General features: G+C 70.6%; 54 protein-coding genes and 1 riboswitch (2 of these 55 only partly in view). Of the genes, 21 read left to right on the forward strand and 33 right to left on the reverse strand.

All coding sequences use genetic code 11. The features are described from left to right. Positions 1–517, reverse strand: the 5' portion of a protein-coding gene (locus ACT3T5_RS07440; protein WP_444578151.1) for an aldo/keto reductase. 461 nt of this gene lie to the left of the window's left edge; 517 of the gene's 978 nt are visible here — the first part of the coding sequence; its start codon is at positions 515–517; its stop codon lies beyond the left edge, outside the window. Positions 518–721: 204 nt separating this feature from the next. On the opposite strand from ACT3T5_RS07440, the gene ACT3T5_RS07445 reads away from it, so the two are divergent. Genes ACT3T5_RS07445 through ACT3T5_RS07460 form a run of 4 tightly spaced genes read left to right on the forward strand, consistent with a single transcriptional unit; the run spans position 722 to position 3,215 of the window. Continuing rightward, positions 722–1,102: a hypothetical protein gene (locus ACT3T5_RS07445; RefSeq protein WP_443350945.1), complete on the forward strand. Its 381-nt coding sequence runs from the start codon at positions 722–724 to the stop codon at positions 1,100–1,102. A 24-nt stretch (positions 1,103–1,126) separates the two neighbouring features. After that, positions 1,127–1,894 carry an MSMEG_4193 family putative phosphomutase gene (locus ACT3T5_RS07450; protein ID WP_444594056.1) on the forward strand — a complete coding sequence of 256 codons (768 nt, stop codon included), beginning with the start codon at positions 1,127–1,129 and terminating at the stop codon, positions 1,892–1,894. Beyond that, entirely contained in the window at positions 1,891–2,448 is a 558-nt protein-coding gene (locus ACT3T5_RS07455) for a DUF3090 domain-containing protein (protein ID WP_444594057.1), read from the forward strand. Before ACT3T5_RS07450 ends, ACT3T5_RS07455 begins: the two co-directional genes overlap by 4 nt. Then, positions 2,448–3,215, forward strand: a complete 768-nt coding sequence (locus ACT3T5_RS07460; protein ID WP_444594058.1) for an SCO1664 family protein — start codon at positions 2,448–2,450, stop codon at positions 3,213–3,215. The genes ACT3T5_RS07455 and ACT3T5_RS07460 overlap by 1 nt, the downstream gene beginning before the upstream one ends. Before the next feature lie 226 nt (positions 3,216–3,441). On the opposite strand, the gene ACT3T5_RS07465 is transcribed toward ACT3T5_RS07460, so the two are convergent. The 8 genes from ACT3T5_RS07465 to ACT3T5_RS07500 all read right to left on the reverse strand — a co-directional run bounded on the left by ACT3T5_RS07465 (position 3,442) and on the right by ACT3T5_RS07500 (position 7,683). Next, positions 3,442–3,744 (reverse strand): hypothetical protein, encoded by a 303-nt coding sequence (locus ACT3T5_RS07465; RefSeq protein ID WP_443344728.1) that lies wholly within the window; start codon positions 3,742–3,744, stop codon positions 3,442–3,444. Between the two features lie 144 nt (positions 3,745–3,888). Beyond that, on the reverse strand, positions 3,889–4,104 hold the full coding sequence (locus ACT3T5_RS07470; RefSeq protein ID WP_444578148.1) for a hypothetical protein: 216 nt from the start codon (positions 4,102–4,104) through the stop codon (positions 3,889–3,891). 301 nt (positions 4,105–4,405) lie between these two features. Further along, the gene (locus ACT3T5_RS07475) at positions 4,406–4,726 is read right to left on the reverse strand and encodes a HigA family addiction module antitoxin (RefSeq protein ID WP_443345803.1); all 321 of its coding nucleotides are present in this window, start codon (positions 4,724–4,726) and stop codon (positions 4,406–4,408) included. Then, positions 4,701–4,982 (reverse strand): type II toxin-antitoxin system RelE/ParE family toxin, encoded by a 282-nt coding sequence (locus ACT3T5_RS07480; RefSeq protein WP_443344730.1) that lies wholly within the window; start codon positions 4,980–4,982, stop codon positions 4,701–4,703. Before ACT3T5_RS07480 ends, ACT3T5_RS07475 begins: the two co-directional genes overlap by 26 nt. A 123-nt stretch (positions 4,983–5,105) precedes the next feature. Next, the gene (locus ACT3T5_RS07485; RefSeq protein ID WP_443344731.1) at positions 5,106–5,441 is read right to left on the reverse strand and encodes a HepT-like ribonuclease domain-containing protein; all 336 of its coding nucleotides are present in this window, start codon (positions 5,439–5,441) and stop codon (positions 5,106–5,108) included. Further along, positions 5,438–5,764, reverse strand: a complete 327-nt coding sequence (locus ACT3T5_RS07490; protein ID WP_443344733.1) for a nucleotidyltransferase family protein — start codon at positions 5,762–5,764, stop codon at positions 5,438–5,440. The genes ACT3T5_RS07485 and ACT3T5_RS07490 overlap by 4 nt, the downstream gene beginning before the upstream one ends. A 101-nt stretch (positions 5,765–5,865) precedes the next feature. Next, the gene (gene ychF / locus ACT3T5_RS07495) at positions 5,866–6,951 is read right to left on the reverse strand and encodes a redox-regulated ATPase YchF (RefSeq protein WP_444578147.1); all 1,086 of its coding nucleotides are present in this window, start codon (positions 6,949–6,951) and stop codon (positions 5,866–5,868) included. A gap of 81 nt (positions 6,952–7,032) precedes the next feature. Then, a complete protein-coding gene (locus ACT3T5_RS07500; RefSeq protein WP_444578146.1) occupies positions 7,033–7,683 on the reverse strand; it encodes an NAD(P)-dependent oxidoreductase in 651 nt (216 codons plus the stop codon). Positions 7,684–7,912: 229 nt separating this feature from the next. Between ACT3T5_RS07500 and ACT3T5_RS07505 the strand changes: the two genes are divergently transcribed. From ACT3T5_RS07505 to ACT3T5_RS07515, 3 genes are all read left to right on the forward strand, one after another. Continuing rightward, positions 7,913–8,275, forward strand: coding sequence for a winged helix-turn-helix transcriptional regulator (locus ACT3T5_RS07505; RefSeq protein ID WP_444578145.1), 363 nt, complete (start codon positions 7,913–7,915; stop codon positions 8,273–8,275). A 53-nt stretch (positions 8,276–8,328) separates the two neighbouring features. Then, entirely contained in the window at positions 8,329–8,814 is a 486-nt protein-coding gene (locus ACT3T5_RS07510) for an Rv0361 family membrane protein (RefSeq protein ID WP_444578144.1), read from the forward strand. 82 nt (positions 8,815–8,896) lie between these two features. Beyond that, positions 8,897–10,120, forward strand: a complete 1,224-nt coding sequence (locus tag ACT3T5_RS07515; protein WP_444594059.1) for a DNA recombination protein RmuC — start codon at positions 8,897–8,899, stop codon at positions 10,118–10,120. Between the two features lie 138 nt (positions 10,121–10,258). Here the strand turns inward: ACT3T5_RS07515 and ACT3T5_RS07520 are convergent, their stop codons facing one another. Further along, a complete protein-coding gene (locus ACT3T5_RS07520; RefSeq protein ID WP_443352602.1) occupies positions 10,259–11,263 on the reverse strand; it encodes a 4-hydroxy-3-methylbut-2-enyl diphosphate reductase in 1,005 nt (334 codons plus the stop codon). A 262-nt stretch (positions 11,264–11,525) separates the two neighbouring features. Here ACT3T5_RS07520 and xseA point away from each other — a divergent pair, with 262 nt between their 5' ends. Beyond that, positions 11,526–12,827 carry an exodeoxyribonuclease VII large subunit gene (gene xseA / locus ACT3T5_RS07525; RefSeq protein WP_444594060.1) on the forward strand — a complete coding sequence of 434 codons (1,302 nt, stop codon included), beginning with the start codon at positions 11,526–11,528 and terminating at the stop codon, positions 12,825–12,827. 122 nt (positions 12,828–12,949) lie between these two features. Continuing rightward, entirely contained in the window at positions 12,950–13,252 is a 303-nt protein-coding gene (locus ACT3T5_RS07530) for an exodeoxyribonuclease VII small subunit (protein ID WP_444578141.1), read from the forward strand. Positions 13,253–13,267: 15 nt separating this feature from the next. On the opposite strand, the gene ACT3T5_RS07535 is transcribed toward ACT3T5_RS07530, so the two are convergent. Continuing rightward, a complete protein-coding gene (locus tag ACT3T5_RS07535; RefSeq protein WP_444578140.1) occupies positions 13,268–13,912 on the reverse strand; it encodes a DUF4245 family protein in 645 nt (214 codons plus the stop codon). Positions 13,913–14,047: 135 nt separating this feature from the next. Between ACT3T5_RS07535 and ACT3T5_RS07540 the strand changes: the two genes are divergently transcribed. Further along, positions 14,048–14,959 (forward strand): carbohydrate kinase family protein, encoded by a 912-nt coding sequence (locus ACT3T5_RS07540; RefSeq protein WP_444594061.1) that lies wholly within the window; start codon positions 14,048–14,050, stop codon positions 14,957–14,959. Positions 14,960–15,091: 132 nt separating this feature from the next. Continuing rightward, entirely contained in the window at positions 15,092–16,507 is a 1,416-nt protein-coding gene (locus ACT3T5_RS07545) for a class II fumarate hydratase (RefSeq protein ID WP_444578137.1), read from the forward strand. 262 nt (positions 16,508–16,769) lie between these two features. Here the strand turns inward: ACT3T5_RS07545 and ACT3T5_RS07550 are convergent, their stop codons facing one another. The 3 genes from ACT3T5_RS07550 to ACT3T5_RS07560 all read right to left on the reverse strand — a co-directional run bounded on the left by ACT3T5_RS07550 (position 16,770) and on the right by ACT3T5_RS07560 (position 21,070). After that, a complete protein-coding gene (locus ACT3T5_RS07550) occupies positions 16,770–17,021 on the reverse strand; it encodes an endonuclease domain-containing protein (protein WP_444594062.1) in 252 nt (83 codons plus the stop codon). A 1,414-nt stretch (positions 17,022–18,435) separates the two neighbouring features. After that, positions 18,436–19,896: a PhoH family protein gene (locus ACT3T5_RS07555; RefSeq protein WP_444578134.1), complete on the reverse strand. Its 1,461-nt coding sequence runs from the start codon at positions 19,894–19,896 to the stop codon at positions 18,436–18,438. 415 nt (positions 19,897–20,311) lie between these two features. Further along, positions 20,312–21,070 carry an isoprenyl transferase gene (locus ACT3T5_RS07560; protein WP_444578133.1) on the reverse strand — a complete coding sequence of 253 codons (759 nt, stop codon included), beginning with the start codon at positions 21,068–21,070 and terminating at the stop codon, positions 20,312–20,314. Positions 21,071–21,283: 213 nt separating this feature from the next. On the opposite strand from ACT3T5_RS07560, the gene trhA reads away from it, so the two are divergent. After that, positions 21,284–22,195: a PAQR family membrane homeostasis protein TrhA gene (trhA, locus tag ACT3T5_RS07565; RefSeq protein ID WP_444594063.1), complete on the forward strand. Its 912-nt coding sequence runs from the start codon at positions 21,284–21,286 to the stop codon at positions 22,193–22,195. 142 nt (positions 22,196–22,337) lie between these two features. Here the strand turns inward: trhA and ACT3T5_RS07570 are convergent, their stop codons facing one another. Then, positions 22,338–22,838 carry a hypothetical protein gene (locus tag ACT3T5_RS07570; RefSeq protein ID WP_444594064.1) on the reverse strand — a complete coding sequence of 167 codons (501 nt, stop codon included), beginning with the start codon at positions 22,836–22,838 and terminating at the stop codon, positions 22,338–22,340. Beyond that, positions 22,835–23,746 (reverse strand): mycothiol conjugate amidase Mca, encoded by a 912-nt coding sequence (mca, locus tag ACT3T5_RS07575; protein ID WP_444594065.1) that lies wholly within the window; start codon positions 23,744–23,746, stop codon positions 22,835–22,837. The genes ACT3T5_RS07570 and mca overlap by 4 nt, the downstream gene beginning before the upstream one ends. Positions 23,747–23,955: 209 nt before the next feature. Between mca and ACT3T5_RS07580 the strand changes: the two genes are divergently transcribed. Both ACT3T5_RS07580 and greA read left to right on the forward strand, forming a co-directional pair. Further along, a complete protein-coding gene (locus ACT3T5_RS07580) occupies positions 23,956–24,348 on the forward strand; it encodes a DUF4307 domain-containing protein (RefSeq protein WP_444578127.1) in 393 nt (130 codons plus the stop codon). 377 nt (positions 24,349–24,725) lie between these two features. After that, on the forward strand, positions 24,726–25,214 hold the full coding sequence (gene greA / locus ACT3T5_RS07585) for a transcription elongation factor GreA (RefSeq protein WP_444578126.1): 489 nt from the start codon (positions 24,726–24,728) through the stop codon (positions 25,212–25,214). 131 nt (positions 25,215–25,345) lie between these two features. Here the strand turns inward: greA and ACT3T5_RS07590 are convergent, their stop codons facing one another. Beyond that, positions 25,346–26,689: an AI-2E family transporter gene (locus tag ACT3T5_RS07590; protein ID WP_444594066.1), complete on the reverse strand. Its 1,344-nt coding sequence runs from the start codon at positions 26,687–26,689 to the stop codon at positions 25,346–25,348. Between the two features lie 156 nt (positions 26,690–26,845). Here ACT3T5_RS07590 and ACT3T5_RS07595 point away from each other — a divergent pair, with 156 nt between their 5' ends. Next, on the forward strand, positions 26,846–27,745 hold the full coding sequence (locus ACT3T5_RS07595) for an ABC transporter ATP-binding protein (RefSeq protein WP_444594067.1): 900 nt from the start codon (positions 26,846–26,848) through the stop codon (positions 27,743–27,745). Beyond that, complete coding sequence (locus ACT3T5_RS07600) at positions 27,730–29,442, forward strand: hypothetical protein (protein WP_444578122.1); 1,713 nt, start codon at positions 27,730–27,732, stop codon at positions 29,440–29,442. The genes ACT3T5_RS07595 and ACT3T5_RS07600 overlap by 16 nt, the downstream gene beginning before the upstream one ends. Positions 29,443–29,724: 282 nt before the next feature. Here ACT3T5_RS07600 and ACT3T5_RS07605 read toward each other — a convergent pair whose 3' ends face one another. The 7 genes from ACT3T5_RS07605 to glmS are packed head-to-tail and all read right to left on the reverse strand — an operon-like array spanning position 29,725 to position 36,811. Beyond that, complete coding sequence (locus ACT3T5_RS07605; protein WP_444594068.1) at positions 29,725–30,243, reverse strand: GNAT family N-acetyltransferase; 519 nt, start codon at positions 30,241–30,243, stop codon at positions 29,725–29,727. 16 nt (positions 30,244–30,259) lie between these two features. Then, positions 30,260–30,955, reverse strand: coding sequence for a tRNA (adenosine(37)-N6)-threonylcarbamoyltransferase complex dimerization subunit type 1 TsaB (gene tsaB / locus ACT3T5_RS07610; RefSeq protein ID WP_444594069.1), 696 nt, complete (start codon positions 30,953–30,955; stop codon positions 30,260–30,262). Beyond that, complete coding sequence (gene tsaE, locus ACT3T5_RS07615; protein WP_444594070.1) at positions 30,955–31,779, reverse strand: tRNA (adenosine(37)-N6)-threonylcarbamoyltransferase complex ATPase subunit type 1 TsaE; 825 nt, start codon at positions 31,777–31,779, stop codon at positions 30,955–30,957. Before tsaE ends, tsaB begins: the two co-directional genes overlap by 1 nt. Next, a complete protein-coding gene (gene alr / locus ACT3T5_RS07620) occupies positions 31,776–32,948 on the reverse strand; it encodes an alanine racemase (RefSeq protein ID WP_444594071.1) in 1,173 nt (390 codons plus the stop codon). The genes tsaE and alr overlap by 4 nt, the downstream gene beginning before the upstream one ends. Before the next feature lie 13 nt (positions 32,949–32,961). Then, positions 32,962–34,449 carry an NAD(P)H-hydrate dehydratase gene (locus tag ACT3T5_RS07625; protein ID WP_444594072.1) on the reverse strand — a complete coding sequence of 496 codons (1,488 nt, stop codon included), beginning with the start codon at positions 34,447–34,449 and terminating at the stop codon, positions 32,962–32,964. Next, entirely contained in the window at positions 34,446–34,889 is a 444-nt protein-coding gene (locus ACT3T5_RS07630; RefSeq protein ID WP_444578113.1) for a holo-ACP synthase, read from the reverse strand. Before ACT3T5_RS07630 ends, ACT3T5_RS07625 begins: the two co-directional genes overlap by 4 nt. Before the next feature lie 53 nt (positions 34,890–34,942). Continuing rightward, positions 34,943–36,811 carry a glutamine--fructose-6-phosphate transaminase (isomerizing) gene (gene glmS, locus ACT3T5_RS07635; RefSeq protein WP_444594073.1) on the reverse strand — a complete coding sequence of 623 codons (1,869 nt, stop codon included), beginning with the start codon at positions 36,809–36,811 and terminating at the stop codon, positions 34,943–34,945. 257 nt (positions 36,812–37,068) lie between these two features. Here glmS and coaA point away from each other — a divergent pair, with 257 nt between their 5' ends. Beyond that, entirely contained in the window at positions 37,069–38,025 is a 957-nt protein-coding gene (gene coaA / locus ACT3T5_RS07640; protein ID WP_444578110.1) for a type I pantothenate kinase, read from the forward strand. A 353-nt stretch (positions 38,026–38,378) separates the two neighbouring features. On the opposite strand, the gene glmM is transcribed toward coaA, so the two are convergent. Then, positions 38,379–39,725: a phosphoglucosamine mutase gene (gene glmM, locus ACT3T5_RS07645; RefSeq protein ID WP_444594074.1), complete on the reverse strand. Its 1,347-nt coding sequence runs from the start codon at positions 39,723–39,725 to the stop codon at positions 38,379–38,381. A gap of 142 nt (positions 39,726–39,867) precedes the next feature. On the opposite strand from glmM, the gene ACT3T5_RS07650 reads away from it, so the two are divergent. Next, positions 39,868–43,224, forward strand: a complete 3,357-nt coding sequence (locus ACT3T5_RS07650) for an SNF2-related protein (RefSeq protein WP_444594075.1) — start codon at positions 39,868–39,870, stop codon at positions 43,222–43,224. On the opposite strand, the gene ACT3T5_RS07655 is transcribed toward ACT3T5_RS07650, so the two are convergent. The 4 genes from ACT3T5_RS07655 to truA form a co-directional block, all read right to left on the reverse strand. Further along, positions 43,217–44,527 (reverse strand): CoA transferase, encoded by a 1,311-nt coding sequence (locus ACT3T5_RS07655; protein WP_444594076.1) that lies wholly within the window; start codon positions 44,525–44,527, stop codon positions 43,217–43,219. The genes ACT3T5_RS07650 and ACT3T5_RS07655 overlap by 8 nt on opposite strands. A gap of 148 nt (positions 44,528–44,675) precedes the next feature. Continuing rightward, positions 44,676–45,188 (reverse strand): 30S ribosomal protein S9, encoded by a 513-nt coding sequence (rpsI, locus tag ACT3T5_RS07660; protein ID WP_444578104.1) that lies wholly within the window; start codon positions 45,186–45,188, stop codon positions 44,676–44,678. A 50-nt stretch (positions 45,189–45,238) separates the two neighbouring features. Then, positions 45,239–45,682, reverse strand: coding sequence for a 50S ribosomal protein L13 (rplM, locus tag ACT3T5_RS07665; RefSeq protein ID WP_444578103.1), 444 nt, complete (start codon positions 45,680–45,682; stop codon positions 45,239–45,241). 349 nt (positions 45,683–46,031) lie between these two features. Next, positions 46,032–47,051, reverse strand: a complete 1,020-nt coding sequence (truA, locus tag ACT3T5_RS07670) for a tRNA pseudouridine(38-40) synthase TruA (RefSeq protein WP_444578102.1) — start codon at positions 47,049–47,051, stop codon at positions 46,032–46,034. Between the two features lie 160 nt (positions 47,052–47,211). Here truA and purD point away from each other — a divergent pair, with 160 nt between their 5' ends. Together purD and ACT3T5_RS07680 are read left to right on the forward strand one after the other, a co-directional pair. Beyond that, positions 47,212–48,567 (forward strand): phosphoribosylamine--glycine ligase, encoded by a 1,356-nt coding sequence (purD, locus tag ACT3T5_RS07675; RefSeq protein ID WP_444594077.1) that lies wholly within the window; start codon positions 47,212–47,214, stop codon positions 48,565–48,567. Continuing rightward, a complete protein-coding gene (locus tag ACT3T5_RS07680) occupies positions 48,564–49,481 on the forward strand; it encodes a phosphoribosylaminoimidazolesuccinocarboxamide synthase (protein ID WP_444594078.1) in 918 nt (305 codons plus the stop codon). Before purD ends, ACT3T5_RS07680 begins: the two co-directional genes overlap by 4 nt. 105 nt (positions 49,482–49,586) lie before the next feature. On the opposite strand, the gene ACT3T5_RS07685 is transcribed toward ACT3T5_RS07680, so the two are convergent. The 3 genes from ACT3T5_RS07685 to ACT3T5_RS07695 are packed head-to-tail and all read right to left on the reverse strand — an operon-like array spanning position 49,587 to position 53,387. Continuing rightward, entirely contained in the window at positions 49,587–51,995 is a 2,409-nt protein-coding gene (locus ACT3T5_RS07685; protein ID WP_444594079.1) for an ATP-binding cassette domain-containing protein, read from the reverse strand. Beyond that, a complete protein-coding gene (locus ACT3T5_RS07690; RefSeq protein WP_444594080.1) occupies positions 51,985–52,620 on the reverse strand; it encodes an ECF transporter S component in 636 nt (211 codons plus the stop codon). Before ACT3T5_RS07690 ends, ACT3T5_RS07685 begins: the two co-directional genes overlap by 11 nt. Beyond that, on the reverse strand, positions 52,617–53,387 hold the full coding sequence (locus ACT3T5_RS07695) for a YkoF family thiamine/hydroxymethylpyrimidine-binding protein (protein ID WP_444594081.1): 771 nt from the start codon (positions 53,385–53,387) through the stop codon (positions 52,617–52,619). The genes ACT3T5_RS07690 and ACT3T5_RS07695 overlap by 4 nt, the downstream gene beginning before the upstream one ends. A 38-nt stretch (positions 53,388–53,425) precedes the next feature. Continuing rightward, a riboswitch (TPP riboswitch) is annotated at positions 53,426–53,534 on the reverse strand. A 133-nt stretch (positions 53,535–53,667) separates the two neighbouring features. Here ACT3T5_RS07695 and ACT3T5_RS07700 point away from each other — a divergent pair. Further along, positions 53,668–54,432, forward strand: coding sequence for an MBL fold metallo-hydrolase (locus ACT3T5_RS07700; protein WP_444594082.1), 765 nt, complete (start codon positions 53,668–53,670; stop codon positions 54,430–54,432). 52 nt (positions 54,433–54,484) lie between these two features. Here ACT3T5_RS07700 and ACT3T5_RS07705 read toward each other — a convergent pair whose 3' ends face one another. Next, positions 54,485–54,851, reverse strand: the 3' portion of a protein-coding gene (locus tag ACT3T5_RS07705; protein ID WP_444594083.1) for an MBL fold metallo-hydrolase. The gene runs 350 nt beyond the window's last position; only the last 367 of its 717 coding nucleotides appear in the window; its start codon lies off the right edge, out of view; it ends in the stop codon at positions 54,485–54,487.

Here is a 54,851-nt window from a genome sequence, read left to right on the forward strand (position 1 = left end):
CGGGCGCCTCGACGGCGGAGGCGAGGTGCGCGGCGTCGGCGACCTCCCAGGCGGCGAGGTTCGAGCAGCCGATGTAGCGGACCTTGCCGGAGCTGACCAGGTCACCGAGGGCGTCGAGCGTCTCCTCCATCGGCGTGATGCGATCGGGGGTATGGAGCTGGAAGAGGTCGATGTGGTCGGTGCCCAGGCGGCGCAGGGACCCCTCGACCGCGCGGAGGATGTAGCTGCGGCTGGCCCGGTTCGCGCGCGCCCCCGGATAGGTCTCTCCCATGTCCATGCCGAACTTGGTCGCGATCACGACCTCCTCGCGGCGGGAGCCGAGCGCGGTGCCGAGCATCGTCTCGGACTCGCCGAGGCCATAGGCGTCGGCGGTGTCGAAGAAGGTCACACCCTCATCGAGCGCGGCCTGGACGACAGCGGTGGCCGCCTCCTGATCGATCCGGCGCCCGAAGGCGTTGCACCCGATGCCGAGTGCTGAGACGACGAGACCGCTGGAGCCGAGGGAGTCATAGCGCATCGACCCAGGCTATCGCCACGCCTCAGCGGTGTGTGCCGACGGACGTCGGTCCATCTGTCGTGAGCTGTGCGGGTGCCGACGTGCCGGCCCGATACACCCTCTGACCACCACGGCGTCACCCGACGGCGATCAGCACTGCGGCTCCCTGTCCGCCTGCGGCGAATGGCACCGCGCCGCGTTCGTCCCCATGGTTGCCTGGACCGCATGAAGATCCTGCTCCTGGGCGGTACGGCGTTCCTCGGACAGCGCATCGCCGTGGCCGCTGACCTGCTCACCGCCTCGGCGGAGGCTGCACGCAGTCACGTGCCGACCAAACCGGTGCCCGCCGCTCGGCTCGCGGAACTCGGCATCGGCGCCTGGATGGGCCCCGCTTCGCTGCCGCTGTGGATCGACGATCCCGAGTGGCGCGGCTTCGCCACGCTCGACACGGCGCGGGCCCGCGCGCACGGCCTGGAGACCCGCCCGCTCCTGGAGACGCTGCGCGATGCTCTCGCCTACGAGGAGCAGCGCAGCAGCGCACGGCAGGCCGGCCTCGACGATGCCGAGGAATCGCGAGCGCGAGCCGCGCTCGCTGGTGACGGCTGAACTCGCCATCGTTAGGCTGGAGGGATGGCGACAGTACTGCTCGTGCGGCACGGCCGCACCACGGCCAATGCGACCGGACTGCTGGCAGGCCGGACCGCCGGTGTCCACCTCGACGATCTCGGACGGGACCAGGCGGCGCTCACCGGAGAGAGGATCGCGGCCGTGCCCGTGGTCCGGGTGGTGTCGAGCCCTCTGGTGCGCTGCGAGGAGACCGCCCGCGCCATCGTCGAGCGCCAGAGCGGCGCGCCGCCCTCGTCGGTCGAATCCGATCTCACGGAGTGCGACTACGGACTGTGGCAGGGCCGCCGGCTCAGCGATCTCGCGAGCGAGGATCTGTGGCGGGTCGTGCAGTCGCAGCCGTCCGCTGTCGTCTTCCCCGGCGGCGAGTCCATGGCGGGGATGCAGGCCCGGGCTGTGGCAGCGATCCGACGCCACGATGCCGCCGTCGAGGCGAAGCATGGTCCGGGGGCGGTCTGGGTGGCGGTGAGCCACGGCGACATCATCAAGTCGATCCTGGCCGACGCGCTCGGCATGCACCTCGACCTGTTCCAGCGACTCGAGGCAGGACCCGCCTCCGTGTCGATCGTGAACTACGGCGCGAGCCGGCCGAGGGTACTGGCGACCAACACGGACTCCGGCGATCTGTCCTGGCTCGCACAGGCGATCCCCTCCGGCGATGCGCCGGTGGGGGGCGGTGCCGGCGCACCTGGCACGGATGGCGGTGCCCCCGACGCGGATGGCGGTCCCAGCACCCCCGACGCGGACGGTCGGAGGCCTAGGATCATCACATGACCGACGCGCCTGCACATGTTCACGAGTTCGATTGGCCGGACCGGGTCGTCATCGGGACGGTCGGGCCTCCGGGTGCCCGAACCTTCTACCTGCAGGCGCGCGCCGGGGCACAGCTCGTGAGCATCGCCCTGGAGAAGCAGCAGTCGGCTCTGCTCGCGCAGAAGATCGACGAGGTCCTCGATCAGCTCATCGACGTCGAGGGCAACCGCTTCAGCGTTCCCACCAGCACTCCCGTCGAGCTCGTCGACAACGATCCGCTCGAGGCCGCCCAGGAGCAGTTCCGCGCCGGAACCATCGGGATCGGCTGGGACCCCACCACGGCCCAGGTGATCATCGAGGCGCATCCCCTCCTCCTCGACGACGCCGACGAGGATGCGGTCGACGATGTCGCCGAGGCGGAGTCCGAGATGCTGCGGGTGAAGATGCCGGTCGGCACCGCCCGTGCGTTCACCCAGCGCACCCTGGAGATCGTAGATGCCGGGCGTCCCCTGTGCACGCTCTGCGGCTACCCCATGGACCCCGACGGCCACATCTGCATCATTCCCGAGTACTGATGCCCGCGACGGACCTGGTGACCGCCGAGCTGACGCTCACAGGCCGGCTCACGACGGCCTCCAACGCGACGTTCCTGGGCACCATCGGTGACGCGGTGGTCGTCTACAAGCCGGTGGCGGGCGAGGCACCGCTGTGGGACTTCCCCGACGGAGCCCTGGCGTACCGGGAGGTGGCCGCGTATCTGATCTCCGAGGTCCTCGGCTGGAGCGTCGTGCCGCGCACCTGGTTGCGCGACGGCCCGCTGGGCGAAGGGATGGTGCAGCTCTGGCAGGAGCAGGATCCCGCCCAGCGCGCCGTGGACCTGGTCCCGACAGCCGACCTCCCCGGGTCGGGCTGGAGAAGCGTGCTCGAGGGCGAGGACCAGAGCGGGCAGAGCATCACCCTCGCCCACGAGGACACGCCGGCGCTGCGACGCATGGCGGTGTTCGACCTGATCGTCAACAATGCCGATCGCAAGGGCGACCACATCCTCGCCATGGCCGACGGGCATCGGTACGGCGTCGACCATGGCCTCACCTTCCATCACGAGCACAAGCTGCGCACGGTCCTGTGGGGCTGGCTGGGCGACGCACTGACCACCGAGGAGCGCGAGGGCATCGACCGTGTCCGCGACGGGCTGCGCGGCGAGCTGGGCCAGCGCCTCGCGGACCTGCTCAGCACCGAGGAGATCGCAGAGCTCACCGCACGCTGCGCCCAGCTGCGTGCGGACGGGCGGTTCCCGGCCCCGAGCGGCGAGATGCCGGCGGTGCCCTGGCCTCTGTTCTGAGGGCCGCTGTGGCTGCACGGAGCAGCCAGGCCGGCGTGCGCCCGGGGCGCTGGGGCGGGATGAGCGCGCCCGCCCCACTGCAGGCGACGAGCTGCCACGCGCGGCGTTCCCGCGCGGCAGGTCGCCTTGCGGTCGTCGGAGACGATCTCGGCCGCGATGAAGCCCTTCCGGGAGGCGGTGGGAACGGCATGGGCGGCCTCGGGCCAGCGAGGGGTCAGCGAAACCTTCAGCGATTGCGCCAGGAGCGCGGCCTGCGTGGTGAGCTCTGCCGCTCGATGCGGCGCAGAGCAACGCTGCACAGCACCAGGATGACGTACATGATCGTCATCGCACTCAACGCGACGACCGCTGCGACCAGCGGCACCACCGCATAGCTCAGATCCGGGTCGATCTGTTCGCCGACGAGCCCGATGACGATCAGACCAGCGACGAGGAGCCCAGTCGCGACGCCGAACCAGAGCGATGTGAAGAGGGGGCGCTCGAGGTCGGCCCACGCATACAGGTCCTGCCTCCGAGCCTTGTCAGGCACCGGTTCACGGACCGGCCGATGAGCTCCCGCCCCCTTCCTCCGCTTCCGCGCACGAGACCCTGCGCGCCCCATCACCGCAGGTCAGACGTTGAAGCGGAACTCCACCGAGTTCCGGCACGGAGAACCATCAGCGACGACGTCGTCTCATGTCGAGTCGAGGCGCGCGGTGATCGCGGCTGCAACCTCGTCCGCAGACTCCGATGCCGTGTCGAACTCCAAGACCGCATCAGACCACGCCGCATGGTCAGCGCGCCGGCGCTGCACGTCCGACCAGGTCGGCTCGCCCACGTAGGTGAGACTGCGATCTCTGCCGCTGAGCCGGCGCTCGTGCTCATGCACATCGGAGATCTCGAGGTACACGAAGTCGACATGTGAACCTGTTCACGGTGCCGCAGTGCGCCAGGTCTGCCGAGCCTCTTCACCGTTGTGGGCAGCAGCGACAACGACATCGTGACCGAGCCGCAGATTCTGTTCCGCCATCGCACGCGTTGCCTCGTAAGCGGTAACGCCGACTTGCCACCCTGGTGGCAGACCGCAGGCAAGGATCGACTCTTCAACCTCGTCGATGGACAGGTGGACCGACCCCGTGCGCGCAGCGACGACCCCGGCGATGCTCGTCTTCCGACCCCGTGGAGGCCAAAGAGCACGACAAGGCGACCGGTCACGCGACCGCCAGCGGCGTGATCGCGGCAACCTTGTCACGCAGCGCCCGCCGCTCGAGCCGCAGCTCGTAGTTGGACTGCAGACTCATCCAGAGCTCCTCCGACGTCCCGAAGTACCGTGCCAGGCGGATCGCCGTATCAGCCGTGATACCGCGCTTGCCGTGCACGATCTCGTTGATGCGCCGCGGTGGCACACCGATCGAGACCGCCAGCTTGTTCTGTGTGATCCCGAAGCCCTCGATGAAGTCCTCCATGAGGATCTCCCCAGGGTGGATCGGCTCGATCATCTCGTTCTCAGTGGTAGTCGACGAGTTCGACATCATCCGCACCTCCCTCTCTCCAGACGAAGCAGAGACGCCATTGCGCGTTGACGCGGATGCTGTGCTGCCCTCGACGATCGCCGACGAGTCGCTCCAGCCGGTTGCCCGGAGGGATCCGGAGATCCTCCACGTCGTTCGCGGCGTGGATCAGCTCGAGCTTCCGCAGACTCGCCCGCTGCACACGGCGGTCAACGCCCTTGACGTACTGCTCATGCCAGATCCGCTCGGTGCACTTGCTGCCGAAGGATCTGATCACGAGACCAGTCTATGACGCGACGCGTCAATAACGCTAGACGTTAAACCGGAACTCCACCGAGTTCCGGTACGTACGGCCATCACAGTGCGCTCAGCCGGACACCGCACCTTTCGTCGGGGCTGATCAGTCGGCGGCGAGATGGTCGCGCAATGCTTGGGCGAGAGGCGGGAGGTGGGTCTCGACGACGTCGCGGACGACGTCGACATCGACGCCGAAGTACTCATGGACGAGGATGTTGCGGAAGCCTCGGATCTGCGGCCAGGCGATCTCCGGGTGCGCACCAGTGATGTCTGTGGGGAGGTGGTTCACGGCTTCGCCGATGATCTGCAGGTTGCGCTCGATCGCGTCCTCTGCCATCTCCAACAGGTCCGCATCGCCGTCAAGAGCAGCGACATAGCGTCGGCACCGCTCAACGGCTTCGAGAACATCAGCGATGCGCTGGGCCGGGTCGCGGCTCACAATGCCACCGCATCCTCGAGCGCCGAGGCCGAGACCTGCCGCTTGAGCAGTTGCACCGGGAACACGTCGATGTCGTCGCGGCCGAACAGGGCTCGAGTCTCTTCCAACAGCCCGGAGGCCCGCATCAGGAGGTTGCCATCCGCAGGATCCATCTCGACGAGGATGTCGATGTCCGACCCCGGGGCCGCGGTGCCCCGGGCGACGGACCCGAACAACTTCGGGTTCGTCGCGGCGTACCGGTCAAGGAGTACTTGGAAATCAGCACGACGCGCGTCGATGAGCTCGCGAAGGGCGAGCGTCTCGGTCGTCATGATCTCAGCCATGCCGTCAGGATACCGACCCCGACACACTCGAGCTCAAACGATCGAGCCCGCCGTGCTCCGCCGTCGTCGCCCCAGTCTTGCCCGCTCAACGACCAAGCCGCTCACACATTGAAACGAAATTCCACCACGTCGCCGTCCTTCATGACGTAGTCCTTGCCTTCGATGCGCACCTTGCCCTTGGCCTTGGCCTCGGCCATGGAGCCGGCCTCGAGGAGGTGGTCGATGGAGACGATCTCTGCCTTGATGAAGCCGCGCTCGAAGTCGGTGTGGATCACGCCGGCGGCCTGCGGGGCGGTGGCACCCTTGGGGATCGTCCAGGCGCGGGACTCCTTGGGGCCGGCGGTGAGGTAGGTCTGCAGGCCGAGGGTGTCGAAGCCGACGCGGGCCAGCTGAGCGAGGCCGGACTCCTCCTGGCCGGTGGACTCGAGCATCTCGGCGGCCTCGTCCTCGTCAAGCTCGATCAGCTCGGCCTCGAACTTGGCATCGAGGAAGATTGCCTCGGCCGGGGCCACGAGGTTCTTCAGGGCCTTCTGCGAGGAGGCGTCCGCGAGGCCCTCCTCGTCGGTGTTGAACACGTAGATGAAGGGCTTCGCGGTCATCAGCTGCAGCTCGCGCAGTGCGGTGACGTCGATGCCGGCGTCGTCGGCGCCCTGGTAGAGGGTCTTCCCGGTCTCCAGCAGCGCCTTCGCCTTGACCACGTTCGGCAGCACGGCGGCGTCGACCAGTCCGCGCTTGGTGTCCTTCTCCAGTCGCTGCATCGAGTTCTCGATGGTCTGGAGGTCGGCGAGGATCAGCTCGGTGGTGATGACCTCCATGTCATTGGAGGGGTCGGTGGAGCCGTCCACGCGCGTCACGTCGGGATCGGCGAAGGCGCGGGTGACCTGGCAGATCGCGTCGGCCTCGCGGATGTTGGCGAGGAACTTGTTGCCCAGGCCCTCACCTTCGCTGGCGCCCTTGACGATGCCGGCGATGTCCACGAAGGAGACGCTGGCCGGGACCAGCTTCTCGCTGCCGAACACGCTGGCGAGCTGGCCGAGCCGCGGGTCGGGCAGCGGGACCATGCCGACGTTGGGGTCGATCGTCGCGAACGGGTAGTTCGCTGCGAGGACCTCAGCGCGGGTGAGGGCGTTGAAGAGGGTGGACTTGCCGACATTGGGCAGACCGACGATTCCGATAGTAAGAGCCACGGGACGTGATTCTACGTGGCCTGCGCGGAGCCCGGGCCCGGGGCCGGTGAGCCACTGGTCTCACCGGCCCCGGGAGCAGGATCAGCACGCGACGGTGAAGCGCTCGCGACGGTGCGCGGGCTTCTCGATCTCGTCGACCAGCGCGAGCGCGAGGTCCGCCCCGGAGATGAACGAGGTGCCCTCGGAATCGGTGAGCAGCACGTCTCCGCCCACGCGGTAGGTGCCGGTCGCCTCGCCCGGGGCGAAGCTGCCGAACCCGGCAGCGGGGCTCAGGAAGAACCAGTCCACGCTCTCGTCGGCCTTCCGCAGGTCCTGCAGGACGGCGTCGGCCACGCGGGGCTCCTCGGCGAACTCCTTCGGGAAATCCGGGGTGTCCACGAGCTTCGGGCCGCCCTCGGCGACCAGGAGCGATCCGGCTCCACCGATCACGCCGAGTCGCACGTGCTTCTCCGCCGCGAGGTGGGCGAGCGCGGCCTGCAGGTCCCGGAAGGCGCCTTCGTCCGCCATGTCGCCGCGGGGCGCAAGGGCGGAGACGACCACGTCGGCGTCGTCGAGCAGGTCGGCGAGGAAGGATTCCTCCCGCGCGTCGCCGGTGCGGTATTCGACGCCGTCCACGGGCTCCTTCGCGGCTGTGCGGCTGACGGCGAGGACCGCGTGACCGCGGCCGACGGCTTCCGCGGCGAGATGCCCTCCGGCGTATCCGGTGCCTCCGAGGATGACGATGCGAGCCATGGACTCTCCTTCCGAGCGCTCTGCCGAGCGCGAAGATCGATACGGGGATGATCCACCCCGTCTCCATGGCTCACGCCATGGGCTTGACACTCACTGTAGGTGACTTAGTCTCTATCGGGAAGTCGGCACTTCGCAGTAAGTACCCCGGATGCGCGGACCCTCCCCGCGGTGCACCGCACCGACTCCGTCGCAACCCGACATCACACGACGCGAATCAGGAGTAACCGCCATGGCCTTGCTCGACTACGACCCCTACGCCCGCGACTGCCCGTCGCGGCAGCTGTTGGATCGGATCGGCGACCGCTGGACCGTGCTCGTCGTCGGCCTCCTCGAGGACGGCCCGCTGCGCTTCTCCGAGCTCTCCCGCCGCGTCGACGGCATCTCCCAGAAGATGCTCACCCAGACCCTGCGGGCACTCGAGGCCGACGGGCTGGTGCTGCGCACGGCGTATCCGGAGATCCCGCCGCGTGTCGAGTACGAGCTGACGGAGCTCGGCCGTTCACTCCTGGATCCGTTGCACGTGCTCGTCGCCTGGGCCACGGAGAACATGGGCGAGGTGCAGGCCGCCCGGGATCGCGCCTCCGCCGCCTGAGCGGAGTCCTCGGAACCCGCTCGCCGGCGCTCCGGCCTGTCTAAGGTGTTCGCATGGCTCCTCATCCCGACCCTGCACAGCCCCCGAACAGATCCCGCCGGCTCCTCCCCTGGATCCTCGGCGGCGTCTGCGCGCTCATCGCGATCGTCGTCGTGCTCGTGCTCGTGGCGGGCGCCGTCTGGTACTTCGCGCTGCGGCAGACGCCCGAGGATGTCATCGAGGAGTACCTCGAGGCGTGGAGCTCGGCGGATTGCGAGACCTTCGAGGAGATCACCACCGAGAAGTTCCAGGGTGAGGACTTCACCTGCGAGGGGTGGACCAGCGACATCGAGCAGCAGCAGGAGGAGGACGGCCTCGAGTTCGAGGACGAGATCGTGAGCTCCGAGGTCGACGGGGACCGGGCGACGGTGCGCGTCACGGAGACGATGACCGATGGTCCCGACGTCTCGGAAGGGACCTTCGACTGCCTGCTCGTCCGACAGGACGGCTCCTGGCTCCTCGATGACATCGAGATCGTCCAGGAGATGGAAGAGGTCTGACCGACCGTTCCAGCCACCCCGCGCACTGGCCGGGCAGGCGTGGCGTCGCTCGTCCGTCACACCGCCGTGATGTGCTGACGCCATGACCGGTACACAGATGCTCCTGCTGGGATTCGCGCTGGGTGCGGCGCTCGGAGCCGCCATCAGCTGGCTCGTGATGCGCGAGCGCATCCGGACGCTCGACCAGCAGCAGCGCGCCAGCGTGGACGCCTCCGGCCACCTGCTGCGCCTGGCCGACGAGCGCCACGAGCGGGATGTCGCGCGCCGCGACGCCGCCGAGGAGGAGCGTGAGGCCGAGCTCCAGCGCACGCTCGCCCCCATCACCACCACCCTCGCCCATCTGGAGCGCTCACTGGTCCGTTCCGAGGCTGCCCGGGTGGACGCCGAAGGGGCGCTTCGCTCTCACCTGGCACAGCTCGCGCAGCGGGCACAGTCCCTGGAGACCGGCACCAGCGCACTCACCGCGGCCCTTCGAGCCCCGACGGCGCGCGGCCGCTGGGGCGAGGTGCAGCTGCGACGGATCGTCGAGGCCGCCGGGATGCTCGAGCACGTGGACTTCACCGAGCAGCTCGCCGGAACACGGGCCGACGGGAATGCTGGGCAGAGGCCCGACCTGGTCGTGCATCTCTCCGGGGACCGGCACGTGGTGATCGATGCGAAGGCCCCGATGGACGCCTACCTCGACGCGACCGAGGAGACCGATCCCGTGCGCGCCGCGACCCGTCGGAAGGCTCATGCGAAGGCGCTGCGCCACCACGTCGGCGTCATCTCCTCCAAGGCGTACTGGAAGGCACTCGGGGACACCCCGGAGTTCACCGTGCTGTTCGTGCCCAGCGACGGGGTGCTCGCCGCAGCGCTGGAGACGGACCCGACCCTGCTGGACGACGCCTTCGGCAAGGACGTCGTGGTCGCCTCCCCCGCCACGCTCGTGGCGCTGCTGCGCACGGTCGCGCACACCTGGCGCACCGACGCTCTGAACCGTGATGCCCGCGAGGTGCTCGACGCAGGTCGCGAGCTCCACCACCGCCTGGGCACGTTCACCGGTCACCTGGGCAAGGTGGGCCGCTCGCTGGACTCCTCGGTCGCCGCGTTCAACGAGGCCGTCGGATCCCTGCAGACCCGGGTCATGGTCACCGCCCGCCGCTTCGAGGACCTGGGCCTGACCGGCACCGCGGTCGACGAAGTCGATCAGCTCACCCGCCGCGCCCGCACCCTGGAGGAGGCGGAGATCGCCGATCTCGCGGCGCCGTCCTCGGCCCACCGGCCCCTGACCTCACGCGAGGATCGCGAGGACCGCGCGGGCTGAGCGCCCCCGCCCGTAGCAGGACGATCCGGGCCCCTCGCGGAAGACGGCCCCGCACAGGATGACGGGCCGTCGGCCCTCCCTCTGGAGCGTGCCGGCGGCCCGTCGTCGTACGGGTCCTGAAGGTCGGGATCGTGGAGGTCAGGACTCCGCGGTGGCGCCGTCGCCGGTGGGCTTCGTGCGGCGGTCGGCCACGCCCTGGGTCTTCATCTCCTGGCGCAGCTCGCGCGGCAGGGAGAACATGAGGTCCTCGGTCGCGGTGCGCACCGGCTTCACGTCGCCGTAGCCCCGCTCGGAGAGCTCGCCCAGCAGCTGCTGGACCAGCACGTCCGGGACGGAGGCACCGGAGGTCACGCCCACGGTCCCGACGCCCTCGAACCACTCGTCGCGCAGCTCGGACACGGAATCGATGCGGTGGGAGGCCTTCGCGCCGGCCTCCTTGGCGACCTCCATGAGGCGCACGGAGTTCGAGGAGTTCGGGGAACCCACGACCAGCACCAGATCGGCGTCCGGAGCGATCTTCTTGATCGCCACCTGACGGTTCTGGGTGGCGTAGCAGATGTCGTCGCTGGGCGGGGCCTGCAGCGTCGGGAAGCGTTCGCGCAGACGATCCACGGTCTCCATGGTCTCGTCGACGCTGAGGGTGGTCTGCGAGAGCCAGACGACCTTCTCGGGGTCGCGCACGGTCACGTTGACCGCATCCTCGGGCGAGTTGACGATCTGCACGTGCTCCGGGGCCTCGCCGGCGGTGCCCTCGACCTCTTCGTGACCCTCGTGGCCCACCAGCAGGATGTCGTAGTCCTGCCGCGCGAAGCGCACGGCCTCCTTGTGCACCTTGGTCACCAGAGGGCAGGTGGCATCGATGGTGCGCAGGTTCCGCTCCTCGGCCATCTCCCGCACTCTCGGCGAGATGCCATGGGCGGAGAAGATCACGAGGGCACCCTCGGGGACCTCGTCGACCTCCGTGACGAAGACGGCGCCCTTCTCCTTGAGACGGTCCACCACGAACTTGTTGTGGACGATCTCGTGGCGCACGTACACGGTCTCGTCGAAATGCTCGAGCGCTCGTTCGACGGCGACCACAGCCCGGTCGACTCCCGCGCAGTAGCCGCGCGGTTCGGCAAGAAGGACGGTTCCGTTGCTCACCGCTCCATCGTAGGAGGTGGCGACGGACAACGGCAGGGAGGTGCGGCAAGACTCACCACACCTCCACAGGGACGTCACCGGCACGAGGACCACGCCGGGCAGGGTTCCCTCAGCGCGAGTGCCTCGCGAGCGTCTCGCGAACGCCTCGCGGGGCCGCGCCGATGCCGCCGACCCGCCTCCGACGCTTCCTCCCCACCGGTCCGTCATCCCCGATCCGGCGCTCGACGAGCGAGCTGTCCCACCGGCGTGCCAGAGTGTTCCCATGACCGAGACGAGTTCCGTGCAGGAGGCAGGCGACGGCGACGCCCCCCGGCCCGCACCGGCCGCCACCGCCGCTCAGACCACGGCGGAGAATCCCTGGCCGCTGCGACAGCTGTCGGTGAAGGTCGGCGAGTACGTGGCCCGGATGTCCCCGCTGTGGGTCGAGGGCGAGATCGTCCAGCTCAACCGCCGTCCCGGAGCAGGACTGAGCTTCATGACGCTGCGCGACATCGATGTCGATATGTCCTTCTCGGTCCCGATCCGTGAGCACGTGCTGCGCGCGCTGCCCATCGAGCCGGTCGCCGGAGCGCGAGTGGTCGTCCATGCCAAGCCGACGTTCTGGACCAAGCGCGGAACCCTGCAGCTGGAGGCCGACGACATCCGTCCGGTGGGCCTCGGCGAGCTGCTGGCCCGCCTCGAGCAGCTCAAGCGCGTGCTCGCCGCCGAAGGCCTGTTCGCCGCCTCCCGCAAGCAGCCACTGCCGTTCCTGCCCCGTGTGGTGGGCCTGATCTGCGGGCGCGAATCCGCCGCCGAGCGGGACGTGGTCGTCAACGCCCGCCGTCGCTGGCCTGCCGTGGAGTTCGAGATCCGAGAGGTCGCGGTCCAGGGCGTCAAGGCCGTGCGGGAGGTCTCCGCTGCGCTGAAGGAGCTCGATGGCCGGGACGACGTCGACGTCATCATCATCTCCCGCGGCGGCGGCTCACTCGAGGACCTGCTCCCGTTCTCCGACGAGCAGCTCACCCGCCTGGTGGCCGCGGCGACGACGCCGATCGTCTCCGCCATCGGCCACGAGGTGGACACGCCCCTCATCGATCTCGCCGCCGACGTGCGCGCCTCCACCCCCACCGACGCCGCCAAACGCGTCGTCCCCGACATCCAGGCCGAGCTGGACCAGCTCGACCTGGGACGCACCCGCCTGCGGTCGGCGATCCGGGCCCGGCTCGAGCGGGAGCAGTCCGCGCTGGATGCGATGCGGTCGCGGCCGGTGCTGGAGAACCCCGCCACGATCCTCTCCGGCCGGGCCGACGAGATCCGTTCCCGGATCGCGCTGGCCCGCACGCTGGTCGGAGCCCGCCTCGACCGGGCGGCCGACGAGATCGACCACCTCGGTCGCCAGGTGCGCTCGCTGAGCCCGCTGGCGACCCTCGAGCGCGGCTATGCCGTGGTCCAGAGCCCCGACGGGACGATCGTGCGCTCCCCCGGCGCGACCGCTGTCGGCGATCCGCTCTCCGTCCGGGTCGCAGGCGGTCGCTTCGGCGTCGAGCACGTCGACACCGACCCGTACACACCCCCGGTGCCCTGACGCGATAGCCGGGACCCGGTACCCGTGCTGCCCCAGCACTCGTCACCAGCACCAGTCCCCCGCCCCGTGCCGAAGCAACCGTTCCGACGCACTCGTTCCGATCAAGCCTCTGAGGAGCCCCCATGAACCAGTCCCCCGACGAGAACCCGCCCCTGGACCCCGAGAGCGCCGATGCTCCGGCCCCCGAGGTCACCCCCACCGAGGATGCACAGCTCCCCCCGGACATCGCCGAGCTGTCCTACGAGGCCGCCCGGGATCAGCTGGTCGAGGTGGTTCGCCGTCTCGAGTCCGGGCAGGGCGGGCTGGAGGACTCCATCGGGCTCTGGGAGCGCGGCGAGATGCTCGCCCGCCGGTGCCAGCAGTGGCTCGACGGCGCGCGGGTGCGTCTCGACGACGCGGTCAACGCCCGCCGCCAGGACGGCTGACCCACAGGGCGGAGCTCAGCCCGCGATGTCGGCGAGCGCGGCCTCGGCAAGCACGTTCAGCTCCTCGCGATCGGTCTCGCCGTGGACCAGCAGTCCGAAATCCTCGCCCTCGCAGGAGATCCCGACCCGCTCGGCGCCGTCCTGGCCGCCGCTGAGCGCCTGGCAGTCTGTGCCATCGATCGTCAGCTCCTCCTCGACCACGGTTCCGGGCAGCGCGGCGGACAGCATCGTGGCGCTCACCTCGGACTCCTCGGTGAGGGTGACCAGCGAACCGCCCGGCGAGGTGTACTCCACCTGCCAACGGGGGATGTCGCCATCGGTGAAGCGGGCGGACCGCTCCGACCACTCGTCCCCCATCGCCGGCGCGGCGACGGGGAAGCCCGCGATGTCCTGAGCCCGCTCGGCGCTCGCTGCGACGTCGACCTCCGAGTTCTCCAGCGGCTTGCGGTCGCTCTTGCTCCCCACCCCGAAGAACGCGATCGCGATGACGACCACGAGGGCCATCGTGAGCGCGATCGCCCACACCATGTTCCGCAGCACGGTGTTCTTCCGCGACGGCAGCTCGTAAGCGGACTTCGGCTGCGGACGGGGCTGCGGCTGCGGACGATCCGAAGTCGGCTCGTCGGGCGTCTCAGGGGCGTCGTCAGGGGGCACGTGCATACCCCCTATTGTGCCGGTGCACGGAACCTCCGTTCACAGGGTGTCGCGAGCGCGTGCGAGAGAGCCGGCACGTCACCGATCCTCGCCCTGTCCGTTCCGTTCGCCCCGACCGGGGAAACCTGCAATGATCGTGCGGTGACCGCCAGATTCCTCATCACCGGAGAAGCCCTCACCGACATCGTCGTCGAAGCCGACGGCTCACGTCGTGAGCATCCCGGTGGATCCCCCCTGAACGTGGCCGTGGCCCTCAGCCGCCTCGGCCACGACGCCCATCTGCTCACCCGCATCGGCCCGGACCCCCGGGGCGATGCGATCCGTGCGCATCTCGCCGACTCCGGGGTCCATCTGACCTCGGGAAGCTCGGTCAACGACCGCACGTCGACCGCCGAAGCCGTGCTCGACGCGCACGGCGCAGCGACCTACACCTTCGATCTGGTGTGGGACCCGGACCCCTCCGGACTGCCCGACGGGGTCGACGCGGTGCACACCTCGTCGATCGCTGCCGTGATGTCGCCCGGGGCCGCGACCGTCGAGGACGTGCTGCGCCGCAGCCGCGACCGCTCCACGATCAGCTATGACCCCAATGCCCGGCCCACCCTGATGGGCGACCCGGCCTCCGTGCGCGGACAGGTAGAGGCCAACATCGCGCTCAGCGACGTCGTGAAGGCCTCCGACGAGGACGTGGCCTGGCTGTACGGCACGGACGACCTCGAGGACGTCGTCGCGTCCTGGCTCCAGCAGGGCCCGTCCCTGGTGGTCATGACCCGTGGCAGCGAGGGCGCCGTGGGCTTCAACCGCTCCGGCCGGGTGCAGGTCGCACCGGTCGTGGTCGATGCCGTCGACACCGTCGGCGCCGGGGACACCTTCTCCGCCGGCATCCTCGACGCCCTCGCGGCGAAGGGCCTGCTCGGAGGCGAGCACCGGGAACAGCTGGCCTCCCTCCCCTCGGACGAGATCGCCACCGTGCTGCGCCGGGCCGCGATCCTCGCCTCCATCACCGTCTCCCGGGCCGGCGCGAACCCGCCGTGGAGCCACGAGCTCGGCTGAATCAGCTCCGGCACCGGTTCCGCCCCGCGACCGTCACTGCATCCCTCACCCCGGCTTCACGCCCCGAGACCTCTTCCCCACCGACCACTCAGATACCGCACCACCGAACGACGACACCAGGGAGGCACATCCATGTCCCAGTCCACGCCCGCCGCCTCGCAGGACGGCTACCGCATCGAGCACGACACCATGGGTGAGGTGCGGGTTCCCGCCTCGGCCCTCTACCGGGCACAGACCCAGCGTGCAGTGGAGAACTTCCCGATCTCCGGGCAGGGCCTGGAGCCCGCCCACATCCACGCCCTCGCCCAGGTCAAGAAGGCAGCCGCCCGCGCCAACCAGGACCTCGGAGTGCTGGACGGCGCCATCGCCGACGCGATCGTCGCCGCGGCCGACGCTGTCATCGCCGGTGGCCACGACGACCAGTTCCCGGTGGACACCTACCAGACCGGCTCCGGCACCAGCTCGAACATGAACATGAACGAGGTCCTGGCGACCCTCGCCTCCAGCGACGCGCTCGAGGTCCACCCCAACGACCACGTGAACTGCTCGCAGTCCTCCAACGACGTCTTCCCCACGTCGGTGCACGTGGCCGTCACCGCGGGCGTCGTCGAGAAGCTGCTGCCCGCCCTCGCCCACCTCGCCGAGTCGCTCGAGGCCAAGGCCGAGGCGTGGAAGGCCGTCGTGAAGTCCGGCCGCACCCACCTGATGGACGCCACCCCGGTCACCCTCGGCCAGGAGTTCGGCGGGTACGCCGCCGCGGTCCGATACGGCATCGAGCGCGTCGAGGCGGCTCTGCCCCGCACCGCCGAGGTCCCCCAGGGCGGCACCGCCGTGGGCACCGGGATCAACACCCCGGCCGGCTTCCCGCAGAAGGTCATCGCGAACCTCGCCGAGCAGACCGGTCTGCCGCTGACCGAGGCGCGCAACCACTTCGAGGCGCAGTCCGCGCGCGACGGCCTGGTCGAGATGTCCGGTGCGCTGCGCACCATCGCCGTGTCGATCACGAAGATCTGCAACGACCTGCGCTGGATGGGCTCGGGCCCCAACACGGGACTGGGCGAGATCTCGCTCCCGGACCTGCAGCCGGGCTCGTCGATCATGCCGGGCAAGGTCAACCCCGTGATCCCCGAGGCCGTGCTCATGGTGTGCGCGAAGATCGTGGGCAACGACGCGGCCATCGCGTGGGGTGGTGCCCAGGGTGCTTTCGAGCTCAACGTGCAGATCCCGCTGATGGGCACCAGCCTGCTGGAGTCGATCCGTCTGCTCGCCAACGCGAGCACGGTGCTGGCCGACAAGACGGTCGACGGGCTCACTGCGAACGAGGAGAAGGCCCGCTTCTACGCCGAGGCCTCCCCCTCGATCGTGACCCCGCTGAACAAGATCATCGGCTACGAGAGCGCCGCGAAGATCGCCAAGCACTCCGTCGCCGAGCAGATCTCGGTGCGCGAGGCCGTGATCGCGCTGGGCTTCGTGGAGCGCGGCGAGGTCACCGAGGAGCAGCTCGACTCGGCCCTGGACGTCCTCTCCATGACCGCACCGAAGGCCTGACCGACGCCCTGGCGATCGGCTGACCGCCCCGAAGGCCTGATCGCACCGAAGGCCTGACCGCCAGCTCCTCATCCCATACGCATCCACCGGCGCCTGGTGTACAGCCTCTCCGCATAGAGCGGGGCTTGCACACCAGGCGCCGTTCCATGCACCACGCCGCACGCCTCCCCGCCACGCGCCACCCGTCACCCGGCACCCGGCACCCGGCACGCAACACGCAACACGCATCACGCATCACGCATCACGCATCACGCATCACGCATCACGCCGCGAGCATCCCCTTCCCTGGGCGTGGCGAACGCAGATGAAATCCCCGCTGCAGGACCGCGAGGAGCATCTTCTCCGTCTCTTCCCAGTCGAGGAATACCTGCTCCCAGGTCAGCCGCACCACCTGATATCCCATCGCGATGAGATAGAGGTCCCGCCGGCGATCCTCGTCATATCCCGTCGGATCATCGTGGAACTGACGGCTATCGCATTCGATGACAAGGCTCCGGCCCACCAGCAGGTCCATCCGGCGGCTCTGCCCGGGGAACCTCACCTGTGCCCTCACCCCGATGCCTCGGGACTCCAGCCACCACCGCACCGTCGTCTCCGTCCCTGATTCCGCATCGGCCCGGATCCTCGACAACGGCCGTCGGAACCGTGCAGGGAGGCCCTCCACCAGCGCCCGAGCTGCGCCGAAGTTCATCCGCTTCCTCTGCACGGCGGACTCCAGGAGAACTGCCGTGTCCACGATCGGAAGACAGCGTGCCGCGTGTTCGAGGACCAGGTCCAATCCGGGCACAGGGTCGTCATCAGGCCATGCTCGCGGAGTCGTGTCGTGGAGGACCAGCGCTTCCTGACGGCCCGGATTCTCGGCATCGTCGGACTTCCACCGACGCAGCGGCGCGACCTTCGCCGATTCGAGCTGCTCCCGGTTCGCTCCTGCCCGGGGCCGGTACACGTGCACACCATCACCGCGGGGCACCCAGAGTCCGTGGAACAGCGCCGCGTCCAAGCACGTGGGCCGAACACCTAACGCCAGAAGGCCGACAAGCGCCGGCGGTGCAGAATCGGTCAGGTACCACGGCTGCCTGCTGACGGTCGCGCCGGACCGCTTCCATCGGTCGAGCTCGCGCCGTGTCCAGCCCTCCCGCCGAAGCTGGTTCCGATGACGGATTCCGGGGATCTCCATGCGCGCACCCCATCACCAGATGTGGTGAGTTCGAGGGCAGAGGAGTGCCGGTGTGGACCGACCCGGTATGGGGAGGAGAGAGAGACGCACCGCACCAGGGTCTTGGCAAGGGCCAGGAGCCGGAGCCAGGGCCGGAGCCACGGCCGGGCCGGGCCGGGCCGGAGCCGGAGCCAGAGCCAGAGCCAGCCTGGTGACAGTCCCGGTCCGAGCTGGCCTCAGCCGCACCGAAAGGTGAAGTGCGGAGCCAGGTCCGACCGAACCGAGCCAGGGTCGCCGATGCCGTCGGTCTCGCGCTCGAGCGCCGCGGGCCCTACCCGTGCCGATCGTCCTTCCGTGGCCGCCTGCACCACCTGCGCCCCTGCCTGCCTGCAGCATCTGCGCTCCTGAGCCTCTACTCCACCTGTACCCCTCGCTACGGCGAGTCGATAGCGAGGTGCGACCGCATCCACCGTCGCCTGGTGTGCAGGCAGCACGTATACGGGGCACCCTGCATGTGACGCGCCAGTCAGCACGTGCCACCGCATCCACCGTCGCCTGGTGTGCAAGCAGCAGTTATACGAGGCACCCTGCATCTGACGCGCCAGTCAGCACGATGTGGCGATCGAGAGATGGGGATGGCGAGCGTGAGCTGGGGATGGCGAGCGACAGGTGGGGATGGCGAGCGCGGACCGGGGGCCGGGGCTGGGGACGGGGACGACGTCGGCCGAGCCCCGGCCCCGGCCCCAGCCCCGACCTCGACCTCGACCTCGGCTCAGAACACCGGCTCGTCCAGGACGTGGGTGACCAGTTCGGCGACCTTGGACCGCTCGGAGCGCTGCAGCGTGATGTGTGCGAACAGCTCCTTCTCCTTGAGCGCCTCCACGACCGAGGCGATGCCGTCGTACCGACCGATCCGGAGGTTGTCGCGCTGGGCCACGTCGTGGGTGAGCACCACACGGGAGTTCTGCCCGACACGGGAGAGCATGGTCAGCAGCACGTTGCGCTCCAGGGACTGCGCCTCGTCGACGATCACGAAGGCGTCGTGCAGGGAGCGGCCGCGGATGTGGGTCAACGGCATCACCTCGAGCATGCCCCGCGAGAGCACCTCGTCGATGACGTTCTGGGAGACCATCGAGCTGAGCGTGTCGAACACGGCCTGGCCCCAGGGTCCCATCTTCTCGCCCTGGTCACCGGGCAGGAAGCCGAGCTCCTGGCCGCCCACGGCGAACAGCGGACGGAACACCATGATCTTGCGCTGGGTGCGCCGTTCGAGGACCGCTTCGAGGCCGGCGCACAGGGCGAGCGCGCTCTTCCCGGTGCCGGCACGACCGCCCAGGGAGACGATCCCGACGGACTCGTCCTGGAGCAGATCGATCGCGACGCGCTGCTCGGCGGAGCGACCGGAGACGCCGAAGACGGTCTGGTCGCCCTGGACCAGCGTCACCTGCCGGTCCCGCGTGACCCGCCCCAGGGCCGAGCCGCGCGGGCTGGTGATCGTCAGCCCTGTATGCACAGGCTGGTGGGCGACCTCGGGGATCTCGACGACCTGGCCGTCGTAGAGGTCGGTCATGGTCTGCTCGTCGACAGAGGTCGTGACCATGCCCGTGTAGCCGCGGTCCCGGGCGAGCTCCGCCCGGTACTCCTCGGCATGGATCCCGGAGGCGGAGGCCTTGATGCGCATCGGCAGGTCCTTGGAGACCAGCACGACGTCCTTGCCCTCGAGCTGCAGGTTCTTCGCGACCGCGAGGATACGGGTGTCGTTGTCCCCGAGGCGGAAGCCGTCGGGCAGCGAGGCGGTGTTCATGTGGTTGAGCTCCACCTGCACATGCCCGCCGTCCTTGCCGATCGGCAGGGGCACGGAGAGGTTCCCGTGCTGCTCGCGCAGATCATCAAGCAGACGCAGCGCCTGCCGGGCGAAGTAGCCGAGGTCGGGATGGTGCCGCTTCGCCTCGAGCTCGGTGACGACCACGATCGGCAGCACGACGTCATGCTCGGCGAAGCGGTGCAGCGAGAGCGGGTCCGACAGCAGCACCGAGGTGTCCACCACGTAGGTGATCACTCCGGTCTCCACGCCCGAGAGGATCTGCTGAGCTCCTCCGGGACGCAACGAGGGCACCACCGGCGAGCCGTCCCTGTTCGCGGCTCCGATCACCCCCGACGTGAACCTCGTACCGGAGCCTGTGACGTCCGTCTGTGCGGACATCGTCTCGCGGGCTGTGGTGGTGTCGTCCATCGGAGCCTCCCGAAATCGCGCGGATGCCTGGACCCTAGCGGGGTCCTCACCCGCTCACGGGCGCGTCCCGCCGTCGGCGGGTTCGACGTTCACCCGATCGTCACCGGGTGTTCTGCCGAGCACCCGATGGAACCAGTGTGCCACCGGTCACACGCCCGGGGCGGGAGGCGCGGGCACATGATCGGCGACCGTCGGCGCCTCATGGCCGACGGTTGGGCCCGACGACTGGGCCCGACGACTGGGCCCGACGACTGGGCCCGACGGCTGGGTCCGACGACTGGGCCCGACGGCTGGGTCCGACGGTCGAGGCCGGCGTCCGGGCTGACGGTCAGGCCGACGGTCGGGGCGACGCGCGAGGCCGACGTCAGTGCTCAACCAGGGTGTGGACCGGGCCTGGACGACGGTGGTGTAGAGGTCAGACTCCGTAGCGTCGCTCTCGTCGGCAGAAGTCGCGCAACGCGCGCAGGAGGTCGATCCGGCGGAAGCCCGGCCAATAGGTCTCGCAGAACCAGTACTCGGAGTGGACCGACTGCCAGAGCAGGAATCCGGACAGTCGCTGTTCGCCCGAGGTGCGGATGATCAGATCAGGATCCGGCTGCCCCCGGGTGTAGAGGTGCTCCGTGATCGAGTCGACGCTGATCGCGGCGGCGATGTCCTCCGGGGAGCGGCCCTGCGCGCCGAGGTCGCGCACGAGCTCCTGCACGGCGTCGACGATCTCCTCGCGGCCGCCATAGCCGATGGCGACGTTGACCGTGAGCTCGGAGTCCGGGGCGGCGCGCTCCTGGATCCGGGCGATGCCGGCGCGGACGTCGTCGGGCAGCGCCTCCGCGGTGCCCGTCAGCCGCACGCAATAGCCTGCCTCGGCGATCTGCGCGACGGTCGAGGCGATGATCTCGTAGAGCGCGACGAGCTCCTCGGGCGGGCGGCTCAGATTGTCGGTGGACAGCATCCACACGGTGACCAGCGGAATCTTCAGATCCTCGCACCAGGAGAGGAATTCGACGATCTTCGCGGCGCCGGCTCGATGACCATGCTCGGTGGACTCGCCGGCCTCTTTCGCCCAGCGCCGGTTGCCGTCGACGATGACGCCGAGATGCTGCGGGAGCTCGAAGGCTTCGAGCTCCTTGGTGAGCCGACGTTCGTAGACGCGATACAGAAGGCCGTCGTCATCCATTGCAGCCTCCGTTCACAGGGTCCGAGGTGATGCCCCCGGCCGCCGTGGGGCGCCGGGTCCGTGCACGGCACGCTCTGTGCGGCCCGACCCATGACGCCGCACCCATCCAGTATCGACGATGCGGGATGCCGACCTCGCCGTTTCCCCGCAATCCTCACCGGATCGTCACGTGGGGCACCGCTAAGTTACGTTGCCGTAGGTTACGATTTCGGCATGACTAACGGGCCGCGTCCCGAGGACGGCGACAGCTCCTCGAGGACCACTCCATCGCACGCCACCCGGCGGGACCATGCCGCAGCACCCAGCTCCTTCCCCACAGCTAGCACCGCCGTGTCGGCGGAGGATCCAGCGCTGCAGGAGGCCGCGGAGGCGATGGCAGAGTCAGGAGCTCCCCGCATCGACCCCGACGCGGGGATCCCCACGGCGGAGACTCATCCCTTCGCCCCGAAGACCCTGACACGGGCGATGGCCGCTCGGGCCACTCAGCTCGGGCTGCAGCTGCCGAAGCCACGCCTGCGGGGCATGCTCCACCTGATCGCTTTCCCCTCCTCGCTGGTGGCCGGTCTGCTGCTGGTCGCGTTCGGCGACACGCTCGCGGTGCGGCTCGCGTGCGCCGTCTTCGTGCTGACCGCGGGGATGCTGTTCGGCATCAGCGCCGTCTACCACCGCGGCACCTGGACGCCCCAGCGCGCGATCATGCTGCGCCGCTTCGACCACGCGAACATCTTCCTCATCATCGCCGGCACGTACACCCCCATCGCGGTGGCGATGCTCGCCCCGCGCCAGGCGATCACCCTGCTCGGCATCGCGTGGGGCGGTGCGCTGGTCGGCGTGTGCTTCCGTCTGTTCTGGACGAACGCCCCGCGCTGGCTGTACGTCCCGGCCTACGTCGCCCTGGGCTGGGTGGCGGTCTTCTACATGCCGGCCCTCCAGGCTTCTGCCGGCTGGTCCGTGGTCTGGCTGCTGTCCATCGGCGGCCTGGCCTACACGGTCGGCGCCGTCGTCTATGCGCTCAAGAAGCCCAACCCGTCACCTGCCTGGTTCGGATTCCACGAGATCTTCCACGCGGGAACGCTGATCGGCTTCGGCTGCCACTTCGCCGCGGTCGCGACCGCCGTCGTCTGAACGGGACGGCGACGTCGTCAGAGCCGCGTGGCCGCGGCCGTCCGAGCGACTTGTCCGCCGCCGCCTGAGCGGAGCGGCCGCCCCCACCTGAGGGACACAGCGATCCCCCACGGCGGCCGACGTCTCGGCGACGGCCAACGTCTCAGCGGCGGTCGTCGCCGCCCGAGCCGTCGGCGTCGTCGTCGGAGTCGCGATCGACGTCGTGCGCTGGCGAGGGCCGAGGATCTGCCGGGATGCCCGCCACGTCGCCCGAGGTCTCGAGCGAGCTCTCCTCCGCCGCCTCCCGCGGGGCCTGGTCCTCGGCGTCATCGACGTCGGAGGGATCGCCGGGACGCAGGGGACCCGCGGTGCCCTCAGGGGCGTCCTCGCCCTCAGAGGCCGCCGCGGTGGCGTCGCGCTCGGCCTGCTCGGCGTCCATGCGCTCCTGCACTGCGGCGCGAGCCTTGACGCGTCGCGTGCGTCGGGTCATGTCGAGCACCAGCAGCACCACGGCCACCGCGAGGATGAACATCGCGATGAAGCCGGGCAGGCCCGGGGAGACGGAGACGGAGGTGAAGCCGCCGCCGTCCGAGGGACCACCATCCGAGGGGAAGGGGTCGGCCAGGAGCATGCCTGCCGCGGATGTGAACTGCGCACCGATCATGCGCGAGCCTCGATCGTCTCGTCGCGCAGCCCGGCGAATAGGTCGTTCTCCGGCAGCTTCACGCCGATCCGGGAGATGTGCAGCTCGTAGTCCTCGGTGCCCCACACCGCGGTCTCCACATCATGCGAGATCCTGAAGAACGGGCCGTCGGGGTCCACCTGGGTGGCGTGCGCGCGCAGAGCGTCATCGCGCACCCCGAGATAGTCGCGCACGTCGATCCTGGTCGTCAGCAACCGGTCCGTCGACTCGTCGAAGCGTTCCATCATCTGCTCGAGCTCCTCGTTCGGAGCGCCGGCGGCCCGCAGGTGCCGAGCGACGGCGGAGAACCGCTGACGATGGAATCCGTTGATGTAGTAGAGCTTGGCGATCTCCCAGGGCTCACCGAGCTCCGGAGCGAAGTGCGGATCCGCGGCGAGGTCGAAGGCCGCGACGCTGATCCGGTTGGTCTGGATGTGATCGGGGTGCGGATAGCCGCCGTTCTCGTCGTACGTGGTCAGCACGTGCGGGCGCAGCCGACGGATGGCTTCCACCAGCGGGCGGGCGGCCTCCTCGGGGCTCAAGGTGGCGAAGCTGCCCGCGGGGAGCGGGGGCAGCGGATCACCCTCAGGAAGCCCCGAATCGACGAAGCCCAGCCATTCATGATCCACGCCGAGGATCTCCTGGGCCGCAGCCATCTCCTGGCGCCGCACGGTCGGCAGGACGTCGCGGGTCAGGGTGGGATCGTCGCGCAGCCGAGGGTTCAGCACGTCCCCGCGCTCCCCGCCGGTGCAGGTGATGACCGTGACCTGCACACCCTCGCGGGCATAGCGCGCGGTCGTACCGGCCCCCTTGGAGGACTCGTCATCCGGGTGCGCGTGGACGGCCACCATCCGCAGGGTTTCATCGGGCGCTGGCAACTGGACGGTCACGGTTCTCCTCGGATCATCGGCTCGGGGACGAGGCACCCCGGGGCCCGGCAGCGGCATCTCGGGCGTGCCGTTCCAGCGTCCGATCGTACGCCACGTGGCCTGAGGGTTCACGGGGCGACGGACACGGGGCCGACAGACGTGACCGGGCCCTCCCGGGCGCCTGCGCTCCCCTGGGAAGTCAGCATCGAGAGGTCTGGGAGGATGGACTCATGAACGGCACCTTGCAGCGCCCGGCCGATCGCTACGGCGCCCCGAAGATCTCGAAGCGCACCGCCCGGATCCTCATCGCGCTCGTCGCCGCTGCCTTCCTCGCCGTGGTCGCCCTGGTCGGCTACTGGGTCGCGAGCCCACCCATCCGGGCCGACCTGGTCGGATACGACCACGTGGCCGATGACGTCATCGCCGTGCAGTACTCCCTCACCATGGATCCTGGCACCGAGGCCACCTGCCGCATCCAGGCCCTCAACGAGGGCCGCGCGCAGGTCGGGTTCGTCGAGACCACCATCCCCGCCCAGACGGAGCGCCAGACCGTGCACTCGGTGGAGATCTCCACCCAGGGCAAAGCCGTCTCAGCCGAGATCGTGGCGTGCGAGCCCGCCTGACCCTGAACCCCCGGCCCTCGGCCCCCGATCTCCGGCCCTCGATCCCCGATCCCCGATCCCCGATCCCCGATCCCCGATCCCCGATCCCACCTGATCGTGACCGCTCTGGCCGACTCCCTCCGTCGGATCCGCCCAGAAGCCGCCCCCGGGAGGCGGACGCCTGGGAACTGCCGCTCGAATTACTCGCAGCGCGAAACTCCTTGAACCTTCGGGAAACCCTGAATTGCGCGGTGTAAGGTATCCCGAAACCGGCATCGAGCCGGTGATCATCACCCGCACCACGGGGCGCATGAGGACATGTGCCCCGTGATTCGCGTATAGGGGGCTCTTTCACGATGCCCTCGATGCGCTCGATCCAAGACGACAGGAGTGAACCCATGAGCAGCCAGCCGAATGGCGCCTGGCTCACCCAGGACGCGTACGACCGTCTTTCCCAGGAGCTCGCTGAGCTCGAGGGCCCGGGCCGTACCGAGATCGCGGAGCGCATCGCCGCTGCCCGTGACGAGGGCGACCTCAAGGAGAACGGCGGCTATCACGCAGCCCGTGAGGAACAGGGGAAGCAGGAGGCACGCATCGCCGACCTCCAGCGTCTCCTCAAGAATGCCGTGGTGGGCGAAGCGCCGAAGGACGACGGTGTCGTCGAGCCCGGCATGGTCGTCGCCATCACGATGGCCGGCAAGGAGCGCACGTTCCTGCTCGGCAACCGGGAGATCGCAGAGAACGCGGACCTGGAGGTGTACTCCTCCGAGTCGCCGCTGGGCAGTGCGATCCACGGGTCGAAGGTGGGCGACACGGTGGAGTACACCGCACCGAACGGGAAGTCGTTCTCCATCGAGATCCTGACGGCCAAGCCCTACGCCCCGTGAGGTGATGCGCCCCGTGCGCAATGCTCCGCCCGGAGCATGACGAGAGCGGCCCCCGATCCAGCTGATGCCGGATCGGGGGCCGCTCTCTGTCGCCCGGTGCGCGCCGGGCACTCAGGCCCGGCGCGTCCGCGTCACTCCTGGGTGGGCTTCGTCGGGAATTCGGGGGCCTGCTCGGGCGACTGCTCCGAGACGTCTGCAGACGGTACTGCGGACTTCGCCTCCGACACGGTCGCCGGCTGCGCCTGCGAGTCGCTCGTATCCCGGCCCTCGGCCCTGCTGGCATCCGACTCAGCATCAGCATCAACATCAGCGAAATGGGGATGATGACCCACGGCGAGCGCCGCGAAATGATCCCGGGATGCGGAGTCCACACCCAGCTCCGGGCTGGGATCACGACCCACGATGTACAGCAGCGTGGCGTTGACGAACGCGATCAGCGGGATCGCGAAGAGGGCGCCGGGGATCCCGGCGATCATCGCGCCGCCGGCCACGCCCAGGAACACGGCGAGCGGGTGCAGCTCGACGGCCTTGCCCATGAGCAGGGGCTGGAGCACATTGCCTTCGAGCTGCTGCACGAGCAGCACGATGCCGAGCATGATCAGGGCGAAGATCCAGTTCTGCAGCACCAGCACGAGGAGCACGGCGATGATGCCCGAGGCGATCGCGCCGACCAGCGGGATGAAGGAGAACAGGAACACAAGCAGCCAGATCGGCACCGCATAGGAGCCTAGGCCGAGGGCGACCATGCCGATCGAGATGCCCACGGCGTCGACGGCGGCCACGAGGATCTGGGTGCGCACATAGGCCGACAGCGCCTTCCAGCCCCGGCGGAATGCCTCGTGAGTGCCGGTTCGGGCGGCCGGCGGCAGGAGCCCCACGACCCAGCGCCAGATCGTCGGGCCGCTCGAGAGCAGGAAGAACAGCGTGAACAGCATGATCAGGACGCCGGTGACGAGGTTGCCGAGCACCGCGGCCGTGCTGACCGCCGAGTTGAGCAGCGTGTCCGCGTTCTCCTGGAGCTTGGCCAGCCCCTCGTCGAGGGCCGAGTTGATCATCGGTGCATCGATCTGGAAGGTCGTCTTCGCCCACTCCGACACGGATTCGAAGCCCGTGACCAGCTTGTCCTGGATGTCCGCCCACTTGGCGATCAGCTGCCGACCAGCGAGGGTGAACATGCCCGCGACCACGAGCAGCAGGCCGAGCAGGGCGACCCCGCTGGCCGCCCCGCGACCCAGGAACGTATAGCGCGTGAGCAGCTTGACCACAGGGGTCAGCAGCACGGCGAGGAGAACCGCGAGCAGCACCGGGATGACGATCCCGGTGATCTGGAGCAGGCCGTAGAGGATCAGCGCCGTCGCAGTGACGATCACGAGGATCCGCCAGGACCAGGCGGCCAGGCGACGCACGCCGAGCGGGATCTCCTCGACCTCCTGCGCCAGGCCAGGTGCCCGCGGAGTGGGGCGCAGCTTCGACATGGGGTTCCTTCCCTCGGTGCCAGGACGACTCCTGCGCATCCTAGTTGCACAGCATCCTCCGGGACGCCTCCCGGAGCGCGCACCCCGACGAAGGTCGGCCCCGTTCCCACCGACTGGAGGACACCACGCCGACCAGACGCTCGGTAGCGTGATCCCATGCACACAGCCGACCCGTCCTCCTCGACCCCGACCGGTTCCCCCGCTCCGTCGGCGACCGACTCCTCTGCCCCGTCCGCGCCCGGCCCTGCAGCGCCGGTCACGGGTGCCGCGGCGCCCGTCGGAGCCGACACCGCTCTCCCGACGCAGTCCGCGCTGTCGATCCGCGGCCTGCGCAAGACCTTCGGCAAGACCGAGGTGGTCCACGGGATCTCCCTCGACGTGCCGCGCGGCTCCTTCTACGGGATGGTGGGCCCCAACGGCGCCGGCAAGACCACCACCCTCTCGATGGCGACCGGCCTGCTGCGGCCCGACAGCGGCACCGCGCACGTGCTCGGAACCGACATGTGGGCCGACCCCACGGCCGCGAAGAGCCAGCTGGGTGTGCTGGCCGACGGTCTGCGCACCTTCGACCGGCTGACCGGTCGGGAACTGCTGACCTATGTCGGCCTCATCCGTGGCATGGAGGCCGACGTCGTCGAGGAGCGCAGCGCATCGCTGCTCGCCGCTCTGGACCTCGAGGGCGAGGACGGCAAGCTCGTCGTCGACTATTCGGCGGGCATGACCAAGAAGATCCTTCTGGCCTGCGCCCTGCTCCATGCGCCGCGCCTGCTGATCCTCGACGAGCCGCTCGAGGCGGTCGACCCCGTCTCCGCACAGGTGATCCGGAAGATCCTCACGGCCTACGTCGACGGCGGCGGCACCGTGGTGCTGTCCAGCCACGCGATGGAGCTGGTCGAGGGCCTGTGCAGCCACGTCGCGATCATCGCGGACGGCGCGCTCCTGGCAGACGGCACGCTCGACGAGGTCCGCCAGGGCGGCAGCCTCGTGCAGACGTTCATCGATCTCGTGGGCGGCGGCGACGTCGCCGAAGGGAGCCTGTCGTGGTTGGAGTCCTGAGCAGCGAGCACGCCGCCACCGCGTCCGCGACGGACGTCGCCCACGGCGCGGTCTCCCAGAAGTCCCTCATCCGCCTGCTGATGACGCTGAAGTGGACCCTGTGGAAGCGGTCCTACCGCAAGAACATCGGCAAGCTCATCGGCACCATCATCGGCGTGCTGTACGGCGCGGGCGGTCTCGTCGGCCTGGTGTTCGCCTTCCTCGGCGCGACGCTGTGGAGCGGCGAGGGTGATCTGTTCCCGATGATCATCCGCGGCCTCGGCGCCCTGACGGTTCTGCTGTGGTTCCTGATCCCCGTCCTGGCCTTCGGCCTCGACGACACGCTGGATCCACGCCGTTTCGCACTGTTCCCGCGCAGCGGCAAGGAGCTGCAGCCCGGCCTGTTCGCTGCGGCCGTGCTCGGCCTGCCCAGCCTGTTCACCCTGGTCGCGCTGGTCATCGCTACCGCCTTCGAGGTGCTGTGGCTGGTGCTCTACGGCCACGGCGTGGGGTGGATCATCGCCGCCATCGTGCTGCTGATCCCTGCGAACCTCGCCGGGCTCGGTCTGTGCCTGCTGCTGCCGCGCGCCTGGTTCGCGCATTCGGCGAGCCGTGCCTCGTCGCGCAGCGGGCGCGAGCTGGGCGGGATCATCGGCATGCTGGTCATGCTCGCCGTGATCTACGGCTTCTCCCTGGGCATGCAGAAGGTCGCGGAGATCGACGTGGACTTCCTGATGCGTTGGCTGCCCCCGGTGATCGACGTGCTGGCCTGGACACCCTTCGGCGCTCTCTTCGCCGCTCCCATGGACCTCGCCGAGGGCCACGTGCTGGCGGCGCTGGTGCGCCTCGTCATCGGGGCGGCCGCGATCGCGCTGACCTGGCTGTGGTGGCGTCGTTCGCTCGATGCCTCGCTCACCTCGGCCCTGTCCGGCGATGCCTCCTCTGGGACCACGAAGGTCTCCGCCCTGGTGCCGCGCTTCGTGAAGCCGACGGCCTTCGGTGCGGTGCTGGGGAAGTCGCTGCGGTACTGGCGCCGTGACACCCGCTACCTGGCCGCGATTGGCATCTATCCGCTGGTCATCGTGTTCTTCGTGGCGATGGGGCTGATGCTCCCGGAGTCGCGGCCCATGATGCTCGCCATGGTGGTCCTGATGTGCGGTATCAGCGGGATCACCCTGTGCAACGAGATCGGGTTCGACGGCCCCTCGGGCTGGGTCAACATCACCGCAAACCTTCCGGCGCGTGCGAACCTGCTGGGCCGGGTCGCAGCGATGGCCCTGCTCATGGTGCCGCCGGTGATCGTCGTCGCCGCCGTGATCCCGCTGCTGTACGGCCTGCCCCATCTCATCCCGCTCATCGTGCTGGCCTCACTCGGCTCGATGGCCACCGGATGGGGCAGCTCGGTCGCGATCTCGGCGATCCTGCCCTACCCGGCGTCCGCGCCCGGTACCAATCCGATGAAGGACAAGTCCGCCTCGAGCACGAACGCGATGCTCACGATGACGATCGCCATGGTCGCGGTGTTCGTGCCGCAGATCCCGACGATAGGGCTGGCGATCTGGGGCCTCGTCGTGGGCAGCGACTTGCTGCTGCTCGTGGCCGGCATCGTCTCGTTCGCCGTCGGTGTCATCGCCTTCCTGGTCGGCCTGCGCATCGGTGTGGTGCGGCTGACCAGCCGTTACCCGGATCTGTTCCAGAAGGTGCGCGACTTCCTCTGACCCCCGGGTCCACCGGGTCCACCGAGTCCACCGAGTCCACCTAAACGTCCCACCCTCGGCACGAAACGAGGGACTCGGCGAGCGCCCACCGGCGCGCGCGACCCCTTCTCGCCGACACGCCCGCCGAGTCCGCCGAGTCCACCGAGTCCACCGAAACGTCCCGCCATCGGCACGAAACGAGGGACTCGGCAGTCGTCCACCGGGTCCCGACGGGCGAGGGTGCGGGTGGGGCGAGGGGTGCGGGTCCGGGTGGGGGTCCGGGTGGGGGTCCGGCGAGTTGGCTCAGGCGCCGAGCTGGCGCTGCATGACCAGGGCATCGATGCGTCGGCCCCGGATCCGGTAGTAGCCCCGGCGGCGATCGATCTCCTGGTACCCGGACCGTGAGTAGAAGGCCCGGGCCCGGTCGTTGTCCTCGCGCACCTCAAGAAGCAGGCGCTCCGCTCCCCCGCGACGGGCCTGTTCCTCGCACCAGGCGAGCAGTGCACGGCCGATGCCGACGCCCTCACGCAGGGTACCGATGGTGTGCAGATCAGCCAGGTCTCCGGCGATCATGATCCCCGCATAGCCGAGCAGCTCACCGCTCGCCTCAGCACCCGTGGCAGCGAGCACGTAGCGCCGATCCGGGTGCTCGATCTCCTCGGCGAGCTGGAACACGTTCCAGGCCTCGTCGGGGAACAGCTCGAGCTCGGCAAAGGCGATCTCCTCGACGTCGGCGAGTGTCGCGGGGCGCAGTGCCCAGGCCTCCGGTGCTTCCGGGCGCGTCCCGTCGGACGGTGGGACCGAGCCCGCTCCGGTCGTCATCTCCGCTGCCCCGCGCTCAGCGGCCCAGGGCGCTCTTGCGCGCGGTGGGCTTGGCGGCGTCGGGCGCGCGCAGGTACATCGGCTCGGTGCTGGAGAGGTCGATGCCCTGGCCCGTCAGCTGCGCGGCGGCGAGGATGAGGTGCCCGGCGTCCACATGGGCCATCTCCACGGTGGCCGGCAGCAGATCCGGGTAGATCGCCGTCCCGGAACCGACGAGCAGATCGCAGGCCGACAGCTCCTCGGAGACAGCTGCCGGGAGGTCGACGGCGGGGTCGCTGGTGCGAGTCACCGTGCCGTCCTCGTCCCGACGGAAGCGGGCGTGGTAGACCTCGCGGCGTCGTGCGTCCAGCGCCACGCCCACCGTCACCGGCGAGGTATCCGCGGTGGCGAGCGCCTGGTGGGCGAGGGCATCGAGGGAGCTGAGACCGTACAGCGGGATCCCGAGCACCCCGGCGATGCTGCGTGCGGCCACCAGCCCGACGCGCAGACCGGTGAAGGGGCCCGGGCCGCGCCCCACGACGATCCCGGTGAGGTCGGCGCGCTGCACGCCGACCTCTCCCATCGCTTCGTCGACGAGAGACAGCAGCACCTCATCGTGATGACGCGAGCGCTCGTCCCCGCGCACGGCGAGGATCTCCGGCGTCGAGTCGTCGAGGGCGCCGCGCGCCACGGCGACGCTCACGGCCCCGGAGGTGTCGATTCCCAGCAGCATCAGCGGTTCTCCTCAGTAGTCGATGCGGTCCTGGGACCGGTCGGGGGGCCCGCCTGTGCGGTCGTCACGGAGTCGCCGTCGACTGTCACGGCGTCGTCGGCCGCCGCACCGCCGTCGGCCGCCACACCGCCGTCGGCCGCCACACCGCTGTCGGCCGCCGCACCGCTGTCGGCCGTCACATCTCGGTCGGCCGTCACAGCAGGCAGCGGGGACAGGGCGTCGCGCAGCTCGGCGCGGGAGCTCCGGTCCCAGCGTGGCCCGCTCGGGGTCAGGCGCAGGGTCCGGGGCTCGTCGGGGTCGTCGGAGTCGTCCACCTGGTCGGGACGCTCGAGCTCGAGGAGCAGGTAGGAGTCCACGAGGTGCTCCACGCGGCCGCGTCCCCATTCCACGACGGTGACGGCCTCGTCGAGGTCCGCCTCCAGGTCGAGGTCGTCGATGTCGCCGTCGGCGCCCAGCCGGTAGGCGTCCACGTGCACGAGGGCAGGGCCGCCACGGAGGCTCGGGTGCACCCGCTCGATCACGAAGGTCGGGGAGGCGACGGGGCCGCGCACCTCCAGCCCGGCGCCGAGGCCCTGGGTGAAGGTGGTCTTCCCGGCGCCCAGGGGCCCGTCGAGGATCAGCACGTCGCCTGGCCGCAGCACGCCGGCGAGGGCGACCGCGACGGCGCGGGTCCCGTCGGCGTCGAGGGTCCGGACCTCCAGGGTGCGGGCGTCGAGAGGCCGGGGTTCCAGGGTCCGAGCGCCGGGGTCCTGGCCCTCGAGACCACGTGCACCGAAGGACCCGGCCTCGGGAGATCCGGCCTCGAGGTCGCCGTGGCGGGTCATGCGCGCACCTCGCGGGTGACCCGACCGGAGACCGAGGTGAGGACCTCGTAGGGGATGGTCCCGGCGGCGCGCGCCCAGTCCTCGGCAGTCGAGGCGGAGGGGTCCGTCGGCGCCTCCCCGGCGTCGCCGAACAGGAACACCTGGTCGCCGGCGCGGGCGTCGGTGTCCGGTCCCAGGTCGATGACGATCTGGTCCATGCTGATGCGTCCCACCTGGGGGGCGCGGCGGTCGCCGGAAGCGGTGCGCACGAGCACTTCGCACTGGTCGCTGCCGGCCCGGTGCAACCCGTCGGCGTAGCCGATCGGCACCAGGCCCAGGCGTGTGCGCCGCGCGGTGGTGCGGATCCGGCCATAGCCGATGCTGTGCCCTTCCGGGACGTCCTTGACCAGGGCCAGGCGGCTGGTGAGGGTCATCGCCGGGCGCAACTGGACGTCGGTCGCCACCGGCGGGTAGCCGTACAGGGCGATTCCGGGGCGCACGATGTCGCGGTGCAGGTCGGGCCGGGTCAGGAGGGCTGCGGAGTTGGCCAGGTGCTGCAGCGGGATCGGGCCGACCTCGTCGGCGAGCGCGTCGCAGGCCGAGTCGAACAGCGCCACCTCGCGATCGGTGGAGGGGTCCGCGGGATCGTCCGCACTGGTCAGGTGGGTCCAGGCGGCGACGACCTCGATGAAGTCGTCCTCCCGCATGGCGGCACCGATCTCCCGGATGTGCTCGGGCAGGACGCCGTTGCGGCCCATGCCCGTATCGATCTTCAGATGGACGCGGGCGCGGCGGTCGGCCTGGCGGGCGGCGTCGGCGACCAGCGCGAGCATCTCGGGCGAGCCGACGGACACGTCGATCCCCGAGCTGATCACCTCGGGCAGCACGCTCGCGGCGGTGTGCGGTTCGTACAGCCAGGTCAGGATGTGCACGTCGAGGCCGGCGCGGCTGAGTGCGAGGGCGCTGGCGGGGTGGGCGACGCCGAGCCAGGTGGCACCGCCTTCGAGGGCGGCGCGGGCGGCGGTGAGCATGCCGTGCCCGTACCCGTCGGCCTTGACCACGGCCATGAGGGCGGTGTGCTCCTCGAGCTGCCCGGTCAGGGCGCGGGTGTTCTGGGTGATCGCCGAGGGGTCGATCACGGCCCGGTTGGGCACGTGCCGAGGGTCCTCAGCAGGGATCGGGATGGTCATCGGGCTCCTAGGATCACGACAGGGCGTCCGCCAGGATATCCCCGAGAGCGCGGGGCAGGTGATCGGAGACGTCGAGGGCGACGAGCGGCAGGCGCCCGTCGAGGGAGGCGAGTCGGCCCGCTCTGCCATGCAGGATCGCGGCGAGCGCGGCGGCATCGGGTCCGTTCAGACCGGCGGCGAGAAGGGTGCCCAGCACGCCGGCGAGCACGTCGCCGGTGCCCGCCGTGGCGAGCTGCGCCGTCGCGTCGTCCTGGCTGCGAAGAGGAGCTCCGTCCCCCGGGGCGATCAGCGTGATCGCGCCCTTGAGCAGGACGGTCGCCCCGCTCCGTGCCGCGAGCGCGGTCGCCAGAGCGGGCCCGGGGAGGTGGGTGTCCAGGCCGAGCCGCTCGGCGAGCCGGTCGGCCTCTCCGCGGTGCGGGGTGAGGACAACGTCCGGGCCGAAACGCTGCTGTGGCGTGATCGCCTCGAGCCCGCCGGCATCGATCACGCCGCGGTCGAGGTCCCCGCCGTCGGCGAGCAGGGCCACGCCGGTGCGGGTGCGAGGATCCTCACCCGGGAGGCCGGGGCCGACGACGAGCGCGTGCGTGCGCCCGATCTCCTCGAGGTCGACGGTGTCGGTCCGGTGGCCGACGATCTCGGGGCGCGCACGCAGCACGAGATCGAGGACGGCCTGCGGGGCCAGGCAGCGGACCATGCCGGCGCCGGCACGGGCGGCACCGGAGGTCGCGAGCACCGCCGCTCCGGGGAAGCGGACGCTGCCCGCGGCGAGGGCGACCACGCCGCGGGAGTACTTGGTCGCGTCACGCCCGGGGTGGGGCCAGAGGGCACGCACGTCGTCGTTCTCGAGCCGACGGACCGCGGGAGCCGGGGGCAGGTGCTCCTCCAGTCCGAGGTCGACGGGGTGGATGCGCCCGGCGAGCTCGGCGCCTCCGGGCAGCAGCAGGCCTGCCTTGAGCGCTCCGAAGGTGACCGTCTCCTGGGCCGCGAGGGCGCCGGGAGCGGCCTGGCCGGTGGTCGCGTCGACGAAGCTGGGAAGGTCGACGGCGAGCACGGGGACGCCGGCTGCGGAGACCGCCTCCAGCAGCGGGACGAGCCCGACGGGGATCTCGGGACGCCCGCCGATGCCGACGATCGCATCCAGCACGAGGTCCGCCTCGGTGAGCAGGGCCCCGAGGTCCTCGGGGGCGAGCTGCGCCAGGGGATGGATCATTCCGTCGGCGGCACGCAGTGCGGCAGCGCCCTGCTCATGGAGCGACTCGGCGGTGGAGATCGCGTCGGCCGTGATGCCCTCGCCGCGCAGGATCGCCGCCGCGTGCAGGGCATCGCCGCCGTTCGCGCCGCTGCCGGCCAGCACGAGGACGTGCGGCGCCTCCGGCGTGCGCATCCGCTTCGCGACGTGGCCGGCCAGGGCGCGGGCGGCGCGCTGCATGAGCGGCTGGCCCTCCTCGAGCAGCGGGCGCTCCGCGGCGCGGATGTCCTCGGCGGTGTAGGCGCTGATCATCGGCCCTCCCGTTCGGCGACCACGATCGCGGTGGCGATGTCCCCGTCGTGCGAGAGCGAGAGATGCAGGTGGCGCACCCCGGCGAGCTCGGCGGCCCGCAGCGTCGCCCCGCGCAGCTGCAGATAAGGGCGGCGCGTCGGCGTCTTCTGCACGGTCACGTCCTGCCAGGAGAAGTCCCCGGGGGCGCCCAGCGCCTTGCCGACGGCTTCCTTCGCGGCGACCCGCGCGGCCCGCGAGGCGTCGGAGAGACCCCGCTCCCCCGGCGTGAACAGGCGCTCGAGCAGGGCCGGAGTGCGGTCGATCATCCCCGCGAGCCGGGAGATGTCCACGACGTCGATGCCCACCCCCACCACGGTGCCGTCGTCCGCAGGCGCGAACGCCCGACCTCCGAAGCTGTCCTCGGGGCCGGGCGCCGTGGTCGCGGTGGGAATGCTGCTCATCCCCGCAGTATCACACCCTGACCCGGGTGCGTGCGGAGGTGCAGGTCAAACGCTCATTCGACGGTGACGGACTTCGCCAGGTTGCGCGGCTGGTCCACGTCCAGGCCCTTCGCCGTCGCGAGCTCGCAGGAGAAGATCTGCAGCGGGATCACGGTCAGTAGCGCGGCGAACAGGGTGCGGGTCGCGGGCACCCTGATCACTTCGTCGGCGTACGGGAGCACTGCGTCGTCGCCCTCCTCGGCGATCACCAGGGTGCGGGCGCCGCGGGCGCGCACCTCCTGGATGTTGGAGACGACCTTGGAGTGCAGGGAGTGGCGACCGTTGGGCGAGGGCACGATGACGAACACCGGCTGTCCCTCCTCGACCAGGGCGATCGGCCCGTGCTTGAGCTCGCCGGCGGCGAAGCCCTCGGCGTGGATGTAGGCGATCTCCTTGAGCTTGAGCGCGCCCTCCATGGCGGTCGGGTAGCCCACATGGCGGCCCAGGAAGAGCACGCTGGTGGCGTCCTTCATGTCCTGGGCGAGCTTCTCGACCTGCGCGGAGCTGTCCAGCACCTGCTGGATCTGCTCAGGGATCTGTTCGAGGTCGCCCATCAGTGCGGCGATCTCGTCGGGGTAGAGGTTGCCGCGCACCTGGGCCAGGAACAGGCCCAGCAGGTAGCAGGCGGCGATCTGGCCCAGGTACGCCTTGGTGGAGGCGACGGCGATCTCGGGGCCCACGTGCAGGTACAGCGCCGCATCGGACTCGCGCGGAATCGTGGAGCCGCGGGTGTTGCAGATCGCGATGACCTTGGCACCCTGCTCGCGGGCGTGGCGCACGGCCATCAGGGTGTCCATGGTCTCGCCGGACTGCGAGATCGCGACCACGAGGGTCTTCTCGGTGACGACCGGATCGCGGTAGCGGAACTCGTGCGCGAGCTCGACCTCGGTGGGGATGCGGCACCAGTGCTCAATGGCGTACTTCGCCACGGCGCCGGCGTTCGCGGCGGTGCCGCAGGCGACCACGACGATCTTGTCGACGCTGCGCAGCACGGAGGGGTCGATGTCCATCTCGTCCAGCTGGAGCGCCCCGTCCTCGAGGCGGCCCAGCAGGGTGTCGGCCACGGCGCTGGCCTGCTCGTGGATCTCCTTGGCCATGAAGGACGGGTAGCCGCCCTTCTGCGCGGCCGCGGCGTCCCACTCGATCGTGTAGCGCTTGGCGTCGGTGACCTCGTGGCCCTCGAAGTCGATGATGGCCACGTCGTCCGCGGTGACGGTGACGACCTGGTCCTGCCCGATCTCCAGGGCCTCCTTGGTGGAGTCCACGAACGCGGCGACGTCGGAGCCCAGGAAGTTCTCTCCCTCGCCCAGTCCCACGACCAGCGGGGAGTTGCGGCGGGCGGCGACCACCGTGTCGGGGGCGTCGCGGTGCACGGCGAGCAGGGTGAAGGCGCCTTCGAGGGAGGCTGCCGCGCGGCGCATCGCCTCGGTGAGGTCACCGGCGGTCTCCATCTCGCGGGCCACCAGGTGCGCGGCGGCCTCGGAGTCGGTCTCGGAGGCGAACACGTATCCGTCGGCCTCGAGCTCGGCGCGCAGGTGCGCGAAGTTCTCGATGATGCCGTTGTGCACGACGGCGATCTCGCCCTCACGGCCGCCGAGGTGCGGGTGGGCGTTGGTGTCGGTCGGGCCGCCGTGCGTGGCCCAGCGGGTGTGGGCGATCGCGACGCGCCCGGTCGTCTCGGTGTCGCCCTCGAGGGCGGCACGGAGGTTCGCGAGCTTGCCGGCGCGCTTGGTGACGCGCACCGAGCCATCATCGATCACGGCGACTCCCGCGGAGTCATAGCCGCGGTACTCGAGACGGGCCAGACCCTGGAGGGCGACGTCCACGGGACGGGAGGAGGGGGCCTTGGCCTGCGGGCCTGCATATCCGACGATTCCACACATGCCGCTCACGCTAGTGATCCCCGCCGTGGATCTCGTCCCGGAGGCGGAATCCGTGGGAGTCGTTCCTCACTGTGGCGGGGTCCTGTGCACGGGCCTGCCGGAACGTGCGCACGGCCGGTCACATTCGCGCACGGGGCCCTCGCAGGGTCCCGGACGGGACATTCGGGGCCGACGGGGCGCGGCGCTGGACGTCGCACGGGTCTCATCTGACAGCCCGGTGGCGGGATTCGGCCCGCGGTGCTGGAACAATCAGCGCCATGAAGGCCGCTTCAGCGTCGAGCACCGTCACCCCGTTCGAGGAGATCCCGCGGGATGACTGGGCCCGGCTGTCACAACAGACCCCCCTCCCGCTCTCCGAGGACGACGTCGTGCGCCTGCGCGGCCTCGGCGACCGGATCGACCTGCAGGAGGTCGACGCGGTGTACCGGCCGATCTCCCGCCTGCTCAACATCCAGGTCGCGGCGGCGCAGAGCCTGCGGCGCGACCGGGAGGGCTTCCTCGCCCAGCCCCAGCAGCGCACCCCGTACATCATCGGCGTGGCCGGGTCCGTCGCGGTCGGCAAGTCGACCACGGCCCGTCTGCTGCGCGAGCTGATGGCCCGCTGGCCCGAGACGCCGCGCGTGCAGCTCGTGACGACCGACGGGTTCCTGCTCCCCAACGCGGAGCTCGAGTCCCGCGGGATCATGCACCGCAAGGGCTTCCCCGAGAGCTACGACCGCCGCAAGCTGCTGCGCTTCGTCTCCGACGTGAAATCCGGGCAGGACCGGGTCGAGGCGCCCGTGTACTCGCACCTGACCTACGACATCCTGAAGGACGAGAAGGTCGTCGTCGAGCAGCCCGACGTGCTCATCCTCGAGGGGCTCAACGTGCTGCAGCCCGCCCGCCCCCGTCGCGACGGTCGCCTGGGCATGGCGGTCTCGGACTTCTTCGACTTCTCGATCTATGTCGACGGCCGCGTCGAGGACGTGCAGCGCTGGTACGTGGAACGGTTCCTGCAGCTGCGACGTACCGCCTTCTCCGACCCGCGGTCGTACTTCCGCCGTTACGCCGACCTCACCGACGACGAGGCCGTGCAGACCGCGCAGCGGATCTGGCGCACCATCAACGGCCCCAACCTCACCGAGAACGTGCTGCCCAACCGCGGCCGCGCCGACCTCGTGCTGCGCAAGGACGGCCAGCACCGCGTGCACTCCGTGCTGCTGCGCAAGGTCTGACGCGCTCCTCGCCCGGGACCGGAGCCGGGCGCAGTCCCCGAGCCCAGGGTCCCGGGCCCAAGCCCAAGCCCAAGCCCAAGCCCAAGGTCACGGGCCCGGGAAAGAACCCACCGAGTCCCTCGAAACGTACCGCTGACGGGACGTTTCGAGGGACTCGTGAGGAGCTGCAGCAGTCCCGGGACGACGAAACCCCGGAAACGTACCGCTGAGGGCACGTTTCCGGGGAATCGATGTCAGAGGCCGGCGCTCCGGGTCAGAGACCAGCGCTCCGGGGTCGGCAACCGGCGCTCCGAGTCAGAGGCCGGCGCTCCGGGTCAGCGACCGACGATCCGAGCCCAGGCCGGCGCTCCGGGTCAGAGGCCCACGCGCTCGCGGACGACGGTGGCGAGGCGCTCGGCGATCGCGGACGCGGTCTCGTCGGACGGCGCCTCGACCATGACGCGCACGACGGGCTCGGTGCCGGAGGGGCGCAGCAGCACACGGCCGGTCTCCCCCAGCTCGCGCTCGGCGGCCTCGATCGCGTCGGCGACCCCGCGGTCGATGGTGGCCTTGGCCTTGTCGACGTTCTTCACATTGATCAGGGCCTGCGGGAGGCGGGTCATGACGTCGGCGAGCTCGCGGGAGGTGCGGCCCGTCTCGGCCATCCGCTGCAGCAGGTGCAGGGCGGTGAGCTCGCCGTCGCCGGTGGTGGCGTGCTCGGCGATGATCACGTGGCCGGACTGCTCGCCGCCGATCGAGAACCCGCCGAGGTTCATCTCCTCGAGCACGTACCGGTCCCCGACCCCGGTCTGGCCGAGGTGGATGCCGTGCTCGCGCATGGCCAGCTTGAGACCGAGGTTGCTCATCACGGTGACCACGAGGGTGTCCTCGTGCAGGCGACCGCGCTCCTTGAGGTCGAGCGCGAGGATGCCCATGATCTGATCCCCGTCGATGATGTCGCCGTTCGCGTCGACCGCGAGGCAGCGGTCCGCATCGCCGTCGAACGCCACGCCGATGTCGGCGCCGTGGGTGCGCACGGCGTCCTGGAGCGGACCGAGGTGCGTGGAGCCGACGCCATCGTTGATGAGGCCGCGATCGCTGCGGTCGCCGATCACGTGCACGGTCGCCCCGGCACGGCTCAGGGCCAGCGGTCCGGTGACGCTCGCAGCGCCGTTGGCGCAGTCGGCGACGACGGTGAGACCCTCGAGGGAGCGGTCCAGGGTGCCCACGAGGTGCTCGACGTACGCGTCGATCGCGCCCTCGTAGGGCGTGATGGTGCCGACGTCGGTCCCCTGCGGGCGCTCCCACTGCTCCCCCAGGCGCGCTTCGATGGCGTCCTCGACCTCGTCGGGCAGCTTGGTGCCGCCGCGGGCGAAGAACTTGATGCCGTTGTCCGGGTGGGGGTTGTGGGAGGCGGAGATCATCACACCGAGGTCCGCCCCGGTGGACTGCACGAGGAACGCGAGGCCCGGGGTGGGCAGCAGGCCCGCGTCCTGCACGTCGACCCCGGCGGAGGCGAGCCCGGCGCACACGGCGGCCGACAGGAAGTCGCCGGAGGGGCGCGGATCGCGGGCGACGATGGCGCGCGGTCGGGAGCCGTTGAAGGCGCCCAGCGTGCCCAGGACGTGGGCCGCACCCACGGAGAGCTCGACCGCGAGCTCTGCGGTGATGTCGCCGTTCGCGCGTCCGCGCACTCCATCGGTTCCGAACAGTCGTGCCACAGGGTTCTCCTCATGAGAAGGGGTTGCATCGTCCTGACGGGGCCACGAATGGCGCGCTCCGGCCCGGACTTTCGCTGTGAGACTACCCGCTGAGGGGACCTCGACCCGTCACCGGTGGGCTGTCGACGATACTTTGGTAGCTATGCCTGATCCTGTCCTCCTCCCCCGTCTGCTGCCCTCGGCCATCAGTCACCACGTCGGTGACCGGTCCGCCGGGCGCGGACTGCACCGCGCGCGGGCCGGCAGGGTCGAGGGCCTCGCCTGGGACCCCGACACCTCGATGGTCACGGCGACGGTCACCGACGACGTCGGCACGGTGCAGCGGTCGCAGGCGCTGCTGGACGAGTACGCGGAGGATTCCGTCTCACGGCGCTTCCTGCCGTCGGCCCCCGGAGGGCTCTGGCGGCCGCGCGGATCGCAGTGCAGCTGCCCGTCCGAGGGCAGCTGCGAACACGTCGCCGCGATGCTGTACCGCCTCAACGACCTCGGTGACCGCGCCGAGAAATCCGCTCCCCCCGCAGAATGGCGCAGCGTGCTGCGCCCCCTGCTGACCTCCGCGAGCTCGAGCATCTCGGACGCGTCGGAGGGCTCCGGCACCTCGAGCGCTGCGGGAGCGGCGCAGACGGCTCCACGGCCGCTGGCGATCCGCTTCGATCTCGAGGCCGGCGCCACGGGTACGGGGGCATCCCGCCAGAGCCGGGAGCCCGCCACCGCGGCCGACCTCGAATCCGGGGCCGACCTGTGGCTGGGGCTGCGCCCGCTCACCCGTGGCCGCAAGGGGACCTGGATCAAGGGCGACCTCTCCTGGCGCAGCTTCGAAGGGCGGCTGCTGGGGCGCGAGTACGACGCCGTGCAGGCCGAGGCTCTCTCGCGGGTCTTCGCCTCGGCGTCGACCGAGCGCTCCTACTCCAGCGGTGCGATCGACCACCTGTGGGTGAACACGATCACCTCGCCGCTGCTGTGGCAGTCGCTGGTCCATGCTCGCGACGCCGGCATCGAGTTCCTCCCCGGCTCGGGGCTGACCTCGATCACCCTGCTCGGCAGCGCCGATGCCGGCCTGGACCTGCAGGTGGCCGACGAGTCCCAGGATCTCGAGGTGCGTCCCCGCATCGACCTCGAGGGAGAGCGGGCGCCCGGTGCCCGGCTGCTGGGGGCGGCCGGGGTGCTCGACGTCGAACCGCACGGTCCCGATGCCCTCGCCGCCCGCATCGCCCCGCTCGGGAGCCCCGTCCCGCGGGCGCTGCGCACGCTGCTCCAGCGCCGCCACCCGCTGCGCGTCCCCGCTGCGGACAGGACGGCGTTCCTCGAGGTCGCCTATCCGCAGCTGCGCTCCCGCACCACCGTGACCAGCCTCGACGGCAGCGTCCCCCTGCCGGCGGCCCGTCGGCCCACCCTGCGGCTCACGGCGTCCTACGCCTCCGGTGACCGGCTCACGTTGCGCTGGTCGTGGCACTACCACGACCCCGACCGGATCCTCCCGATCGATCAGCGCCAGGGCGCGCACCGCGACGTGGCGCACGAGGACGAGGTGATCGCGGCCGCCATGACGCTGTGGCCGACGGCGGGCTCCGAGTCCCCCGATCTGCTCAGCGGGCCCGATACCGCCCTCTTCTCCGAGCACGTGCTCGACGAGCTCGATGCGATGGACCATGTCGAGACCGAGGTGGTCGGCACCCGCCATGAGTACCGCGAGCTCGACGGCGCCCCGAAGGTACGGGTCACCCAGCAGGCCTCGCCGGGGAAGCATGATTGGTTCGACCTCGGCTTCGAGATCACGATCGAGGGTCGTTCGATCCCCTTCCCGTCGCTCTTCATCGCGCTCGCCCGGGGCCGCAGCACGCTCCTGATGCCGGACAAGACGTACTTCTCCCTCGACCATCCGGCCTTCGACACCCTGCGCGAGCTGATCCGCGAGGGCGAGGCCCTCGCGGAATGGGAGCCGGAGCGACAGCGCATCAGCCGGTTCCAGGTCGAGATGTGGAACGACCTCGAGGAGATGGCGGACGAGGTCGACGAGAGCGCCGACTGGGATCGCACCGTCGGCCGCCTGGCGCAGCTGCCGCGCACCGCGGCGCCCGCCCTCCCGGCCGCGCTGGATGCGGACCTGCGCCCCTATCAGCACGACGGGTTCGCCTGGCTCGCCGCACTGTTCTCGCTCCGGCTGGGCGGTGTGCTGGCCGATGACATGGGCCTGGGCAAGACGATCCAGACACTCGCGCTGATCGCCCATGCCCGGGCGTCCGTCGGGCCGGATGCGCCGCCGTTCCTGGTGGTCGCGCCGTCCTCCGTGCTGCCGGTGTGGCGGCGTGAGGCGGCCCGCTTCACGCCGTCCCTGGACGTGAGGATGCTGGACCGCACGAGCGCCAAACGATCCACGGATCTGTCCACCCAGATCTCGGGCGCGGACGTGGTGGTGACCAGCTATGCGGTGCTGCGGATCGACGAGGAGGTCTTCGCCGGGCAGGCCTTCCAGGGCTTCGTGCTCGACGAGGCGCAGTTCGTGAAGAACCGCCGCTCCCGCACCCACCGGGCCGCCAAGGGCATACGCGCCGAATTCCGCCTGGCGATCACCGGCACTCCGATGGAGAACTCCCTGGACGATCTGTGGTCGATCTTCGACCTGGTGGCCCCCGGGCTGCTGGGCGGAGCGAACGGCTTCCGGCAGCGGTACACGATGCCGATCGAGACCGGCGAGCATCCGGACCGCATGGAGCTGCTGCGCCGGCGCGTGCGTCCGTTCCTGCTGCGGCGCACCAAGGAGCTCGTCGCCACCGAGCTGCCGCCGAAGCACGAGGAGGTGCTGACGGTGACGCTGGGCCAGGAGCACCGTGCCGTCTACGACTCGGTGCTCCAGCGCGAGCGCAAGAAGGTTCTCGGCCTCATCGAGACGGACCTGGATCGGCAGCGGTTCGTCGTGTTCCGTTCCTTGACCCTGCTGCGGATGATGGCGATCGATCCGTCGTTGGTGGATGCGGAGGCCTACGCCGACGTGCCCAGCTCGAAGCTCGAGGCTCTGTTCGACCGGCTCGAGGAGGTGGTCGGGGACGGCCATCGGGTGCTGCTGTTCAGCCAGTTCACCTCCTACCTGGATCGGGTCGCGACGGAGCTCTCCGCGCGCGGCGTCGGCTATGCGCATCTGGACGGTTCGACCCGGGATCGCGACGGTGCCGTGTCCGGGTTCCGCGAGGGCGACGCCCCCGTCTTCCTCATCTCCCTGAAGGCGGGCGGGTTCGGCCTGACCCTGACCGAGGCGGACTACGTGTTCCTGCTGGACCCGTGGTGGAACCCCGCCGCGGAGGCGCAGGCCGTGGACCGTGCGCACCGGATCGGCCAGGACCGCCAGGTCATGGTGTACCGGATGGTCGCCGAGGACACGATCGAGGAGAAGGTGCTGGCGCTGCAGCAGCGCAAGGCGGAGCTGTTCGATGCCTTCACCGACGGCGGGGAGGCGTTCCGCTCCGCCGTCACGGCCGAGGACATCCGGGAGCTGCTTAGCTGACCTCGTCCTTCCAGGCGAGCGGCGAGGCGGCGTAGACGCCGACGGGCAGCTCGAGGGTGGATCCGTCGATCCGCAGCGGCGGCGGCACGGCGTCGAGCCGCAGCGCGCCCGACGTCGTGGCCACGAGCGGGACGGCCAGCTCCGCCGCCCTCTCAGCAGGGGGCTTCGGAGCCTCGAGCAGCGTGCGAGCGGCGCCGAGCAGGCTGAGGTGGATCGTCGCGGCCCGGGACCGAGCCAGGGCGGTCAGCACCTGCGCTGCCAGGAAGTGCCCGGTGGCGTGGTCGAGAGCCTGGACCGGCAGTGCGCCGGGCCGCCCGTCCGCGCCGCAGGTGTCGGCGATCCCGGTGGCGGCCTGCACGATGGAGTCGAAGCCGGGCCGGTTCCCCCAGGGCCCGATCTCACCCCAGGCCGAGAGGGAGACGAGGACGGCGGTGGGGGCGAGCACCTCGAGGTCCTCGGTGCCGAGCCCGTGCGCGGCCAGCGCTCCGGGTCGGTAGCCGTCGAGGACCACGTCGGCCCCGGCGGCGAGAGCCCGCACCTGCTCGGAGTTCTCTCGCAGGTCCACCGCGGCCGAGCGTTTGCCCATCCCGGTGGACAGGTGCTGGTCCAGGATCTCGGGGCGATGCGGCGGATCGATGCGCAGCACGTCGGCCCCGAGGGCGGCGAGCAGCTGGGACCCCGTCGGCCCCGCGATCACGCGCGTCAGGTCGAGCACCCGCACGCCGCGCAGCAAGCCGGGCGAGACCGGTCCCCGGCCGACGGCGACCTCCCCGCCCGCCGCGCTCACGCCGCCGATCCGTCCGAGAGCAGGTCGCTCCCCACGGTCCGTGACCTCCGCCCAGGGGATGTCCGCCATCGCCCGGGACTGCGGGTGCCGCTGCCACTCCTCGCGGGTGCGCACGGCCATCGCGATGCCGCCGGCGGCAGTGATCCGCTCCTCGATCTCGGCGGCGTCGCGTCGGGCGCTCTCGCGCTCCAGGGCGGCACGATCCTCGATCCCGAGGACGGAGCGGATCACGGCGGCGTGGTGAGGGTAGTTGCCGTGCAGACGCACCCAGCCGTCCCGCGCCGCGACGAAGCCGGACAGCTCCGCCCAGGCGGCAGGCGCCCGGCCGTCGACCCGGAGGTGATCGACAGCGGCGAAGGAGGCGGCGACGAGCTCCGGCGTGGTGTCGATCGCGAGGTCGAGACCACGAGCGACGGCGAGCTCCCCGGCGGCGTCACGGGCTGCAGTGACAGCGGACCAGGCCAGGCGCTCGACATCGAACGGCCCCTCCCACCAGCGACGCGGCATCGGCTCCATGGCGGGAGCCTACCGGGCGCTCATCCCTCGTCGGTCGTGGCGAGGACGCCCGTCTGCACGCCCGCCGAACGCGACGATGCCCCCGACCCGGAGGTCGAGGGCATCGTGCGTCACGCAGCAGCGGTGCGGAGCAGTGCCCCGTGACCGATCAGCGCTTGGAGTACTGCGGAGCCTTGCGGGCCTTCTTCAGACCAGCCTTCTTGCGCTCGATGATGCGCGGGTCGCGCTTGAGGAAGCCGGCCTTCTTGAGGGTGGCGCGGTTGGCCTCCTCGTCGATCTGGTTCAGCGCGCGGGACACACCGAGGCGCACGGCGCCGGCCTGTCCGGACGGGCCGCCGCCGTGGAGGCGGACCCACACGTCGAAGCGTCCCTGAAGATCGAGAGCCGTGAACGGGTCGTTGATCTCCTGCTGGTGCAGCTTGTTCGGGAAGTAGTCATCGATGGCGCGGCCATTGATGGTCCACTGGCCGGAGCCGGGGACCAGGCGGACGCGGGCGATGGCCTGCTTGCGACGGCCGGTGCCGTAGCCCGGCTCGATCGCCGACTGGCCGCCGCCGACGGCGGACTCGCCGGTCGACTCGGTGGTGAAGCTCGAGGGTGCGGACTCGTCGGTCACGGCCTCGAGGTTCTCGGTGGTATCGGGGGTGGTGGTCTCAGTCACGGTTCTCCTTGGTTCGTCCGTGCGGCAGGGCGGAGTGGCGGGGCACCCGCTTACTGCGCCACCTGATCAATGGTGAAGGGGACGGGCTGCTGAGCGGTGTGGGGGTGCTCGGAACCCGAGTAGATCTTCAGCTTCTTGATCTGCTGATCAGCAAGCTTGTTCTTGGGGAGCATGCCTCGGATGGCCTTCTCCACGGCGCGCTCGGGGTTCTTCTCGAGCAGCTCGGAGTAAGGGACGCTCCGGAGGCCGCCGGGGTAACCGGAGTGGCGGTAGGCCAGCTTGGCGTCCCGCTTGTTGCCGGTCAGGGCGACCTTGTCAGCGTTGATGATGATTACGAAGTCGCCTGCATCCACGTGGGGTGCGAAGACCGGCTTGTGCTTTCCGCGGAGGAGCTGTGCAGCCTGGGAAGCGAGCCGGCCGAGGACGACATCGTTTGCGTCAATGACGTACCAGGAACGCTCGACATCGCCGGGCTTCGGGGTGAACGTACGCACTCGTGCCTTCTTCTCTCGTCGTGGTGCCCGGGCGGCAGATCGCCGACCAGGCACGGTTCGATGGACCGTGGGCACGCTTCCTTCGGGTAAAAGCATGGCCCTGTTGCTGCACCCGGACCGCTCCGCTGACTATGCGACGGCGGTCCTGGATGTGTGTGAGATGCCCTGACGCGCCGGACGTGAGAGAACGGCTGCGGGTTGGGCACACATCGAGGCACAACGACCGCTAACAATAGTTCCCGCACGGAGCCAGCGTCAACGCGGCGAGGGCCGACGGGGTGTGATCTCCGGCTCCCGTCCGTCGCTCGCCCGGCTCTCATCCGACCCCGGTGGCAGGCCCGCTGTGCACTCAGACCCGTCGGGCCCGTGCGATCGCGGCGCGCGCGGCGAGCTCCTCGTCGGGCGGGTAGGCCACGTGGTCGAGCGTGAGGCCCTGGGGCGGGCAGATCGGGGCGGACCCGGTGCCGTCGCGGGTCGCCGCGTCCCGGGTGCGTGCCGTGAGGACGCCGGCGGGCCAGTCGATGCCGCGCCGCCCCTCCCCCACGCCGATCATCGCGCCCACCAGGGAGCGCACCATGTGATGGCAGAAGGCGTCCGCGACGACGGTCGCGACGATCAGTCCTTCGTCGGCGCGCCCTGCGCCCGGGCGCTCCCAGCTCAGCTCCCGCAGCGTGCGGATGGTCGTCGCCCCCTCGCGCGGGCGGCAGAAGGAGAGGAAGTCGTGCTCACCCAGCAGGGTGCGGCTGGCGCTGTTCATCGCCTCGACGTCCAGCGGACGGCGGTGGCGCAGCACGTCCCGGCGCAGCGGGTCATGCGTGGCCGGGCTGTCGGAGAGCCGATACCGATACCGGCGCCACAGGGCCCCGAAGCGGGCATCGAAGTCCAGCGGGACCTCGCGGGCGACGTGCACGACGATGTCGCGAGGAAGCACTCCTGCGAGCCGCGTCACGAGCGCGTCCTCGGGCCGACGGTCCGAACGTCCCGGCAACGTGGCGAGGATCGACCGCGGCACGTCGAGATGGCAGACCTGGCCGCGGGCATGGACGCCGGAGTCGGTGCGGCCGGCGACGGTCACGCGCAGCGGCACGCGGGCGATCTGCGCCAGGGCCTTCTCGAGCTCGCCCTCGACGGTGGGATGCCCCGGCTGCGCGGCCCAGCCGTGGTACGCGGTGCCGTCATAGGAGAGGTCGAGCCGCAATCTCGCTGTCGTCGCCGGATCGGCGCGCCGTCGGGTCACCAGGTCATCGGCCCCCGCCGGGACGGTCCACTCCACCGGAGTCGCGAGATCCATCGGTGTCGCGAGATCCATCGGGGTCGCGGGATCCGCCGGGGTCGCGGAAGCGGCAAGGTCCGGGGGAACAGCAGGCATGGCCCTGATCGTAGCCGTGAGCGCTCGGGGGTCCGTGGCGGCGAGCGGGGACTGCGATGGATCACTCTCCGAGTACTGGTGCTGGAGGGCACCGACGTCCCGGAATGCCGGAGTGCGGGCACTTCTCCGGCGACCGGGGCCCGCTCGGTACCCTGACCGCGTGAAGATCCTCGTCATCGGTTCCGGAGGCCGCGAGCACGCGATCATTCGTCGTCTCGCCGCCGACCGCCCCTCCCCTGAGCTCCATGCCGCTCCCGGCAATCCCGGGATCGCGCAGCTCGCCACCTGCCACGACGTCTCCGTCGACGACCTCGACGGCCAGGTACGGCTCGCCCAGGAGCTGACCCCCGATCTCGTCGTCGTCGGCCCCGAGGCCCCGCTGGTCGCGGGCAGCGCCGACCGACTGCGGAAAGCGGGCTTCGCCGTGTTCGGACCGTCGGCCGCCGCCGCGGTCCTGGAGGGCTCGAAGTCGTGGGCGAAGGAGATCATGGCAGCGGCCGGCGTGCCCACCGCCGCCTCCGTGACCGTGACCGCGCGGGACCAGCTCGGCGCGGGACTGGACCGCGTGAACCCGCTCGGCGACGTGCCGTTCGTGGTGAAGGCCGACGGTCTCGCCGCCGGCAAGGGAGTCGTTGTCACCCCGGATAGAGAGGTCGCTCTCGCCCACGGCGATGCTGTCCTGGCCGCCGGCGGCTCCGTGGTGCTCGAGGAGTACCTCGACGGCCCCGAGGTGTCCCTGTTCTGCGTGAGCGACGGGACCCGCGTGGTCCCGCTCGCCCCGGCCCAGGACTTCAAGCGGGCTCTGGACGGCGACGAGGGCCCGAACACCGGCGGCATGGGTGCCTACTCGCCGCTCCCCTGGGCGCCCGAGGGACTGGTCGACGAGGTCATCGGCAAGGTCGCCCAGCCCACGATCGACGAGCTCGCCGCCCGCGGCATCCCCTTCGTCGGGGTGCTGTACTGCGGCCTGGCGATCACCTCCCGCGGGATGCGCGTGGTCGAGTTCAACGCCCGCTTCGGCGATCCCGAGACGCAGGTCGTGCTAGAGCGCCTAGCCTCCCCCTTCGCCCCGTTGCTGCTCGCCGCCGCTCAGGGTGACCTGAGCACTGCGCAGGCACCGCAGTGGCATGATGCCGCCGCCGTGACCGTGGTGGTCGCCTGCGCCGGATATCCCGCAGCGGCGCGCCTGGGCGATGTCATCGCCGGGATCGAAGCCGCCGAGATGCTCGGCACGCACGTGATCCATGCCGGCACGGCCCGCCGCACCGAGGACGGTGCTCTGCTCAGCAGCGGCGGCCGGGTGCTGTCCGTCGTCGCGACCGGCGAGGACCTCGAGGATGCTCGCGTCCTCGCCCTCGCGGGTGCCGAGGCGATCGCCCTCGAGGGATGCCAGCACCGCCACGACATCGCTCGCACCGCAGCCCGCAACGCTCGAGACGTGCAGGCGACGTCCAGCTCGCAGCACACCCCCGACGCGCACCCGGCGTCCACCCCTGACGACGGAGTCACCGCATGAGCATCACCACCACCTCCCCACTCATCGAGGCTCCCGACCTGCCCGGCTGGGACCATGTCGTCTCCGGGAAGGTCCGCGAGCTGTATGTCCCCGCCGGCACCGACCCGTCGGCCGCCACCGAGGTGCTCGTGGTCGCGACGGACCGCATCAGCGCCTACGACCACTCCCTCCAGCCCGGCATCCCGGACAAGGGGCGGGTGCTCACGGCGATCAGCACGTTCTGGTTCGAGCAGCTCGCGGGCATCGTCCCGAACCATGTGATCTCGGCGAGCGATGTGCCGCAGGCGGTCGCCGGGCGGGCACTGCGCTGCCACGGCCTGGACATGGTGCCCCTGGAGTGCATCGCCCGCGGCTATCTCACCGGGTCGGGTCTGGCGGACTACCGCGCCGGCGGTTCCGTCGGCGGCCATGTGCTGCCCGGCGGCCTGGTGGATGCCTCGCGCCTGGACCCCGCGATCTTCACCCCGTCGACGAAGGCCGAGGCCGGCGAGCACGACGAGAACATCACCGTGGCCCAGGCTCGTGACCTGCTGGGACCCGAGCTCACGGACGACCTGGAGGAGCTCACCCTCGCCGCCTACGAGAAGGCGCGGACGATCGCCGCGGAGCGCGGCATCCTGCTGGCCGACACGAAGTTCGAGTTCGGCCATTCGCGCGTCGACGGCACCCTGATGCTCGGCGACGAGGTGCTGACCCCCGATTCGAGCCGTTTCTGGTCCGCGGACACCTACGTCGAGGGCCGTACCCAGCCCAGCCTGGACAAGCAGTTCGTGCGGGACTGGCTCACGTCCCGCGCATCGGGCTGGCACAAGGGCTCCAACACTCCCCCGCCGGAGCTGCCCGCCGAGGTCATCGACCAGACCCGGGCACGCTACATCCAGGCCTACGAGCGGCTCACCGGCCAGTCCTTCTGACCGGGTCCGCCCCGACGATCTCCCGGTCGCCCCGGCAGGTCGCTCGCCCGCCCCGGCGAGCCGATGCGCACGGGCTTCGATGCGCACAGGCCTCGGAGCGGCCGCTCAGCAGACCACGAGGACCGCGCCGACGGCTATCGCCACGGCCACCACGAGCAGCAGATCGGCTCGTCCGCACGGGACCGGTCGCCAGATCGTGCGCGTCCCCTCGCCCAGCCCTCGGGACTCGAGGGCGAACGCGAGGCGTTCCGCGCTCCGGATCGCATCGACGAGCAGTGCGAAGGCGCAGGCCACGAGGTGTCGGGGACGGAGCCTGCTCACGATGCCTGCGTCCGTGACGGGCAGGCGTGCGCGGTGGGCGCGCGTGATCGTCGCCCAGCGCGACGGCAGGTCGTCCAGCAGCCTCCGGCCGGACAGCAGGGCGTAGGCGTACCGGGCCGGCAGGCGGGCATGCTGCTGCAGGCTCACCATCGTGCGACGCGGATCCGTGGCCCGAGCCACCGCGAGCGCCCCGAGCCCGATCACCAGAGCACGCAGCGCGAGGGCCGTCCCCAGGACGATCCCCTCCTGCGTGATCCGCACCGGCAGCTCGGGCCACGGCTCATGGCCGGGCCGGCTGAGCACGTTGACCGCGAACACTCCCATGGCGAACACCACGAAGGGCACCTGCGCCCGCAGGAGCGCGAGCGGCCTGATCCGGCATCCGACCAGCGTCGCCACCGAGAGCAGCACATACAGCACGGCCAACGGCACCGGGTCGGTCAGGGTGATACACACGAGGCTCAGCGCCGTGAGCAGGCCCAGCAGCACGGTCGGGTTGCGTCGGGACAACCACGCGCGCGGCGCGGCCGACGGGTCTGTCGGCGCCTCGGCCGAGCGGACGACCGAGGGGACGGCCGAGGGGACGGCCGCGTCCGCCGCCCCCACCTCGTCATCGCGCTTCGTCCTGCTGGTCTCCGGGGCGGGCGACGCGACGAGCCCGGCCCGACGCAGCAGGTCCGTGTCCTCCAGCAGCTGCGCCGGAGGAATCGGGCCCAGCACCTTGCCGCCGGCGAGGACCGCCACGGCATCCGCCTGCTCGACGGCCCTCAGATCATGGGTGGTCATGACCACGCCGCGCCCGCTCGCCGCACTCTCCCGCAGCAGCCCGAGGACGGTGTCCTGTGCCGCCCGGTCCAGGCCGAAGCCGGGCTCGTCGGCCAGGAGCACCGGACGTCCGGTGAGCAGCATCGCCCCGAGGGAGAGGCGCCGCTGCTGCCCGCCCGAGAGTCGGAACGGGCTCGCCCCGGACCAGTCCGCCAGCGCGAGCCGCTCCAGCATCTCGTCCACCTCGGTCTCCCCCGCGCCGGACGCCCGGAGCTCCCCGATGACGGTGGAGCTGATGAACTGCGCCTCCGGACGCTGGAAGACCATCCCGGCTGCAGCACCCGAGACGGTGCCCTCGAGCGGCGGCTCCAGTCGCGCGAGTGCGGACAGCAGGGTGGACTTCCCGGCGCCGTTGCGGCCGACGACCGCCAGCACCTGGCCTGCTCGTACGTCGAGGTCGACGCCCTCGAGCAGCCTGTGTCCCTCGTACCCGAGCGCGACCCCGTCGGCTCTGAGCAGCGGCCCCTCATGCGACCCCTCGAGCGGCCTCTCGTGCGACCTCTCGAGTGGCATCTCGAGGGTTCTCTCGAGCGATCTCTCGAGGTCGCGGGGAAGCCAGCACCCCTCTGCGCGCAGCGCCGACCCGTGCTGGAGGAGCACCTCGCTCGTCGGCCCGTCGGCGAGGACCCTTCCGGAGCGATCCAGCGCGATCGTGCGCGGAGGGAGGGCGGCGAGGCCGTCGGCGCCCGCCCACTCGTCCAGGCGGTGCTCGACGAGGATCGCTGCGACGTCCCCGTCCTGCAAGGCGGCCTGGATGCTCCGGCGCACCGCGGCGATGCCGTCGGCATCGAGCATCGCGGTGGGTTCGTCGAGCAGGAGGAGTCGGGGCCGGGCGGCGAGCACCGCGGCGAGCGCGGCGCGCTGCAGCTGCCCGCCCGAGAGTGTCGAGGCCTTCCGCGCGACGAGGTCCCCGGCGTCGGCGGCGATCAGCGCCCCGTGCACCCGTTCCCCGATCTGCGCGGCCGGCACGCGACGGTTCTCCAGCGGCAGGGCCACGTCGTCGGCCACATCGGGCAGGCAGACCCCGCTGGCCGGGTCCTGTCCCAGATATCCGACGACGCGTGAGGTCGTGACCACACCGTCGACCACCGGGTCGATCCCGCCCACGCGCACGCTCCCGGTGACGCAGCCGTGCTGATGCGAGGGGACGGCGCCGGCGAGAGTGCGCAGCAACGTCGACTTCCCCGCGCCGCTCGGGCCGAGCAGCAGCACGTGGTCCCCGGCCGCGAGGGTGCCGCTCCACGGCCCGACCCCGTCCCCCGAGGGCAGCACCACCTCGAGCTCCTCGGCCTTGAGGAGCGCGGCGGAGGGGTTCGAGGCAGGGCCCGCCGCGCCCCTCGGCCCGCCGTGGACGGTCTCAGCGGACACGACGCTCCACGGCTGCCTGTGCGTCGAGCGGTGCGGCTCCGATCGCGAAGTCGTCGAGCACGCCCGTTCTCCGCAGGGCGCCGACGATGGTCCTCGCGAGCAGCCCGCCGAGCACGATCCCCGACAGCACCTGCACACCCAGGCGCAGCTCGAGCAGATCCTGCCCGTACCAGCCCATCCGATACGCGGTCCAGAAGAACACGAGCCCGGCGCCGAGGGCGCCCGACGCGGCGAACACGCCCCAGCCGAAACGGCGGTACTTGGTCAGGGCGAAGGGCAGCTCGCTGCCGATGCCCTGCAGCAGCGCCGAGAGCACCAGCAGCGGGCCGACCGGGCTGCCGAGGAACACCACCTCGACGACCGCGGCGATCAGCTCCGCGAGGATGCCGCTGCCCGGTCGCCGGAGGATCGCCACGGCGATCGGCCCCACGAGCAGCCAGGATCCGAACAGGACGTGCTGGGCGAGATCGCCCGCGGGGCCCATGGCGATCGCAAGGCCGTTCCATGCCTGGACGAAGATCCAGTACAGGAAGCCGAACACGACGCCGAGCACGACGACCAGCACGATCTCCCGCAGAGTGAAGCGGGCGCGCCTCCGGGACGGGGCTTCCTGCATCGCGGTCATCGCGTCACCTCGTCCAGGGTGCGCGTCGCGTCCAGGGTGCGCGTCGCGTGCGAGGGGCTGTTCAGCGAGATCGAGAGGTGGCTCGTCACGTGCTGGACGCCGCGTCCCACCAGCAGCCATCCGGCGATCGCCGTGGCCAGGACGTCGCCGACGTCGCCCTCGAGACGGGTCACGAAGTGCTCGGAGCCCCGGAAGGTCCCCAGCTCGCGGGCGTGATCGATCGCCGCGTAGATGTCCCGCATGTGGTCCGGGAGCGTGCCATCGGCGAGCACCTGATCGGCCAGCGGGTACAGAGCCCATTCCGCCGCGGCGTAGCGGCCTGTGCGGCGGGGCTCCGGCACGTCCGTTGCACGGGGTCCGGCCCCGCCGGGCAGCTCGCAGGCCACCTCCCCCGGGCATCCCCGGGACAGGAGCACGGAGATCGTGGCGTGGTGCTCGGTGCGGGCGAGATCCTCGGCGAGATCGATGAGATAGCGCTGCAGGTGCACCTCATGGCCGCCGATGTAGGTGGAGACGTCGCCGGTCTCGCGCACGAGGCCGGTCCCGTCGAGGCGTGAGAGGACGTCGAGCAGGAGCGGCGCGTAGTCGTCCGCCATCACGGCGACGGTCACCCGGGCGCCCACGCCGAACCCGAGCGGCGTCGCCGTGGGATCGGGGGAATCAGCGAGATCAATGGGGTCGACGGGATCGGCGGGATCAGTGGGGTCGGCGGGATTCTCCGGGACTGCGGGCGGGGCGCCGACGGATGCGGCAGACGCTGAGGTCATGGTCCGTGCCTTTCACGAAGGGCACGGGCACGCGGCGGATCTCGCCCGGCGGAGCTTCCTGCGCCGGCATGATCCGGGTCAGGTTCTACGGTCGGAGTTGGAGAACTCCCTCTCAGCCCGGCCTACCGGACTCCCGTGCACGGGGCCACTGTAGACGGGACCGCGGGCTCACCGACGGCCACGTTCACAGAACCCGTCGCCCGGGCCCTGGAGCGGTCGCGCGCGGCTGATACTTTCGGGGCCGGAACTCCAGGAGGGGAGCACAAGGATCGTGGGAAAGATGCAGATCCACGCCATTGCCGACGACGTCTTCATGGTCTCGGGGATCGCCTCGAACTGGACGCTGGTGCGAGAGGGCCGTGACCTCACCCTGATCGATGCGGGCTATCCGAAGGATCTGGGCGCCGTGATCGCCGCCGTCGAGCACATCGGGAACAGGGTGGAGGACATCCGGGGTGCCTTGATCACTCACGCCCATGTCGACCATGTGGGCGCTCTCCCGCAGCTGCAGGAGATCCATCGATTCCCGCTCCACGCCCATGAGCACGAACTGCCCATGCTCCGCGGCGAGGCCCATGAGCAGGCCACGGCCGCGGACGTCCTGCCGCAGTGCTGGCGGCCGCGCACGGCGCTCTGGACGCTCACCCTCCTGCGCGCCGGTGCGCTGTCCTCGATCCGGCTGCCGCAGACGCAGGCCGTGAGGACCGGTACGGCGCTGGATCTCCCGGGGGCCCCGGTCGCCCTGGCCTGCCCCGGGCACACCTCGGGCCACACCATCTACCACCTGCCGAGGGCAGGCGTCGTGCTCACCGGCGACGCGCTGATCACCGGGCATCCCGTCACCTCGCGCGTCGGGCCGCAGCTGCTGCCGGCGCTGACCGCCCACGATCCGGTCGGGCTCTACGACACCCTGGGCAGCATCGCGCAGATCGACGCCGACACCCTCGTCCCCGGTCACGGACCGGTCTGGCGCGGTCAGATGCGGGCAGCCGTCGCCGAAGCGCGCGCCTCGGCAGCGCCCGTCTTCACACGCCCTCGGCCCTGACCACCAGGTGCCAGGACGGCGGGACCGGCACCTTCCGTTCAGAGCTCAGAGCTCAGAGCTCGACGACGCCGTCCTCCGGCCAGTCGCGCACCTCGGTGCCCTCGGGCGAGAGCGCACCGGACTGGCGCAGGTAGATCGACCGGCCGCCCTCGCTGGCCACCGCATCGTGGACCGGCAGAGCCAGACGCGGGCGCACCGCGCGCAGGAAGTCGATGGTCTCGGACATCTTGGACCACGGCGCCACCACGGCGAAGGCCAGGGCGTCGATGCCGTGGAACTCCTGCAGGGGCTCCAACGAATCCCCCGTGATCCCGAGCTGCGGCCCGCCCCCGGCGGAGAGCACGAGGCCCACGTTGCCCACGCGCGGGATGTCGGGATGGATGATGGCGTGCTGACCGCCTGCCGCGACGATCCGCAGC

Origin of the sequence: Brachybacterium sp. AOP3-A1-3 (assembly GCF_052378285.1) — a bacterium.
Classification (GTDB): Bacteria; Actinomycetota; Actinomycetes; order Actinomycetales; family Dermabacteraceae; genus Brachybacterium.

What these genes read in the sequence shown, in the direction of transcription:
- ACT3T5_RS07445 (WP_443350945.1), top strand. Translation starts at nt 722, where the DNA reads ATGAAGATCCTGCTCCTGGGCGGTACGGCGTTCCTCGGACAGCGCATC.
- ACT3T5_RS07450 (WP_444594056.1), top strand. Translation starts at nt 1,127, where the DNA reads ATGGCGACAGTACTGCTCGTGCGGCACGGCCGCACCACGGCCAATGCG.
- ACT3T5_RS07455 (WP_444594057.1), top strand. Translation starts at nt 1,891, where the DNA reads ATGACCGACGCGCCTGCACATGTTCACGAGTTCGATTGGCCGGACCGG.
- ACT3T5_RS07460 (WP_444594058.1), top strand. Translation starts at nt 2,448, where the DNA reads ATGCCCGCGACGGACCTGGTGACCGCCGAGCTGACGCTCACAGGCCGG.
- ACT3T5_RS07475 (WP_443345803.1), bottom strand. Translation starts at nt 4,726, where the DNA reads ATGTCGAACTCGTCGACTACCACTGAGAACGAGATGATCGAGCCGATC.
- ACT3T5_RS07490 (WP_443344733.1), bottom strand. Translation starts at nt 5,764, where the DNA reads ATGGCTGAGATCATGACGACCGAGACGCTCGCCCTTCGCGAGCTCATC.
- ACT3T5_RS07500 (WP_444578146.1), bottom strand. Translation starts at nt 7,683, where the DNA reads ATGGCTCGCATCGTCATCCTCGGAGGCACCGGATACGCCGGAGGGCAT.
- ACT3T5_RS07505 (WP_444578145.1), top strand. Translation starts at nt 7,913, where the DNA reads ATGGCCTTGCTCGACTACGACCCCTACGCCCGCGACTGCCCGTCGCGG.
- ACT3T5_RS07510 (WP_444578144.1), top strand. Translation starts at nt 8,329, where the DNA reads ATGGCTCCTCATCCCGACCCTGCACAGCCCCCGAACAGATCCCGCCGG.
- ACT3T5_RS07515 (WP_444594059.1), top strand. Translation starts at nt 8,897, where the DNA reads ATGACCGGTACACAGATGCTCCTGCTGGGATTCGCGCTGGGTGCGGCG.
- xseA (WP_444594060.1), top strand. Translation starts at nt 11,526, where the DNA reads ATGACCGAGACGAGTTCCGTGCAGGAGGCAGGCGACGGCGACGCCCCC.
- ACT3T5_RS07530 (WP_444578141.1), top strand. Translation starts at nt 12,950, where the DNA reads ATGAACCAGTCCCCCGACGAGAACCCGCCCCTGGACCCCGAGAGCGCC.
- ACT3T5_RS07535 (WP_444578140.1), bottom strand. Translation starts at nt 13,912, where the DNA reads ATGCACGTGCCCCCTGACGACGCCCCTGAGACGCCCGACGAGCCGACT.
- ACT3T5_RS07545 (WP_444578137.1), top strand. Translation starts at nt 15,092, where the DNA reads ATGTCCCAGTCCACGCCCGCCGCCTCGCAGGACGGCTACCGCATCGAG.
- ACT3T5_RS07550 (WP_444594062.1), bottom strand. Translation starts at nt 17,021, where the DNA reads ATGGACCTGCTGGTGGGCCGGAGCCTTGTCATCGAATGCGATAGCCGT.
- ACT3T5_RS07555 (WP_444578134.1), bottom strand. Translation starts at nt 19,896, where the DNA reads ATGGACGACACCACCACAGCCCGCGAGACGATGTCCGCACAGACGGAC.
- ACT3T5_RS07560 (WP_444578133.1), bottom strand. Translation starts at nt 21,070, where the DNA reads ATGGATGACGACGGCCTTCTGTATCGCGTCTACGAACGTCGGCTCACC.
- trhA (WP_444594063.1), top strand. Translation starts at nt 21,284, where the DNA reads ATGACTAACGGGCCGCGTCCCGAGGACGGCGACAGCTCCTCGAGGACC.
- ACT3T5_RS07570 (WP_444594064.1), bottom strand. Translation starts at nt 22,838, where the DNA reads ATGATCGGTGCGCAGTTCACATCCGCGGCAGGCATGCTCCTGGCCGAC.
- ACT3T5_RS07580 (WP_444578127.1), top strand. Translation starts at nt 23,956, where the DNA reads ATGAACGGCACCTTGCAGCGCCCGGCCGATCGCTACGGCGCCCCGAAG.
- greA (WP_444578126.1), top strand. Translation starts at nt 24,726, where the DNA reads ATGAGCAGCCAGCCGAATGGCGCCTGGCTCACCCAGGACGCGTACGAC.
- ACT3T5_RS07590 (WP_444594066.1), bottom strand. Translation starts at nt 26,689, where the DNA reads ATGTCGAAGCTGCGCCCCACTCCGCGGGCACCTGGCCTGGCGCAGGAG.
- ACT3T5_RS07595 (WP_444594067.1), top strand. Translation starts at nt 26,846, where the DNA reads ATGCACACAGCCGACCCGTCCTCCTCGACCCCGACCGGTTCCCCCGCT.
- ACT3T5_RS07605 (WP_444594068.1), bottom strand. Translation starts at nt 30,243, where the DNA reads ATGACGACCGGAGCGGGCTCGGTCCCACCGTCCGACGGGACGCGCCCG.
- tsaB (WP_444594069.1), bottom strand. Translation starts at nt 30,955, where the DNA reads ATGCTGCTGGGAATCGACACCTCCGGGGCCGTGAGCGTCGCCGTGGCG.
- tsaE (WP_444594070.1), bottom strand. Translation starts at nt 31,779, where the DNA reads ATGACCCGCCACGGCGACCTCGAGGCCGGATCTCCCGAGGCCGGGTCC.
- alr (WP_444594071.1), bottom strand. Translation starts at nt 32,948, where the DNA reads ATGACCATCCCGATCCCTGCTGAGGACCCTCGGCACGTGCCCAACCGG.
- ACT3T5_RS07625 (WP_444594072.1), bottom strand. Translation starts at nt 34,449, where the DNA reads ATGATCAGCGCCTACACCGCCGAGGACATCCGCGCCGCGGAGCGCCCG.
- ACT3T5_RS07630 (WP_444578113.1), bottom strand. Translation starts at nt 34,889, where the DNA reads ATGAGCAGCATTCCCACCGCGACCACGGCGCCCGGCCCCGAGGACAGC.
- glmS (WP_444594073.1), bottom strand. Translation starts at nt 36,811, where the DNA reads ATGTGTGGAATCGTCGGATATGCAGGCCCGCAGGCCAAGGCCCCCTCC.
- coaA (WP_444578110.1), top strand. Translation starts at nt 37,069, where the DNA reads ATGAAGGCCGCTTCAGCGTCGAGCACCGTCACCCCGTTCGAGGAGATC.
- ACT3T5_RS07650 (WP_444594075.1), top strand. Translation starts at nt 39,868, where the DNA reads ATGCCTGATCCTGTCCTCCTCCCCCGTCTGCTGCCCTCGGCCATCAGT.
- ACT3T5_RS07655 (WP_444594076.1), bottom strand. Translation starts at nt 44,527, where the DNA reads ATGGAGCCGATGCCGCGTCGCTGGTGGGAGGGGCCGTTCGATGTCGAG.
- truA (WP_444578102.1), bottom strand. Translation starts at nt 47,051, where the DNA reads ATGCCTGCTGTTCCCCCGGACCTTGCCGCTTCCGCGACCCCGGCGGAT.
- ACT3T5_RS07680 (WP_444594078.1), top strand. Translation starts at nt 48,564, where the DNA reads ATGAGCATCACCACCACCTCCCCACTCATCGAGGCTCCCGACCTGCCC.
- ACT3T5_RS07690 (WP_444594080.1), bottom strand. Translation starts at nt 52,620, where the DNA reads ATGACCGCGATGCAGGAAGCCCCGTCCCGGAGGCGCGCCCGCTTCACT.
- ACT3T5_RS07695 (WP_444594081.1), bottom strand. Translation starts at nt 53,387, where the DNA reads ATGACCTCAGCGTCTGCCGCATCCGTCGGCGCCCCGCCCGCAGTCCCG.
- ACT3T5_RS07700 (WP_444594082.1), top strand. Translation starts at nt 53,668, where the DNA reads ATGCAGATCCACGCCATTGCCGACGACGTCTTCATGGTCTCGGGGATC.